General features: G+C 59.9%; 50 protein-coding genes and 1 pseudogene (1 of these 51 running past the window's edge). 28 read left to right on the top strand and 23 right to left on the bottom strand.

What is annotated here, in order from left to right; translation table 11 throughout:
• The 5 genes from glpK to RBB49_RS17665 form a co-directional block, all read left to right on the top strand.
• Window positions 1-403, top strand: partial view of a glycerol kinase GlpK gene (gene glpK, locus RBB49_RS17685; protein WP_306144188.1) — the 3' portion only. The gene continues 1,091 nt to the left of window position 1, outside the view; only the last 403 of its 1,494 coding nucleotides appear in the window; its start codon lies beyond the left edge, outside the window; it ends in the stop codon at window positions 401-403.
• Window positions 404-563: 160 nt separating this feature from the next.
• The gene (locus RBB49_RS17680; protein WP_306144186.1) at window positions 564-1,904 is read left to right on the top strand and encodes an MFS transporter; all 1,341 of its coding nucleotides are present in this window, start codon (window positions 564-566) and stop codon (window positions 1,902-1,904) included.
• A 72-nt stretch (window positions 1,905-1,976) separates the two neighbouring features.
• The gene (locus RBB49_RS17675) at window positions 1,977-2,330 is read left to right on the top strand and encodes a helix-turn-helix transcriptional regulator (RefSeq protein ID WP_306144185.1); all 354 of its coding nucleotides are present in this window, start codon (window positions 1,977-1,979) and stop codon (window positions 2,328-2,330) included.
• A 28-nt stretch (window positions 2,331-2,358) separates the two neighbouring features.
• On the top strand, window positions 2,359-2,847 hold the full coding sequence (locus RBB49_RS17670; RefSeq protein WP_306144184.1) for an arsenate reductase ArsC: 489 nt from the start codon (window positions 2,359-2,361) through the stop codon (window positions 2,845-2,847).
• Between the two features lie 14 nt (window positions 2,848-2,861).
• Complete coding sequence (locus tag RBB49_RS17665) at window positions 2,862-3,554, top strand: MIP/aquaporin family protein (RefSeq protein WP_306144183.1); 693 nt, start codon at window positions 2,862-2,864, stop codon at window positions 3,552-3,554.
• A 12-nt stretch (window positions 3,555-3,566) separates the two neighbouring features.
• Here the strand turns inward: RBB49_RS17665 and RBB49_RS17660 are convergent, their stop codons facing one another.
• Together RBB49_RS17660 and RBB49_RS17655 are read right to left on the bottom strand one after the other, a co-directional pair.
• Window positions 3,567-4,004: a GNAT family N-acetyltransferase gene (locus tag RBB49_RS17660; protein ID WP_306144182.1), complete on the bottom strand. Its 438-nt coding sequence runs from the start codon at window positions 4,002-4,004 to the stop codon at window positions 3,567-3,569.
• 99 nt (window positions 4,005-4,103) lie between these two features.
• Complete coding sequence (locus RBB49_RS17655) at window positions 4,104-4,799, bottom strand: DUF2270 domain-containing protein (protein ID WP_306144181.1); 696 nt, start codon at window positions 4,797-4,799, stop codon at window positions 4,104-4,106.
• Window positions 4,800-5,030: 231 nt separating this feature from the next.
• Here RBB49_RS17655 and RBB49_RS17650 point away from each other — a divergent pair, with 231 nt between their 5' ends.
• A complete protein-coding gene (locus tag RBB49_RS17650; RefSeq protein WP_306144179.1) occupies window positions 5,031-5,786 on the top strand; it encodes a hypothetical protein in 756 nt (251 codons plus the stop codon).
• Between the two features lie 146 nt (window positions 5,787-5,932).
• On the opposite strand, the gene RBB49_RS17645 is transcribed toward RBB49_RS17650, so the two are convergent.
• Window positions 5,933-8,401 (bottom strand): Tex family protein, encoded by a 2,469-nt coding sequence (locus tag RBB49_RS17645; protein WP_306144338.1) that lies wholly within the window; start codon window positions 8,399-8,401, stop codon window positions 5,933-5,935.
• A gap of 403 nt (window positions 8,402-8,804) precedes the next feature.
• Between RBB49_RS17645 and RBB49_RS17640 the strand changes: the two genes are divergently transcribed.
• Complete coding sequence (locus tag RBB49_RS17640) at window positions 8,805-9,455, top strand: TetR/AcrR family transcriptional regulator (protein WP_306144178.1); 651 nt, start codon at window positions 8,805-8,807, stop codon at window positions 9,453-9,455.
• Here RBB49_RS17640 and RBB49_RS17635 read toward each other — a convergent pair.
• Together RBB49_RS17635 and RBB49_RS17630 are read right to left on the bottom strand one after the other, a co-directional pair.
• Window positions 9,439-10,560 (bottom strand): ATP-dependent RecD-like DNA helicase, encoded by a 1,122-nt coding sequence (locus tag RBB49_RS17635; protein ID WP_306144177.1) that lies wholly within the window; start codon window positions 10,558-10,560, stop codon window positions 9,439-9,441. The genes RBB49_RS17640 and RBB49_RS17635 overlap by 17 nt on opposite strands.
• Window positions 10,561-10,661: 101 nt before the next feature.
• Window positions 10,662-11,993, bottom strand: coding sequence for an FAD-binding oxidoreductase (locus RBB49_RS17630; protein WP_306144175.1), 1,332 nt, complete (start codon window positions 11,991-11,993; stop codon window positions 10,662-10,664).
• A 381-nt stretch (window positions 11,994-12,374) separates the two neighbouring features.
• Between RBB49_RS17630 and RBB49_RS17625 the strand changes: the two genes are divergently transcribed.
• Together RBB49_RS17625 and RBB49_RS17620 are read left to right on the top strand one after the other, a co-directional pair.
• On the top strand, window positions 12,375-13,292 hold the full coding sequence (locus RBB49_RS17625) for a fatty acid desaturase (protein ID WP_306144174.1): 918 nt from the start codon (window positions 12,375-12,377) through the stop codon (window positions 13,290-13,292).
• Window positions 13,289-14,116, top strand: a complete 828-nt coding sequence (locus RBB49_RS17620; protein WP_306144173.1) for a phosphate/phosphite/phosphonate ABC transporter substrate-binding protein — start codon at window positions 13,289-13,291, stop codon at window positions 14,114-14,116. Before RBB49_RS17625 ends, RBB49_RS17620 begins: the two co-directional genes overlap by 4 nt.
• Before the next feature lie 20 nt (window positions 14,117-14,136).
• Here the strand turns inward: RBB49_RS17620 and RBB49_RS17615 are convergent, their stop codons facing one another.
• Window positions 14,137-15,018, bottom strand: coding sequence for a LysR family transcriptional regulator (locus RBB49_RS17615; protein ID WP_306144172.1), 882 nt, complete (start codon window positions 15,016-15,018; stop codon window positions 14,137-14,139).
• Window positions 15,019-15,164: 146 nt separating this feature from the next.
• Here RBB49_RS17615 and RBB49_RS17610 point away from each other — a divergent pair, with 146 nt between their 5' ends.
• From RBB49_RS17610 to RBB49_RS17600, 3 genes are all read left to right on the top strand, one after another.
• Window positions 15,165-16,202, top strand: a complete 1,038-nt coding sequence (locus RBB49_RS17610; RefSeq protein ID WP_306144171.1) for a haloalkane dehalogenase — start codon at window positions 15,165-15,167, stop codon at window positions 16,200-16,202.
• A 28-nt stretch (window positions 16,203-16,230) separates the two neighbouring features.
• On the top strand, window positions 16,231-16,707 hold the full coding sequence (locus RBB49_RS17605; RefSeq protein ID WP_306144170.1) for an SRPBCC family protein: 477 nt from the start codon (window positions 16,231-16,233) through the stop codon (window positions 16,705-16,707).
• Window positions 16,708-16,854: 147 nt separating this feature from the next.
• Entirely contained in the window at window positions 16,855-17,160 is a 306-nt protein-coding gene (locus RBB49_RS17600) for a hypothetical protein (RefSeq protein ID WP_306144169.1), read from the top strand.
• A 21-nt stretch (window positions 17,161-17,181) separates the two neighbouring features.
• Here RBB49_RS17600 and RBB49_RS17595 read toward each other — a convergent pair whose 3' ends face one another.
• Genes RBB49_RS17595 through RBB49_RS17585 form a run of 3 tightly spaced genes read right to left on the bottom strand, consistent with a single transcriptional unit; the run spans window position 17,182 to window position 22,671 of the window.
• A complete protein-coding gene (locus RBB49_RS17595) occupies window positions 17,182-18,558 on the bottom strand; it encodes a Xaa-Pro peptidase family protein (protein WP_306144168.1) in 1,377 nt (458 codons plus the stop codon).
• A 43-nt stretch (window positions 18,559-18,601) separates the two neighbouring features.
• A complete protein-coding gene (locus RBB49_RS17590; protein ID WP_306144167.1) occupies window positions 18,602-21,037 on the bottom strand; it encodes an FAD-dependent oxidoreductase in 2,436 nt (811 codons plus the stop codon).
• Window positions 21,038-21,090: 53 nt separating this feature from the next.
• Window positions 21,091-22,671, bottom strand: a complete 1,581-nt coding sequence (locus RBB49_RS17585) for a trimethylamine methyltransferase family protein (RefSeq protein ID WP_306144166.1) — start codon at window positions 22,669-22,671, stop codon at window positions 21,091-21,093.
• A gap of 254 nt (window positions 22,672-22,925) precedes the next feature.
• On the opposite strand from RBB49_RS17585, the gene RBB49_RS17580 reads away from it, so the two are divergent.
• Both RBB49_RS17580 and RBB49_RS17575 read left to right on the top strand, forming a co-directional pair.
• On the top strand, window positions 22,926-23,843 hold the full coding sequence (locus tag RBB49_RS17580) for a phosphotransferase (RefSeq protein WP_306144165.1): 918 nt from the start codon (window positions 22,926-22,928) through the stop codon (window positions 23,841-23,843).
• A 57-nt stretch (window positions 23,844-23,900) separates the two neighbouring features.
• Window positions 23,901-24,956, top strand: a complete 1,056-nt coding sequence (locus tag RBB49_RS17575; RefSeq protein WP_306144164.1) for an ABC transporter ATP-binding protein — start codon at window positions 23,901-23,903, stop codon at window positions 24,954-24,956.
• An 11-nt stretch (window positions 24,957-24,967) separates the two neighbouring features.
• On the opposite strand, the gene RBB49_RS17570 is transcribed toward RBB49_RS17575, so the two are convergent.
• Together RBB49_RS17570 and RBB49_RS17565 are read right to left on the bottom strand one after the other, a co-directional pair.
• The gene (locus RBB49_RS17570; RefSeq protein WP_306144163.1) at window positions 24,968-26,668 is read right to left on the bottom strand and encodes an iron ABC transporter permease; all 1,701 of its coding nucleotides are present in this window, start codon (window positions 26,666-26,668) and stop codon (window positions 24,968-24,970) included.
• A 101-nt stretch (window positions 26,669-26,769) separates the two neighbouring features.
• Complete coding sequence (locus RBB49_RS17565; protein WP_306144161.1) at window positions 26,770-27,750, bottom strand: ABC transporter substrate-binding protein; 981 nt, start codon at window positions 27,748-27,750, stop codon at window positions 26,770-26,772.
• A 260-nt stretch (window positions 27,751-28,010) separates the two neighbouring features.
• On the opposite strand from RBB49_RS17565, the gene gndA reads away from it, so the two are divergent.
• Complete coding sequence (gene gndA, locus RBB49_RS17560; protein ID WP_306144160.1) at window positions 28,011-29,435, top strand: NADP-dependent phosphogluconate dehydrogenase; 1,425 nt, start codon at window positions 28,011-28,013, stop codon at window positions 29,433-29,435.
• A 70-nt stretch (window positions 29,436-29,505) separates the two neighbouring features.
• Here gndA and RBB49_RS17555 read toward each other — a convergent pair whose 3' ends face one another.
• From RBB49_RS17555 to RBB49_RS17535, 5 genes are all read right to left on the bottom strand, one after another.
• A complete protein-coding gene (locus RBB49_RS17555) occupies window positions 29,506-29,928 on the bottom strand; it encodes a thioredoxin family protein (protein ID WP_306144159.1) in 423 nt (140 codons plus the stop codon).
• 22 nt (window positions 29,929-29,950) lie between these two features.
• Complete coding sequence (locus tag RBB49_RS17550; protein ID WP_306144158.1) at window positions 29,951-30,667, bottom strand: cytochrome c biogenesis CcdA family protein; 717 nt, start codon at window positions 30,665-30,667, stop codon at window positions 29,951-29,953.
• A gap of 152 nt (window positions 30,668-30,819) precedes the next feature.
• Window positions 30,820-31,638, bottom strand: a complete 819-nt coding sequence (locus RBB49_RS17545) for a sugar phosphate isomerase/epimerase (protein WP_306144157.1) — start codon at window positions 31,636-31,638, stop codon at window positions 30,820-30,822.
• 81 nt (window positions 31,639-31,719) lie between these two features.
• Complete coding sequence (locus tag RBB49_RS17540; protein ID WP_306144156.1) at window positions 31,720-32,667, bottom strand: glyoxylate/hydroxypyruvate reductase A; 948 nt, start codon at window positions 32,665-32,667, stop codon at window positions 31,720-31,722.
• Between the two features lie 381 nt (window positions 32,668-33,048).
• Window positions 33,049-34,602: a TolC family outer membrane protein gene (locus RBB49_RS17535; RefSeq protein WP_306144155.1), complete on the bottom strand. Its 1,554-nt coding sequence runs from the start codon at window positions 34,600-34,602 to the stop codon at window positions 33,049-33,051.
• An 822-nt stretch (window positions 34,603-35,424) separates the two neighbouring features.
• Here RBB49_RS17535 and RBB49_RS17530 point away from each other — a divergent pair.
• On the top strand, window positions 35,425-36,096 hold the full coding sequence (locus RBB49_RS17530) for a GntR family transcriptional regulator (protein ID WP_306144154.1): 672 nt from the start codon (window positions 35,425-35,427) through the stop codon (window positions 36,094-36,096).
• Between the two features lie 24 nt (window positions 36,097-36,120).
• On the opposite strand, the gene RBB49_RS17525 is transcribed toward RBB49_RS17530, so the two are convergent.
• Window positions 36,121-37,158, bottom strand: a complete 1,038-nt coding sequence (locus RBB49_RS17525) for a LacI family DNA-binding transcriptional regulator (RefSeq protein ID WP_306144153.1) — start codon at window positions 37,156-37,158, stop codon at window positions 36,121-36,123.
• Between the two features lie 248 nt (window positions 37,159-37,406).
• Here RBB49_RS17525 and RBB49_RS17520 point away from each other — a divergent pair, with 248 nt between their 5' ends.
• From RBB49_RS17520 to RBB49_RS17475, 10 genes are all read left to right on the top strand, one after another.
• Complete coding sequence (locus RBB49_RS17520) at window positions 37,407-38,771, top strand: ABC transporter substrate-binding protein (RefSeq protein ID WP_306144152.1); 1,365 nt, start codon at window positions 37,407-37,409, stop codon at window positions 38,769-38,771.
• A 143-nt stretch (window positions 38,772-38,914) separates the two neighbouring features.
• Window positions 38,915-40,156 carry a carbohydrate ABC transporter permease gene (locus RBB49_RS17515; RefSeq protein ID WP_306144151.1) on the top strand — a complete coding sequence of 414 codons (1,242 nt, stop codon included), beginning with the start codon at window positions 38,915-38,917 and terminating at the stop codon, window positions 40,154-40,156.
• Window positions 40,156-41,304 carry a carbohydrate ABC transporter permease gene (locus tag RBB49_RS17510; protein ID WP_306144150.1) on the top strand — a complete coding sequence of 383 codons (1,149 nt, stop codon included), beginning with the start codon at window positions 40,156-40,158 and terminating at the stop codon, window positions 41,302-41,304. The genes RBB49_RS17515 and RBB49_RS17510 overlap by 1 nt, the downstream gene beginning before the upstream one ends.
• Before the next feature lie 33 nt (window positions 41,305-41,337).
• Entirely contained in the window at window positions 41,338-42,429 is a 1,092-nt protein-coding gene (locus RBB49_RS17505) for an ABC transporter ATP-binding protein (RefSeq protein ID WP_306144149.1), read from the top strand.
• A 426-nt stretch (window positions 42,430-42,855) separates the two neighbouring features.
• Entirely contained in the window at window positions 42,856-43,641 is a 786-nt protein-coding gene (locus tag RBB49_RS17500) for a DeoR/GlpR family DNA-binding transcription regulator (protein ID WP_306144148.1), read from the top strand.
• On the top strand, window positions 43,641-44,711 hold the full coding sequence (locus RBB49_RS17495; protein ID WP_306144147.1) for an ABC transporter ATP-binding protein: 1,071 nt from the start codon (window positions 43,641-43,643) through the stop codon (window positions 44,709-44,711). The genes RBB49_RS17500 and RBB49_RS17495 overlap by 1 nt, the downstream gene beginning before the upstream one ends.
• 67 nt (window positions 44,712-44,778) lie before the next feature.
• Window positions 44,779-46,062, top strand: a complete 1,284-nt coding sequence (locus tag RBB49_RS17490) for an ABC transporter substrate-binding protein (RefSeq protein ID WP_306144146.1) — start codon at window positions 44,779-44,781, stop codon at window positions 46,060-46,062.
• A gap of 81 nt (window positions 46,063-46,143) precedes the next feature.
• The gene (locus RBB49_RS17485; RefSeq protein ID WP_306144145.1) at window positions 46,144-47,031 is read left to right on the top strand and encodes a carbohydrate ABC transporter permease; all 888 of its coding nucleotides are present in this window, start codon (window positions 46,144-46,146) and stop codon (window positions 47,029-47,031) included.
• Window positions 47,028-47,849, top strand: coding sequence for a carbohydrate ABC transporter permease (locus tag RBB49_RS17480; RefSeq protein ID WP_306144144.1), 822 nt, complete (start codon window positions 47,028-47,030; stop codon window positions 47,847-47,849). Before RBB49_RS17485 ends, RBB49_RS17480 begins: the two co-directional genes overlap by 4 nt.
• 222 nt (window positions 47,850-48,071) lie before the next feature.
• Window positions 48,072-48,980 (top strand): sugar kinase, encoded by a 909-nt coding sequence (locus RBB49_RS17475; RefSeq protein ID WP_306144143.1) that lies wholly within the window; start codon window positions 48,072-48,074, stop codon window positions 48,978-48,980.
• 7 nt (window positions 48,981-48,987) lie between these two features.
• On the opposite strand, the gene RBB49_RS17470 is transcribed toward RBB49_RS17475, so the two are convergent.
• Window positions 48,988-49,479, bottom strand: coding sequence for an Lrp/AsnC family transcriptional regulator (locus RBB49_RS17470; RefSeq protein WP_306144142.1), 492 nt, complete (start codon window positions 49,477-49,479; stop codon window positions 48,988-48,990).
• 141 nt (window positions 49,480-49,620) lie between these two features.
• On the opposite strand from RBB49_RS17470, the gene RBB49_RS17465 reads away from it, so the two are divergent.
• Both RBB49_RS17465 and RBB49_RS17460 read left to right on the top strand, forming a co-directional pair.
• A complete protein-coding gene (locus RBB49_RS17465; RefSeq protein WP_306144141.1) occupies window positions 49,621-50,055 on the top strand; it encodes a universal stress protein in 435 nt (144 codons plus the stop codon).
• A 21-nt stretch (window positions 50,056-50,076) separates the two neighbouring features.
• Window positions 50,077-51,618 carry a sodium:alanine symporter family protein gene (locus RBB49_RS17460; protein ID WP_306144140.1) on the top strand — a complete coding sequence of 514 codons (1,542 nt, stop codon included), beginning with the start codon at window positions 50,077-50,079 and terminating at the stop codon, window positions 51,616-51,618.
• Window positions 51,619-51,738: 120 nt separating this feature from the next.
• On the opposite strand, the gene iolB is transcribed toward RBB49_RS17460, so the two are convergent.
• The 5 genes and pseudogenes from iolB to RBB49_RS17435 all read right to left on the bottom strand — a co-directional run.
• The gene (gene iolB / locus RBB49_RS17455) at window positions 51,739-52,557 is read right to left on the bottom strand and encodes a 5-deoxy-glucuronate isomerase (protein ID WP_306144139.1); all 819 of its coding nucleotides are present in this window, start codon (window positions 52,555-52,557) and stop codon (window positions 51,739-51,741) included.
• Window positions 52,554-53,450, bottom strand: coding sequence for a myo-inosose-2 dehydratase (gene iolE / locus RBB49_RS17450; RefSeq protein ID WP_306144137.1), 897 nt, complete (start codon window positions 53,448-53,450; stop codon window positions 52,554-52,556). Before iolE ends, iolB begins: the two co-directional genes overlap by 4 nt.
• A gap of 200 nt (window positions 53,451-53,650) precedes the next feature.
• A complete protein-coding gene (iolD, locus tag RBB49_RS17445; protein WP_306144136.1) occupies window positions 53,651-55,492 on the bottom strand; it encodes a 3D-(3,5/4)-trihydroxycyclohexane-1,2-dione acylhydrolase (decyclizing) in 1,842 nt (613 codons plus the stop codon).
• Window positions 55,489-57,435, bottom strand: coding sequence for a 5-dehydro-2-deoxygluconokinase (gene iolC / locus RBB49_RS17440; protein ID WP_306144135.1), 1,947 nt, complete (start codon window positions 57,433-57,435; stop codon window positions 55,489-55,491). Before iolC ends, iolD begins: the two co-directional genes overlap by 4 nt.
• A gap of 74 nt (window positions 57,436-57,509) precedes the next feature.
• Window positions 57,510-57,671, bottom strand: a pseudogene (locus RBB49_RS17435) (sugar ABC transporter ATP-binding protein); the annotation flags it as partial.

Here is a 57,671-nt window from a genome sequence, read left to right as displayed (position 1 = left end):
TCTGACGCGAAACACGGGGCCGAAGGAAATCGCGCGTGCCGTTCTGCAAAGCGTCGGATACCAGACCAGCGATCTGGTCGATGCCATGCGCGCCGACTGGTCGGATGCGGAAAAACCGGTTCTGCGTGTGGATGGCGGCATGACGGCATCCGACTGGACCATGCAGTTTCTGGCCGACATTCTGGGCGCGCCCGTCGACCGCCCGACCGTTGCGGAAACAACGGCTCTCGGGTCCGCCTGGCTGGCAGGCTCGAAGGCCGGGATCTGGCCGGGCGAGGACGTGTTTTCGGCGCAGTGGCAGCTGGAAAGACGTTTCGAGCCCAAACTGTCCGAGGCGGACCGGTCCCGGCTTCTCGCCGGGTGGAAAGACGCGGTCACGCGCACCCGGACTGGGGTGGACTGATCCGAAAAGGCTCCCGTCAAGGCGGGAGCCTTTTTTCTTTTGGGCGAAAGCTTTTCTGTTGTCAGCAAAGCTACGCCTTGTTTCCTCAGAGCTTTTCATTCACCCTTCGACCGTGTTCACGGGGACGCCCCCCGTGTGAACGTGTTGGTGTGGGGGCGCCATGCAGTTGATCGGCGAGGCAAATCGGAAGTGGTGGCTGCTCGGAGCCGTTAGTTGCGTACTCGGACTGGTGCTGCTGGACGAGACTGTCGTCGGGATCGCGCTGCCTTCCATCCAGGAAACCTTTTCGCTTTCCAGCAATACCGCGCACTGGATCGTCAATGCCTACCTGCTGACCCTTGCGTGTTTCGTCGCCGTTGGCGGCAAACTCGGGGACCTGTTCGGTATCCTGCGCATGTTCCTTCTGGGACTTGCCACGTTCGGTATCTTCTCCGTCGTCTGCGGTTTTGCACCGTCCGGGGAAGTCCTGATTATCGCGCGCGCTTTTCAGGGCCTTGGATCGGCGGTCATGTTTCCGCTGTTCATGGCCATGGTGACCATGACGTTCCCCAAGGAACAGCACGGGATGGCTCTGGCCGTCACGGGTTCTGTCGGAACCATTTTCCTGTCGCTCGGTCCGCTTGTGGGCGGTGCGTTCACCGAGTTTCTGAGCTGGCGCTGGATCTTCTGGATCAATCCTTTTCTTGTGATCGTTATTGCTGTTGTCGTTTCGCTGACCTGGCGCGACGTTGAGCGGCCGCCCGGTCGGCGCATCGACTGGACCGGACTGGTGCTGATCGCAAGCGGGATGTTCTGCATCGTGTTTGCGCTCATGGAGGCTGACGACTGGGGCTGGGGAAGTCCGGTTATCTGGTTGCTGCTTGTGTGTGGTCTTGCCATGATCGCTGCGTTCTGCCGGTTCGAACTGCGCCAGGACGCTCCACTCATCGAGGTGGACCTTTTCACCAACCCTGTGTTTTCGGCGAGCAATGTGAACCTGTTCATGGCGCAATACGCCAAGATGCCGATCTTTGTCTTCGTCGCCCTTTATGCGCAAACGGAGTTGAAGCTCAGCGCGCTCACCGCCGGTTTGCTGGTGATGCTGACGCCGATCCCGCAGCCATTCGTTGCCGCCTATTGCGGCCGGCTCGTCGGCAAGACGCATCCGCGCAAGCTTGCCTTTATCGGGCACCTTCTGCTGCTGGCCTCGCTGCTCTGGCTGTACTTTACTGCACCGCTGAACGACACGTTGCTGTTTGCGCCCGGTCTGCTCGTTGCAGGCGTTGCCTTTCCGTTTCTCTTTTTGCCAAGCCGGGCCGCCATCATGGGCTCGCTTCCGGAATACAAGCACGGACAGGGCGGCGGGATCGCGATGGCGGCACAGATGATCGGCGGCACGGTGGGGCTCTCCGCTTCAAGTGCCGCGTTTGCCCTCGGCGGCTACGAGGCCGTTCTGGGTCTCGCCGCGGTGCTTGTCGCGCTGGCCTTCGTCTACGCGCTTGTTGCCTACCGGAAGGTCTGATGCCCAAGTCCGTTCTTCGGTCAGCTTCGAAAACGCTGTTGAATTGTTCGTTATTTCGAGTATTCTCGAATTATGGAAAAAGAAGACGCCCTGAATGCGTTGGCCGCCCTTGGTCAGGAAACACGCCTTGACGTATTTCGCCTGCTGGTGAAAGCCGGAAAAGAAGGCATGACCGCCGGTGCCGTTTCAGACGCACTCAACGTTCGACCGAATACCCTGTCGACCCACCTCGGCGCTCTGTCGCGTTGCGCACTCGTGCGGGCTGAACGCGACGGGCGTTCCATTCACTACATTGCGGACCTGGCGACCATGCAGTCTCTGGTGACCTTTCTTCTGCGGGATTGCTGTGGCGGAAACCCGGATCTGTGCGCGCCGATCGCCAATCTGTTCACCACCGTTTCGTGCTCAGACACAAAGGGTCTCTGAGGCCAATATCCAGGCGGACACTCCCACAATGCGCAATGCTCTCGTTTTATGTACGGCGAACTCCGCCCGCTCTGTTCTGGGTGAGGCGCTATTGCGTCATCTCGGGCAGGGAAAATACACGACCTTCTCGGCCGGCTCGACACCACGCGGTACGGTCAATCCCGATGCGCTGACCTGTCTGGAACGGCATGGCCTGTCTTCCGAAGGGTTCCGCTCCAAGAGCTGGGAAGAGTTCGCGGGCGCAGATGCGCCGAAGATGGATCTGATCATCACCGTTTGCGACAACGCGGCGGGCGAGGCCTGTCCGGTCTGGCCCGGCCATCCGATGGTCGTGCATTGGGGCATTCCCGATCCCGCCTCGGTGGAAGGTGACGATGAAGCACGCGGGGCGGCCTTCGATCTGGCCTATCAGAGGCTTGAACGGCGGATCAACGACATGCTTGCCCTCGGTGACGATGTCTTTACCGCCGATGACGGCAAAAACAGACTGGCGGCCATAGGCGCCATCTCCGACTAACTGGGGTTTCCTTCATGTCAGAATTCAGTTTGAAGCAGCGCCTGACCGCCGAGGCGCTTGGCACCGCAATGCTTGTCGGAACGGTGGTCGGGTCGGGGATCATGGCCGACAGGCTTTCAGACGATGTCGCCGTATCTCTTCTGGGCAATACCATCCCCACGGGCGCGATCCTTGTTGTCCTGATCACGATCCTGGGTCCGATTTCCGGTGCGCATTTCAATCCGGCGGTGACCTTCGTCTTCTGGCTGAAACGCAACCTGAGCCTGACCGCCGGCCTCAGCTACATCGCCGCCCAGATCGCCGGTGGGATATGCGGCACGCTGATCGCCCATGTCATGTTCGAGGAAGCGGTGCTTCAAGCCTCGACCACGGCCCGGACCGGACCCGCACAATGGGTGGCTGAAATCGTCGCGACGTTCGGCCTGCTGGCCAGTATCCTGGCCGGTATCCGCTTCCGGGAAGCGGCCGTGCCCTGGCTCGTCGGGCTCTATATCACGGCCGCCTACTGGTTCACGGCGTCGACGTCCTTCGCCAATCCGGCGGTCGCGATTTCCCGCGCCTTCACAGACACATTCGCCGGGATTCGGCCCGTCGATCTGCCGGGGTTCATCGTCGCCGAATTTATCGGAGCCGCCCTGGCGCTTGCCCTGTTTTCCTGGTTGCTGACCCCGGAAAAGACGGCCGGTGAGAAAGCCGTCAGTTCGTGAAGCCGGGCAGGTTCAAAGGTCTTTTTTCATGAACCAGCGACGGTGATCCGGCAGCGCCTGGCCGCGCAGGTTGCCGATCAAACCGAAATCCTCGTAGCCGAGCTTGAGGTAGAGCCGGTGCGCGGCTTCGTTTGAGGTATCCAGCCAGGCGGCATGGCAGCCAAGCCGTCGGGCCTCGTGTTCGGCCAGTTCCACAAGGCGTGCGCCGAGACCGGCTCCGCGCACGCTGTCGTCCACCCAGAGCGTCTTGATCAGAAGCCAGTGGTATGACGTGCTGGCGCTGAGCCCGCCGAGAAGCCTGCCCGTTTCGTCGGTTGCCTTGAGCACGAAGGCCTCGTTGTCCGATTGCTCGTTTTCCTGCGCAAGGGCCTGCAACAGGTGGTCCTCGATGGCTGCGGCAGTCGCAGCCTTGTCCTTTTCATCTGCAAACGAGATCTCGACGTAACTCATGTCTGTCCGCCACTTAACCGGCCTGTGGGTTTCAGTTTCAACCGGTCTCCTGACCGGCGTCAACTCTTTGGCGCCGTTGGGGCGGGTCGCCGCGTTGCCTCAGATCGCCTGCATGGGCGATTTGCGTTTCTTGCGGTAGCGCTTGTCAAGGCGCAGCGTGACGATGGCAAAGACGATCCAGCTTGTGTGAAAGATCACACCGGCGAGAAACACGAGATAGCCCGGCAGGGGACCGATGGCGGCGCGTTCGAAGGCTTCGGAGAGCTCGGTCAGGGGCACGGGATGAATGGCAAGCTTGCCGAAATAGGCAACCGCCTGGATGGCGAGGATCCAGGAATAATTGCTGCGCAGGCGCCGCCCGGCCGCCCTGACGAGGCTGATGTGGTAGTGCGGCGTCTCATAGTCGTCAGCGAGGAGCTTCGCCCAGTCGCCGTTCCAGGGAACCTTTTTGCCATAAAGGATCGGCGCGTAGAAATCGGACTCCATCAGCCGGGCGCGGGCACGGAACATGTTGTAGTAGCGGTAGCGCCGCGCCTCGAAGATCAAAAAGACGGTGACCAGCAGGCCGACAAGCACCATCGGCAGGGGAGAGGCCTCGCGATTGGCGAAGGTTGCGGAAAGGGCGATCCCCGTCGTGACTACGGCCCAGTTGGTTGTGTTGTCGAGGCGCGTGCGCCAGTGGGTGCTGCGGAAAACCTCGGCCCGGTATAGATGGGCAAGCGCGCCGATGGTGCCGGACTCAATGTCCTGCTTCGGCCAGTCCTCCCCGGCATTTTCCTTCGGCTCCCCCGACATGCCGTTACCCTCGTGTCACGCTTTGAACCGAAAGCTTAGACCTAAAGTTTTTGCGGGTCGAGACTATGTGGATCACCTCCTTAAATTCACGGTTCTGCGCGTCTTCGAAGTGTTGGAAGGCACTACCTTTTCCATCGTCTACCTGCTTGATATGGAGTGGTGTCAGTTTGAGGTTGCAATTCTGGGTAAACTATCGATGATTGGCAAAAACATCAGTGCGTGAGACTTCAAGTGCATCAAGAAAGAAACCTGTTCGCGGAGTCTTTTAGCTCTCTTTATGCGCTGCGTTGGCTGGTGCTGGCACATGTGATCGTCAACTGCATACTGACAGTCGTCGACACGTGGCTCGAAGACACTTGGTACTTTGTATATCTCTATGCACCATTTGGCGCCATCTTCTGCTTTTTCATGCTTTGCAGGATCTTGAAGGCGCAGAAGCCACAACGCAATCTGAAGCAGTTTATCACTTTCTCAATCTGGTACCTTCTGGTGTTTTTCGTGCTCGCTCTCGGAGGCGCGGAACTCGTTACTTACCTTTTCGAAACAGCGTCGGACGCAACAAAAGAGCAAGACTCATTTGTTGCTGGTTATGTCCTTTTCACGCTGGTGTGTCTGTTCGTACCGGCTTACTTGCTTGGGACTATTTTGCCGGCCAAGCTCCTGCAGAAATCGGACAGCATTCGGGCCGCGCTGAAAAGAGCACTGCGGCAGGCTGGATATCTACTTCCAAGGTATGGTGGAATTTACGTTCCCTTCTCGCTTGTGAGCGCCATTTTGTATTTGGCTTTGCAGGCGGGCGGGCCGGAGCTGCAACCCGTCACCTCAACCGGCGAAGTTCACGCATTCAGCTTTCTTTTGATGGTGATATCGACCCTTATCTCGATTGCAGGCGAAGCGATGCTCATGGTGACGATTGCACGCGCTTATCTGAAGGACCTCCGGGAGCTCGGAGATACCTCCCAATTCGATGTGGAAGTGTTTGCTTGAGGCCATCCTGTGTCCCGACTATCGGGCAGTACGGAACGGCATCTGCATTGAATTGATGTTCAGACGTTGTCAAGAAGGCCTACCTGAAGGATCTTGAAGAACAGGGTGAGACCCCCGTTGCGGAAGCGGACATCTTCGCCTGATGATTATTTCCGCTTCTTGTTCATCGCCGCCGCGAGCGCTGCCGCCATGGCATTGTTGCCACCACCGCCATCGCTTGAGCCTTTGGGCGCGCCGCCTTTGCCGCCGCCACCGCCGCGCGGGCCGCCGCCTCCAGGGCCCCGTCCGCCCGGACCGCGATGGTTCTGATTGCGGTTGCCCTGATTGCTGTTGCCGCGCGCGGACCGGTCCCTGTCCGACCGGTCGCGCTGACCCTGATAGTCGGCCTGGGATTTCATGGTCATGGAGATCCGCTTGCGCGGAACGTCGACGTCGAGGATCGTCACCTTGACGATATCGCCGGCCTTGACCACCTGGTGCGGATCGTCGACGAAGCGGTCGGCCAGCTGGGAGACATGAACGAGGCCGTCCTGATGCACCCCGACATCGACGAAGGCGCCGAAATTGGTGACGTTGGTAACCGTGCCTTCCAGCTTCATGCCCGGTTTCAGGTCGGAGATTTCCTCAACACCATCCTGAAGTGCCGCCGTCTTGAATTCGGGGCGCGGGTCGCGGCCCGGTTTCTCAAGTTCGGAGAGAATGTCCCGTACGGTGGGCAGGCCGAATTTTTCGTCGGTGAAGTCCGACGGGTCGAGTGCCTTCAAGACGGACGCGTCCCCCATCAGCTGGCGCACATCCCGGCCACAGGCCTTCACGATGCGCTTGGCAAGAGGGTAAGCCTCCGGGTGTACCGAGGAGGCATCGAGCGGTTCCTTGCCGCCGGTAATGCGCAGGAAACCTGCGCACAGTTCATAGGCCTTGGCACCAAGGCGCGGGACCTCTTTCAACTGTGAGCGCTTTTCAAACCGCCCGATTGTATCGCGGTGGTCGACAACGGCCCTGGCAAGGTTGTCCGAAAGGCCCGAGATCCTGGAAAGCAGGGCGGGCGAGGCGGTGTTGAGGTCGACGCCGACCGCGTTGACCGCATCTTCGACTACGGCGTCCAGCGCGCGGGCGAGCCGCGTCTGGTTGACGTCATGCTGGTACTGGCCGACGCCGATCGATTTCGGTTCAATCTTCACGAGTTCGGCGAGCGGGTCCTGCAGGCGGCGGGCAATGGAAGCAGCACCGCGCAGCGAGACATCGATATCCGGCATCTCGTTTGCCGCCAGTTCGGAGGCCGAATAGACGGAAGCGCCGGCCTCGTTGACGATCACTTTCACGGGACGCTGCGCAGCCGGAATGTCGGTGAGCACATCACCGGTGAGCTTGTCGGTCTCGCGGCTTGCCGTGCCGTTGCCGATGGCGATCAGGCCGACCTTGTGTTTCGCGATCAGCGCCAGCAGGGCGGCGCGCGACCCGGAGATATCGTTGCGCGGCTGGAACGGATAGATTGTTGCCGTGTCGACCAGCTTTCCCGTGTCGTCCACGACCGCGACCTTCACCCCGGTGCGAATGCCCGGGTCGAGGCCGAGCGTCGATTTTGCACCCGCAGGCGCTGCCAGAAGCAGGTCCTTCAGGTTCTTTGCGAAGACCTGGATCGCCTCCTCTTCGGCCTTGTCACGCAGGACGCCCATCAGGTCGAGTTCAAGATGGAGTGCCAGTTTCACCTTCCAGGCGAACCGGGCGACATCCATCAGCCACTTGTCCGCCGGTCGGCCCCTGTCTGCGATCGCATAGGTGTCCGCGACCATTTTAACCGCCGGAAGCACCGGCGAGACGTCGTCGGCGTCGACGGTCAGATCAACGGAAAGAATGCCTTCGTTGCGGCCCCTGAACAGGGCGAGCGCGCGGTGACTCGGGATCTTCGACCATCTTTCGAAATAGTCGAAATAGTCGGCAAACTTGGCGCCCTTTTCCGCCATGCCGTCAACCAGTTTCGATTGCACAACACCCCGGTCTTCCACATGGCGGCGCAGGCGGCCGACCAGTTCGGCGTTCTCGGCAAAACGTTCCATCAGGATCTGGCGGGCGCCGTCGAGCGCTGCCTTGGTATCGGCGATGCCTTTCGCGTCATCGACAAAGGCGGATGCCTCGGTTTCCGGCGTTCTGGAAGGATCACCAAGCAGCAGATCGGCGAGCGGTTCCAGCCCGGCCTCGCGCGCGATCTGGGCTTTGGTGCGCCGTTTCTTCTTGTAGGGCAGGTAGATGTCTTCCAGCTGGGACTTTGTTTCGGCTGCCTGTATGCCGGCGCTCAGTTCCTCAGTGAGCTTGCCCTGTTCCTCGATCGAGCGTGTGATCGCAACGCGCCGGTCTTCCAGCTCGCGCAGGTAGATCAGCCGTTCCTCCAGCTTGCGCAGCTGGCTGTCATCCAGCCCGCCCGTGGCTTCCTTTCGGTAACGCGCAATGAAGGGGACGGTTGACCCCTCATCCAGCATCTGAACAGTGGCGTTCACCTGACCTGCCTTGCATCCGATCTCGTCGGCAATACGGTGGGCGATGCGCAGGGCAACGTCTGCAGATGCGGCCCGGGCGTTGTTCGCCTGTTCGGTGCTCTTGGAAGAAATACTGGTCATGTCTGCGGCGTCTCGTGCGTGGTCGAATTCGAACGATGCAAGATAGGCTGCCCTGATCCGGCCGAAAAGAGATCCGCTTCCACCGTCCACCGGCAAATTTCGGGTTGTGAACACGGCCATCGCCGCGCGCTGCGGAGATCTTGGCGAATACTTTTCCAGGTTAATTTAAATCTAGAAGATTTATGCAATCCGAGCACACTTGCTGATTGTTTTTCGGAGTTTGCCGAACGAAATGTAACAAAATGCGTATTTTGTAGTACCCGTTTGGCGTTATTCTTTGGCATAAATGCCTTGATCGACTTTGGTGTTGTACGCGTTAAAGGCGTATCGGGGGGCGTGTGCAGCATAGCGGTTGATCCGTCGTTTTGATCACCAGGCTGGCTGGCAACAGGGGAAGCGAAAGATGGCACGTGGACGCCCGCGAAAGATACAGGCCAAGGACGCTTTGCAGTCCGTGATGGTTGCATTCTGGCAAAACGGGTACTCCGGCACTTCCATGAACGACCTGGCCGATGCGTCCGGTATGGCAAAGCCGGGGCTTTATGCCGCCTTCGGCGACAAGGAAGCGCTGTTTGAAAAGGCGCTGCTCCACTATTTTGAAACCTATGGCGGTCCGGTGTTCGCTCGGCTTCAGGAAGCCAGGAAACATGTCGTTGACGACTTCCGGGACTTCCTGGGGGCGGTTGCGGACCTGACACTCGACAAGAACACACCCTCCGGCTGCTTTCTGGTGAACGCCATCGTCGATTGCACCTACGGAACCGAGCGTCACCGTGAAGTCGTCAATGGTTTGCGTGAATCCCGGTTTACCGCGATCCGGGAGCGGCTGCTAAAAGCCGCTGCGGCCGGTGAAATAGCGCCTGACGCCGACATCGACAGTGCGGCGACATTTCTCGACGGCCAATTCTCCGCCATTGCGATGCTCGGTCGAAGCGGGATCAGCGAGCCGGATCTGAAAACCTTCGTTGAAACGGGATTGCGCGCGCTGCCGGTCCGGGACCCGGATACGGTCTTCGACGGCGACGGGTTCAGTCTGCCTACTTTACGACAGTGATTCTTTCAGCCGCACGCGTGACAGCGGTGTAGAGCCAGCGGCTCTTGTGTTCACGAAACGCCCAGCTCTCGTCGAACAGGATCACATCGTCCCATTGTGATCCCTGCGCCTTGTGCACGGTGAGGGCATAGCCGTAATCGAATTCATCAGCCTTGCGCCGTATCGCATAGGGAATGCTTTCCGCGCCGTCCTCGAACATGGCGGGCAGCACCTTCACTTTTACCGTTGTTCTGGCGATGTCCTCTTCGGATACGACGTCGAAACGAAGCGTGTTTCCGCGCGGCTGGCGCAACCGCTTGACTGCCCAAAGGCCGCCGTTCAACAGGCCCTTGGTCTTGTCGTTGCGCAGGCACACCAGCTTGTCGCCGACGGCAGGCATGGGCGTGGTGAAGTCCTTGAGTTCGCGAATGCGGCCATTGTAGAGCCGCCGTGTCTTGTTGGTGCCGACCAGAACCTGATCGGACGACAGGATCTGGTCCTTGTCGATCTCGGTCCGGTGGATGACCTTGCTTTCGCCATAGGTGCCGTAGTCCAGCTTGCCGCCGTCCCGGATTGTCATCGACATGCGCACGATCGGATTGTCCTGAGCCTGCCGGTGAACCTCGGTCAACATAACATCCGGCTCGGCCTCGGTGAAGAAACCGCCGCCTTTGACCGGCGGCAACTGGGCCGGATCGCCGAGCACGAGAACAGGCGTGCCGAATGACAGCAGATCCTTGCCAAGTTCCTCGTCGACCATCGAGCATTCATCGATCACGATCAGCTTGGCGGTTGCGGCAGCGCTGTCCCTCTTGATGGCGAATTGCGGGCCGCTGTCTTCGTCGTCGTCGTCCAGGTCTTCTTCTTCCTTGGCCGAACGCGGACGATAGATCAGGGAATGGATCGTGCCGGCATCCTCGCAGCCTTTCTGCCGAAGAACGTGGGCGGCCTTTCCGGTGAACGCGCCGAAGCAGACATCCCCGTCGATGTCCTCGGCAAGATGCCGCGCCAGGGTTGTCTTGCCCGTCCCGGCGTAACCGAACAGCCGGAAAACCTGCCGGTCACCGCGCTTGAGCCAAGCCGCGGCTTCGTTGAGTGCGTCGTCTTGTTGCGGAGACCAGGCCACAGATGTGCTCCCGAGAATTGCGGACCCGGTTGCTTAACCTGATTTGTCCGATTCCTCCAAGCGCGAAATCAGTTGAGCACGCGGCATGCGGGTTTGCGATCCTAACCCAGAACGGAGAACGAACTTTCCTTCGTCAGCTCGCGCCTGCGCGAGAATGTCGCCGCGTTGAGCGTGTGATCGATGTGCTTCAGGCGGAATTGCAGCGGGTCGCGGTCGTGATCGTTGCCGTCTTCGCAATAGGCCACCAACCTTGTCATGAGGCGTCCGGCGACGATCGCGTTCTTGAACTGGTTGCCGCTTGTGCCGATGGCAAGATAATAGCCGTCGACATCGCTCCGGTCATAGACCGGGAGCCAGTCGTCGGTGGCATCGTAAAGATCCGCGACACCCAGGGGATGCTGCGAGACGCCAAGCGCCGGAAGACGCTGTGAAAACCGGTAGGCGTAGGTCAGCGCGCGGTCCGTCAGATCCCGGCGAAAGTCATCCGGGTCTTCCACGATATGTGTGTCGCAGGGCGGGTTCAGGCTGCCGATCATCAACTGACCACCGCTGCCTGGCTTGATGTAGACGCCGATGTCGTTGTCGGCAATCAGCATGCCTTCGCGCGTGTAGCCGAGCGTTTCGGGCGGTTTTACCTGCACAACCTCCTGGCGCAGCGGTCTGTGACCGATCCTGACGCCAGGATCCCCGTCAAGCAGGCCGTTGACCTTGCCCGAATGGGGTCCGCCCGCGTTGATCACGACGGGGGCACTGAAGAAACCTCCATCCGCGCAGATCACACCAGTCACGCGATTGTTCTCCATCGGGATCCGGTCGACACGGGTATTGAAAAGAAACTCTGCACCGAGCTTTGCGGCGGCGTCCTTCAGGTTCCTTGCGGCGATCTGCGGATCGTCGACATAGCCACCCGCGTGAAAAAAGACACCGCCCTCGATCTGTCCGCCCGTCGGCGCTCCGAAGGCATCGTCATCCATCGTCTTGACCGGGGAAAAGCACTCCAGATTATAGCCTGGCATGCTGTCCAGGATCTGGTCCGACGACCACAGCTCATAGGTGATCCCAAGCGTGTCGGCGTGTTTGAGGACGCCGTCCAGGCTGTTGGAGGCGGTCTTCATGATCAGTGTTCCGGTCTGAACGAACCGTGCCAGGCCGTCGTCAGACGTCGCGCCGAGGGTTTCCGGCCAATGCTTCCAGTCGTGATAGCCGTCATAGGCCATCGCCGTCCCATCGAGCGTGGAATAGTAGGTGCGGATCACGGCCGCGGAGCTGGATGTCGAACCGTAGCCCGCCGCGGGCAGTGTATCGACGTTCAATGTCTTCAGGCCTTCCCGTGCCATGTTGTAGGCAATGGCGCAGCCTATGACACCTGCGCCGATTATGATCGCGTCATAGGTCTGCGGCGTCTGGTTCGGATCTGTCGGGGCAGAAGTCATACGTTCTGTTTCCATTGGTCTGCGCAAGTCTGGCGGGCCGGGCAGTGTGCGTCTTTTTGCAGGGACGGCATCTCCGCTGTTTCGCCCCTGGCTGGTCAAATCGGCACGCCGGGTGTGGATTTCGCTTTCAGGTCAGGCGAAGGCGCGTGGTTTGTCCAGAATGAAAACCGCCATTCAGTGTTCCGAAACAGGCATACGAGATGAAAAAGTGCACGAAATGTAGATTTAAAATACCATAGTTAAATTTATTCATCAGAATGATGATTTTGCGAAATCATGCGGATTTTGTTCTAAAGTCTCAAATTGAAGCCGCGTTCGTCTTTGGGCATGGTGATGACGGGCTCCGGATTCGCCGGTTCTTTCAACAGTTTGGAGTGATGTGTGACGCGTGCAAGCTTTCGCGAATGGCCGACCCTGGCCTTGATTCTGGCCGCGGCAGCGGCATGGATGCTTCTGATCGGGAACTACCCGGCGCTGGGCGGATGGATCGTCTGCCCCCTTGCAGTTTTCGTGGTTACCTTGCAGTCGTCCCTGCAGCATGAAGTGCTGCACGGTCATCCGACACGCAATCCGGCAGTGAACGAGGCGCTGGTTTATTGTTCGCTCGGTCTCTTCATTCCCTACCGCCGCTTCAAGTCGTTGCACTTGCGTCACCACAACAATGACCGGCTCACCGATCCTTACGATGATCCCGAAACCTTTTACATGGCCTGGTCGGACTGGCAGAAGCTGCCCGTGCTCATTCAGGCCGTTCTGACAGTCAACAACACCCTGCTCGGCCGTTTGCTGATCGGTCCGCTTGTGTCGGTCATCGGTTTTCTCGGGTCCGAGCTGCGCATGATCCGCGCCGGCGACATGGTCGTTCTGCGGGCCTGGCTGCACCACTTTATCGGCGCTGTTCCGGTCGTGCTGTTCATCACGCTCGTCGGCAAGATGCCGATATGGCTCTATATATGCTGCATCTCCTATCCCGCGATGAGCCTTCTTATGCTGCGCACCTATGCCGAACACCGCGCCCATGACACCGCGGAAGCGCGTTCGATCATCGTGGAGTTCTGCCCGCTCTTCTCTCTTCTCTTCCTGAACAACAACCTGCATGTTGTTCATCATGCCCATCCTCGAGCTCCGTGGTATGATCTGCCGGCGATGTACCGCGCCAACAAACTGACATGGCAGCGACGCAACGAGGGTTATGTGTTCAGGAGCTATCTGCAACTTGCCGCAACATTCCTTTTCAAGGTCAAGGAACCGGTGGCGCATCCGCTGAGACGCCGACAATCGGATGAGGCGGGGGTTTGAGCCACCGGACCTATCATCCTGTCCGGCTGCCCATGTATGACTGGCCCGAGGTCCGGGCCGCGACAGAGCGTCTGGAAAACGCGTTGCAGGATGCTCTCCTAGACGCGCTTGGACTTAGACCCAGGGACTGCGTTCCGTGGCCGGAGGACCGGGGTCTGGAAGTCAACTGGCGACAGCCCGGCCTGCTCCTGAGCCAGACCTGCGGCTATCCGTTGACGCACGCGCTCAAAGGTCGGGTCCGGCCTGTCGGTGTTCCGCACTATGCCGCCGAAGGCTGCGAAGGCGGGCGATATTGTTCGCATCTGGTCGTGGCGAGAGACAGCAGCCATCGGGAACTTGCCGATTTGCGCGGTCGCCGGGCGGTCTACAACGGGCCTGACAGCCAGTCCGGCATGAATGCCTTCCGTTTCGAAGTTGCCAAGGTCGCCAGCGGTGCACCGTTCTTTTCAAGCGTACGCGAAAGCGGCGGTCATCTGGCCTCCCTTCGCGCCGTGGCGGAAGGTGTTGCGGATATCGCGAGTGTCGATGCGGTGTGCTGGTCGCTCGCCTGCCAGGAATTGCCGGCTCTCACGGATAGACTTCGTTCGATCGGACGCACTGCATCCGTGCCCGGACTCCCGCTTGTATCATCGCTCAGTTTTTCGGAAGCCGAAGCCGAAACCATTGCTGGGGCCGTGCAATCCGTCTTCGAGGATGTCACGCTTGCCGAGGATCGCTCACGCCTCCTGATCTGCGGATATTCGCCCATATCGGACGCAGACTATGCGCCGATCCTGGAAATGGAACGACGTGCGGCCGAGCAGGGTTATCCCGAGCTGGCCTGATCCGATTTTCGCGCTGCACCTTATTCGCTAAACAACCGCTCATTCCTGGAAAAATAGTCGATCGCGAAATCGACGAAAGCGCGCACCCTCGCCACGCGGCGCAGATCCCGGTGATACAGCAGCCAGACGGGGTATCCCGGCTGTAGCGGCACCTCCGGAACACGCACGATGCGCGGATCCGCGTCGCCGGTGAAGGCCGGGATCTTGATCAGTCCCAGGTGTTTTGCTGCCGCCTCGATCTGCATGGAGACCTCGGGAAGAACATGGCGGACGGTTGCGTCCGGGAACGGGCTGTCGGCAATCCAGTCCTGAAACTCACTCCAGGCAATCCAGTGTGCGCCCCTTCCTTTCGTGGCAATCAGATCCTTATGGGTTCTGAGATATTCGGGTGAGGCGTAGACGGCCTGCACAAAAGTCAGAAGTTTTCGCCCGAGCACATCTTCATCGACGTTTCGCGCGACCCGCAGGGAGATATCGGTCTCAAGGCGCTGCAGGTCGGAGACGCGGTTGGTTGAGATCGTGCGCACCGAAATTTCGGGAAAGCGTTCGGAAAACCCGCACAGCATGTCCGCCAGCAATCCGTGCGACAGGGCAGGGGGCAGGCTGAGGCGAACGGTTCCCGCCGGCTCCAGATCGAGGCCTGACAGTTTCCGGGTGATCGTGTTGGCCTGGGTTTCCATTTCCTCCGCAGGTTCGATCAGCGCCTCGCCCGACTGCGTCAATTGCAGGCCGCTCGTCGTCCGGTCGAACACGCGCGTTCCCAGACTGTTTTCGAGTGCGGAAATGGCCCTGTGCACGGTGCCGTGATTGACGCCGAGTTTCTCGGCCGCTTGCCGGAAACTGCCTGTGCGTACTGCCACGAGAAATGTACGTACGTGGTCCCAGTCAAGCTCGCGTTTCATTCAGCGTCCCCTGTTGCGGCATTGCGGATCGTTTTTGATCCGCTCTGGTGTATTTGGGTGTATTCCATTCAAAAATCAATCCGCCACATTCAATCCCAGACGCGCTGCGAGCGCGCTTTCGGGCAACTGACAAAGGTGGATCGAGAATGACTGATGAACCAAAAACCGGCCTTGGACGGCGGGCGCTGTTAAAGGGTGCAGCAACAGGAGGAGCCGCCCTGGCGCTGTTGCCCGCCCTTCCGGTTGCCGCGCAGCAGGCTGAAAAAACGCTCGGCTCCGATCCCGCAGCGCCTTACGGCGTGCCGATCGGCACCGCTTTTCCTTTCGAAAAGAAAGACATGCCGGTTCTTGATTCGAGCATCGCTTATGTCGATGAGGGTGAGGGCCGCCCCGTGGTGTTTCTCCACGGCAATCCGACGTCGTCGTATCTGTGGCGCAACATCATTCCGCACGTTCCGGAAGGATACCGGGCCATCGCACCCGATCTGATCGGGATGGGTGACAGCGGCAAGCCGGACAGCGACTACAGGTTCGCAGATCACGCGCGGTATCTGGACACGTTTCTGGATCAACTTGATCTGAGTGATGCGATCCTGGTGGTCCATGACTGGGGCTCTGCGCTCGGCATGCGCTATGCGAGGCTGAATCCTGAACAAATATCCGGGTTGGTGTTCCTGGAAGCGATCGTGCCGCCGGTGCTGCCGGTCGCATCGTTCGACGACATGCCCGGGCCGCTTGCGGATTTCTTCCGGCTGATGCACAGCGACAAGGGCGCCGACATGGTTCTCAACCAGAATTTCTTCGTGGAATTCGTGCTGCCGCAAATGGGCGTCGTGCGCACCATGTCAGAGGCGGAGATGGATCATTACCGCAGGCCCTTTCCAACGCCCGAGAGCCGCAAGCCGGTTCTGGCGTGGCCGCGTGAAGTGCCCATCGAAGGCAAGCCTGCCGACGTCGTCGAAGAGGTCAGGCTGAACGGCGAATGGCTGTTGTCGAGCCGGATCCCCAAACTGATGTTCTATGCAGAGCCGGGTGCGCTGATGCCCAAACCCGTCGCTGACTATCTGAGCGCGAACGTGCCGAACATTGAAGCACGCTTTGTCGGGGCGGGATCGCATTTTCTGCAAGAAGATCATCCGCATGTCATCGGTCAGGGCATTGCCGACTGGCTGCGCCGGATCTGACTTCGTTCAAAATCAAGGAGAGCAAAAAATGGCGGAAGTGGTCGTCAGCCAGGACGTGAATGCCCCTCTGGCCGATCTCTGGCGGAGCTGGGACAGTTTCGACGAGATCTACCGGTTCAATCCGGTCATCAACCAGTCGCCGCTCCTTCCCCGGAGCGCACCGACCGGAATGGGAGCGGAGCGGGTCTGCAGGCACATTGACGGGAAGACCTATCTGAAGGAAAGGATCATCGGCTATCAGCCGGAGGAGCATATCGTGGTCGATATCTTCGATGCCAACCTGCCTCTCAAGAAAGCGATCGTGACACTGGACTTCGCGGCGCTCTCATCCGACCGGAGCCGCGTCACCATGCGCATCAGTTTCACGCCGAAATTCGGACCTATCGGATGGTTGATGACCCCGTTGATGAAGTCGCAATTCAGAAAAGGCCTTTCGGATCTGCTTTCGGCAAATGCCCGCTTTGTTGAACAAGGTGTCGAAGTACATCCAAAAGCTGCCGCATGAGTATTAAAGTGTGTCATTTTAAGACATTCGTTAACGATGTTCTTTCTTGGTGACACACTTTTCTGGTGAATTCGGCTGAAATGCTGGCGCAAAAGTTAACAAAGAGTTACGATTCTCGGTAACTCAATAATTAACAGTGAGTGCGTCATGAAAACGATTTTCAGATCAGCCGTTGCTGCAGCAGGTCTGCTTGCGGTTCTGTCAACCGCTGCATTTGCCGAAAGCGGCACGACCCGGATTGTGCACGACGAGCCCTACGGAGCGATCGTCACCAAGGAAGCCGGTGTGCTGGTTTTCCGAGGCCTGCCGCCGACCCGCAAGGTGATTGTCAACCCGGAGGGCAAGACACCGCTTGATCTCAGGTTGACCGAGGTTCGCGAGACGAATGTCGTCGTCTTCAGTCAGGACGACTACGTCCGCGGGCTTGGTTCGAAAATCCTGCGCGTGAAGTAACAAGACCTGATTGCCGGGCCGTTACGCTGAACGGCCCAGCAATCGCTCGTCATAGGGATAGGTGCTGAGACGCTCGTATCCCGTGTCGGTGATCAGGAGCTGTTCTTCGAGCTTCACGCCCTCATGGCCGCCGTGCCGGCCGACATAACTCTCAACACAGACTACCATTCCGGGCTCAAGGCTGCCGTCATAGCCTCCGCTCTCCCAGTCTGACGGGTAGGGCACCGCCGGGTATTCATCGCACAGGCCGACACCGTGAAAGAGCACGGAATACCGGTTTGCTAGGCAATCGTCCTGGAGGCTTACGGCTTCATGAGAAAGTTCCCGGAAGGTGCGGCCGGGCGCGAGCATGCCGATATTGGCCTCGATCTGGTCATAGGCCATCTGGTAAAGACACCGCTGTTCGTTGGTTGGGGTCCCGTCGCCGCAAAGCCACGTTCTGGAAATATCGCAACACATGCCATAGGGCCCAACGAGATCCGTATCGAATGCGACGAGATCACCGTCCTCAATCACACGCGACGATGCTTCCTGGAACCAGGGGTTCGTGCGCGGGCCGGAGGCCAGAAGCTGGGTTTCGATCCATTCGCCGCCTCTCCTGATATTGCCCGCGTGAAGCAGCGCCCACAGATCCCATTCCGTCATGCCGGGGACAAGCGCGTCTTCCATTTCCCGCATGGCGGCTTCGCAGGAGGCAATCGAACGGCGCATCGCCTTGATTTCGTCGCCGCTCTTGATCGAACGAGCCAGTTCCATGACCTCTTCACCGTCATGGAATTCCAGGCCATGCGCCTCTAACGCGGCAACGCCTTCACGGCGGGCCTTGTCCAGGGCGATGCGATGGTTGCCACCGCCATAGGTCTTCACCAGGTCCGCGAGTTCGTCCGCCCATTTCAGCGCCAGCTCTGCAGAGCGGGGACCGGCTTCGAAGTAGAACCAGGGAATACCGTGACGGACCTCGTCAACCAAAAGGTTGTGCCCGGACAGGTGTTCGCAGTGGTGGAAATCGAACGCAACGACGGGTCCGTCGAGGGCAACAAACGTGTAGCGGACGGCGTTGTGTGTCGACCAGACCTGCATGTTGGTCGCATCTGTCGCGTAGCGGACGTTCAGCGGGTCGCAGAGAATTGCGGCGCTGAGATCGTATTTTTCCAGTTGCTGCCGGATGCGCCCGAGCCGGTATGCGCGCATGGCGTCAAGGTCAGGTGCCTCAAGGCCAAGCGTTGCCCATTCGGCCTCCGCGAGGTCGCCATAGCCCAGGACGTGCCGGTTGAGTGCGGTTGCCTTCTCGTTGGCATAGGCGGCAAGGGCCTCGTAGCCTGCAGCGTCACCAGGGTGAAGCGGCAGCTCGGCCGGCATGATCTTCCGCCTGTGGCGGCCAAAATGTTCCGTGTTCATGGCGCTGACACCTCCTCCCTGTGTTGCTGGCCGTTGCCGTGAGTTACATGCGCATGCGCTCCGCCTTCGGATCGAACGGAGGATCGGGAAGGATGGTTGCCTTGCACATTTCACCCAGGATTTCGACTTCGAACGCACCTTCGCCGGTTTTTTCGGCAAGCCCGGCGGGGATGTATCCCTGGGCCAGGGATTTCCCGACCCAGTGCGCATAACCGCCGGAAGTTATCCAGCCGATGACCTCGCCGTTGTGCCAGACCGGTTCGTCGCCCATGACATCCGCATCGGACGCGGCGACTTCGAAGCTGACCCGGCGCTTTTGCGGACCTTCCTCGAATTCGGTGCGGGCGGCTTCCTGACCGATGAAGCGGTTTTTCGACAGTTTCACGAAACGCCCGAGATCGGCCTCATAAGGTCCGTAGATCGGGCGGAACTCGCGGAACCAGGTGCCGAAGTTCTTTTCAAGCCGCAGGGACAGAAGCGCGCGCATGCCGAAGTTCCGGATGCCGAATTCGGCCCCGGCCGCCATCAGGGCCTCATAGACCTGGCGTTCATATTCCGGCGTCATCCAGATCTCGTAACCGAGGTCGCCGGTATAGGTAATCCGGTTGACCTTGCACGGCGCATTGGCGACGTCCATTTCGCGGAAATCCATGAAGCGGAAGGCTGCGCCCGAGACGTCTTCGCCGGTTACTTTTTCAAGGACCTTGCGTGCGTTCGGACCGGCAATGGAAAGGCCCACCCAGCCAAGATTGATCGCCCTGAGCGTCACCGAGCCATCCTGCGGCAGGTGTTTCTCGAACCAGCGCATGTGATAGACCTCGGCCTGCGAGGACCCGAACATGTAGAATGTTTCATCGGAGGCGCGCGCGATGGTGAAGTCGCCAATCAGCTTGCCGTTCTCGTTGAGCATCGGCGTCAGCACGATCCGGCCGACCTTCGGCATGGTGTTGGTCATCAGGTAGGACAGGTAGTCTTCCGCACCCGGACCGCTGATCTCGTATTTCGCGAAATTCGCGATTTCGGTGATGCCGACACTTTCGCGCACCGCCCGGCATTCCGCCCCGACATGTTCGAAATCGTTCGACCGGTGGAAGGAGAAAATGTCTCGAGCCTCCACGCCCTCCGGTGCGAACCATAGCGGTGTTTCGAGCGCCCAGCTGTCGCCCATGACAGCGCCCTGCGCCAGCATGCGATCGAAGAGCGGGGTCGTCTGATGCGGCCGGCCGGCCGGAAGTTCCTCGTTCGGGAAACGGATGCGGAACCGGCGGCGATAGTTTTCCTGCACCTTGGCATTGGTATAGGAGAGCGTTGCCCAGTCGCCGTAGCGCGCGACATCCATGCCCCAGATGTCGTATCCCGGATCACCGTTTATCATCCAGTTTGCCAGCGTCAGTCCGACACCGCCGCCCTGGCTGAACCCGGCCATCACACCGCAGGCGACCCAATAGTTCTGAAGGCCCCGGACCGGCCCGACAAGCGGATTGCCGTCGGGTGCGAAGGTGAAGGGGCCGTTGATGATCTGCTTGATTCCCGCCGTCTGCAGCGCCGGGAAGTGTTCAAAGCCGACTTCAAGCTCCGGTGCGATGCGGTCAAGGTCCGGGGCAAGCAGTTCGTGGCCGAAATCCCACGGGGTCTCGCGCGGGCTCCACGGGCGGCAGTTCTGCTCGTAGGTGCCCAGCAGCATGCCCTTGCCTTCCTGGCGCGTATAGATCTCGCCGCCGAAGTCCAGGATGCCGATCAGTTCCTTGCCGGTTGCTTCGTTGTGGGCAACCACTTCCGGCATTTCGTCGGTCAGCAGGTACATGTGTTCCATGGCGAGGATCGGCAGTTCAAGGCCGACCATGCGGCCGCATTCGCGGGCCCACAGGCCGCCGGCATTGACGACATGATCCGCCCGGATCGTGCCCTTGCCCGTGACGACATCCCAGGTGCCGTCCGGCGTCTGCACCAGTTCTTCCACCTTGGTGTGCCGGTAGATCGTCGCGCCATTCACGCGTGCGGCCTTGGCGTAGGCGTGGGTCGTGCCTGATGGATCCAGATGACCCTCGATCGGATCCCAGAGCGCGCCGATGAAGTGTTTTTCGTCGAGCATCGGGAACATGGCCTTGGCTTCCAGAACGGAAATCAGTTCCAGTTCCATGCCCAGATAGCGGCCCTTGGCCTGGGCAAGGCGCAGAAAGTCCATGCGCTCGGGCGTGTCCGCGAGCATCACGCCGCCGGTCAGATGCAGGCTGCAGGACTGACCGGAAATCTCTTCCAGCTCCTTGTAGAGATCGACCGTGTAGCTTTGCAGCTGCGCAACGTTGGGGTCGCCGTTCAGCGTGTGAAATCCTCCGGCCGCGTGCCAGGAAGATCCGGAGGTGAGCTCGTCGCGCTCGACCAGCACCACGTCTTTCCAGCCCAGCTTGGTGAGGTGATAAAGAACACTGCAGCCGACAACGCCGCCACCAATGACAACGACCTGAGTGTGAGTTTTCATGCGTTTGCTCCGGACTGACCGCCAGGATGCGGCAGGGTCTTCAAGGGGATGATCTAAAAGTCGGTGGGAACGCCGCCTTCGGCCTTTCGCCGGTCGACAAAGGCCGTGATTTCCTCGTCGATCGCAGGATCGAGGGCAGGCTGCTCATAAGCTTCAAGGGCTTTCTTGTAGAGCATGTTGGCCTTGTCATAGGCGATCGGGCTGCCCGCCTCTGCCCATGTTTCGTAATTGCGCCAGTCGGACACGATCGGCGGGTAGAACGCGTCCTTGTAGCGGGCCTGCGTGTGCTCGGTTCCGAAGAAATGCCCTGCCGGTCCCACGTCCTTGATCGCATCGACGGCAAGCGATGCTTCGGAGACATCCAGAGGGGTCAGGTACTCTGCGATCTTCTGCAGAAGGTCGATATCGGCAATGAACTTCTCGAAGCCGGCGCTGAGACCGCCTTCAAGCCAGCCGGCGGCATGCTTGATCAGATTGCCGCCGCCGTTGATCGCACCCCATTCCGACAGCGTCGTTTCAAGAGCGGCCTGATAATCGACCGTGTTGGCGGCGCAGACGCCGGAAGACCGGAACGGCAGCTTGTAACGTCGCGCCAATTGCCCGCTGACAAGGGCGGCTTTCATGTATTCCGGGGTGCCGAAAGCCGGCGCGCCGGACTTCATGTCGACATTCGAGGTGAAGCCGCCATAAACAACGGGTGCGCCCGGTCGCACGAGCTGCGCGAAGGCAATGCCCGCCAGTGCTTCCGCATTTTGCAGGGTCAGTGCCCCCGCAACGGTAACGGGTGCCATCGCGCCGGCGAGCGTGAACGGCGTGACGACGGACACCTGACCAGCCCTGGCCATCTCGATGATACCCTGAAGCATGGGTGTATCGAGACGCAAAGGGGAAGACGTGTTGATCACCGTCAGTGTGCACGGGGTGTCGATCAGTTGTTCGGGCGTGAGACCGTTCGCGATCCGGGCAAGTTCGATGCCGTCGTGATTGCGTTCCTTGCCGAGGGAATAAAGATGCAGCGCCTTGTCGGTCAGGCGGATTGCGTCGGCGATGCAGTCCAAATGCCGGATCGAGGCGTGAAGATCCACGGGTTCGACGGGATAGCCGAGCGGTGCGTGAATGATGTTGAAGAACTGGCCGAGCTTCAGGAGCTTCTGGAAGTCCTCCCGGTTGCCGGGCCTGCGGCCGCCGTCGCGGTCAACGACATTGGGCGTGCTGGCGACGCAGGAGAACACAATGGCATCGCCACCGATCTGCAGGTCGTGGTTCCGATTGCGGGCACGCAGGGTGAATTCGGCTGGCGCTTTGGCGACGAGTTCCTCGACCATGGCGCGATCCATGCGAACGCGGTCCTCGCCCGGCTTCACGTCGGCACCGGCCGCCTTGAGCATTTCCTTCGCCTCCTCGTGGAGGAAGTCCATACCGATTTCCTCCAGAACCCGCATGGAGGCATCGTGGATCGATTCGAGTTCGTCAGCGGAGATTGCTTCGATGGGTTTGAAAATATGCCGGGGCTGCCTGAAGGGCTTCTGAGGGAAGAGATCCGGTCCCGCCTTTTCACCGCCACCTCTGCGACGGCGACCGCGCCTAAGGGGGGCTGTTTCATTCACGGCAAGCGTGCCAAGGTCCTCTGTCATCCGATCCGCCATTGTTTCTCGATTTGCAGGTCCCGCGCCGCCTTGGGGCGAGGCCGACAAAATCGCAGGATGGACCGACTTTAGCGGAGAGCCTTGTTTTTCCGGGCAGTCTCAGAGCGACGGTCTCTGCCTCAACTCCGACATGTCGGAGCAGGTGATGGTCCCATCAACAGGCTTCTGTGAAACTTCAGCTTGACGAATTGTAGCTTCAAAGCGATCAGAGGTCAGTCAAATTGAATGTGGATCCAACTGGCGTGAACGAACGGCTTTCCGATTCAGATCTTCTTGCCTTCCTGAAAGGCGTGTTGCCGGTCAAGGACTGGGGCAGCGCGCGGCTGCGTCCGCTTCCGGTCAACTACACCAGCCGTTTCTGGCGTCTCGACACGCCGGAACGGATCTTCGTGGTGAAGGAGTTTTTTCCAGGCGCGGAAATCAACCCGCTTTATCCGACCTTGCCTGACCAGGAAGCCGAAGCGCTGAGTTTCCTCGCCAGATATGACCTTGCGCCTGCGCTGGAGACCTACACTCAAAGCCCCGCTGGCACTCCGTTACTGGTCTATGGCTATGGCCCGCCGGTCACAGATCAGATCGATGTCGGCGAAGCGGCCGAGCTGATCGGCCGGATTGCCGAACTCAAGGAGCCGGTGCCCGGGCACCAGGAAGTGCCGGCCGGGTACCACGAGGTGCTTGAGAACGGAGACGCGATGCTGGCTGCCATCCCGGACAGCCGCAAGGCGGTGAACCTCAAACGGCTGAGGCCGAGTGGCGAAGCCGTTCCCCGCCGCAAAGTCAGGCGCACCCTGGTGCATCGCAGCTTCTGCCTAGGGACAATCCAGTCGACCGCGGACGGCGCCCGCATGATCGACTGGCAGTTCGCCGGCTACGGTGATCCGGTCGAGGACATTGCCGGGTTCGTGTCACCGGGTCTTCTCAAGCTCTACGGTTTGCATCCCCTGGTCGCCTATGCGGAGGAGATGTTCCTGAAGCACTATCCAAATCAGGAGACCGCCGAAAGGTTCCTGGAAGAGCGGGGCGCCTATCACTGGCGGCTGGCGGCCTATTGCCTTTTCCGGCATGAAACGCTCGGCCAGACCAATGCACCGGCGGCCCGCGCCTATGGCCGGGCGCTGGAAGAAGAAGTCGATCTGCTGCTCAGGCTCAGAAGCAAATAGCGTTTCGAAAAGTTTGCCGTGTAATCTCGCTGTCATGGACAGGGGCTAACGCAGGGCATGTCCATTTCGGTTTCCACTGTTTCAAAGTCCTTCGGCCCGCACAGGGCTCTCAACAAGGTTTCCCTGTCCATTGAGAGCGGGACTTTCTTTGTCGTTCTGGGGCCTTCGGGGTGTGGGAAATCGACCCTGTTGCGGTCCATAGCCGGACTTGAACCGATCGATGCGGGACGCATCGCGCTTGGCGGCAGTGACGTTGCCTACGATGGTTTCCACGTGGCTCCGGAGCACCGGCGGGTCGGCGTTGTGTTCCAGTCCTATGCGCTTTGGCCGCATATGAGTGTTGCCGGCAATGTCGCCTTTCCGCTTGAAACGGCAGGGCAAAACCGCAGCAACGTGTCTTCCCGGGTTTCGGATTGTCTTGAGACGGTGTCGCTGACTGCTTTCGCGGGCCGCAAGCCGGCGGAGCTTTCCGGGGGGCAGCGTCAACGGGTGGCGCTCGCCCGCTGTCTCGCCCAGGGCGCAGAAACCGTTCTGATGGATGAGCCGCTCGCCAATCTCGATCCGCACTTGCGCGGTGTCATGGAGGAAGAACTGGCTGCCTTCCACAAGGCAAGCGGTGCCACGACCCTGTTCATCACCCATGACCAGCGTGAGGCAATGGCGCTTGCCGACAAGGTTGCCGTGATGTGGGACGGAGAGATCCTGCAGGTTGACGAGCCTGACGCGATTTACCGCCGGCCGAACTCACGGCGTGTGGCCGGGTTTATCGGACGCAGCAGCCTGGTGCCGGTGCGGCTCGATGATGCGATGGGCGATACGGCAAAGGTGTCGCTGGGCCGCGGCTCAATTTTATCGGAATGTGCGGCTGGAACAAATGTCGGACATGCAACTTTGCTCATCCGCCCCGAACATCTTGTCCCGGATGTCGAGCACCCGGATCTGGAAGGAACGGTTGTCCGCACGGTCTATCGGGGCGGGTCCTGGGACGTGTTCGTGGATGTCGATGGCATCGAAGCCCCGCTGCTTCTGACGCTGCATCGAAAGGCGGACAAGGGCGACGTTCTGCGTCTTGCCGTTACGCGGAGTTGGGTCATTCCGGAGCCGAGCCCATGATGTCGCAGGTTTCAGTCCTTCCAGGGGATGGTTCCCGCCGGAACCCGCTTTGAGAGCGCGTTCATTGTCAGCATGATCGCCAGAGTGGCCACAACGACGACCACCGACATGGCGGCAGCCAGCGTCGTGTAGCCGCCGTCTTCGTAGTTGAAGATGGTCGTTCCGATGGTTTCGTTGCCTGTCGACCACAGGAGGGCGGAGACCGTGACTTCGTTGTAGGCCGTCAAAAAAACCAGAATGGCACCGGAAGCGGCGGAAGGGGCTGCCAACGGGCTGAAAATGCGCCTGATCCGAGTGAAGAACCCGGCTCCGGACACCCGCGCAGCATCTTCCAGGGACCCGTCCATCTGCAGGAAGGCGGCCAGAACCGGCTTCAGGCCAACGGCCAGAAAAACGGAGACATAGGCGATCAGAATGATCCACAAGGTGCCGTAGAGCGAGACATCGAGGATCGGAAGCGGGCGAATGAACGCCAGGATGAAAGCGATCGACATCACCAGCCCCGGCACTGCAAACGCGATTTCGGACTGGGTCAGCGCAAGTTCTGCCCATCGGCGATGACCTCCGTTCCTGTGTGTCAGAAAATAGCCGAGCAACAGGCTTGCCACCGCGATGATAACGGCCGCAGTGCTGGCAATCAGCGTGGAGTTCGCAAAGGCCCTCAACGTGACCGACTGACGCCAGATGACTTCCACGAAATTCTCCAGTGTCAACGTGTCCAGCCCGAGCGGCAGTCCATAGGTCCTGACCAGGGACGTCGCGATCAGGGATGCTGCCGGCAGCAGCAGCACAAGGGCAACGAAACTCCACAGAAGCGCTTCCACGAAAGGTCTTTTCCGCCCGAGAGAAATTGCAAGCGGGTCCTGCGGCAGTCCGATCAGGCTGGCGCGCATGCGCTTTTGCAGAAGGCTCTGGATCATGATCGCCACCAGGGCCACGAGTGCGAGGATGACGGAAATGACCGCGACATTCGGCAGGATGTCCGGGCCGAAACTTGCAAGGCGGCGCCAGACCAGCACGGGCAGCGTCGTATAGCGTGCCGGAATGCCGATGAGCGCGTTGATGCCGAAGTTGCCGAGCGCGGAGACAAAGGCGAGGGCAAAGCCAGCAAGCAGGGAAGGGCCAAGGAGAGGCAGCGTGATCCGGCGCAAAAGGGTCCAGGTCCCGGCACCGGAGATGCGGGCCGCGTCCGACAACTCGCGCGGAAACGATCTGAGCGCCGCCCGGACCAGCAGGAAAACGAGCGGGCTGTGCTGGAGCGAAAGCAGCAGCACGAGACCCTCGCGCGAATAAAGCGGATGCGTGGACCCGAGTTCCGGGGCCATGCCAAGCCAGCGCAGGACCGGGCTTGCCGGTCCGAGCGCCTGGATCCATGCAATCGCCGTCACGTGCGGCGGAATCATCATCGGCAAGAGCAAGAGAAAAACCAGAAGTCCCTTCGCCCGGAGGTCGGTCAGGCCGACGAGAAGCGCGAGCAAGGTCCCGAGAACAGTCGCCACGAGCGCCGAGAGGAAACTGCTTTCAATGGAGTTCCAGAGGGCACGTTGCACGGAGCGGTTCTGCATCGCTTCGAGCAATGGTGCGAGGTCCAGTCCTGTTTCTCCGGTCAGGCCGGTCCTGAATAGCAGGAGAAGCGGCAGGCCGCAGACCGCCGTCGCGCCCGCGACGAGCGCGACCAGAGTTGCTTTTTCAGACGGTAAAGACGTTTGCAATGAGAACCGGCAAGATTGCGTGGCTTCTGAAGAGACGTCAGCGCGGTCCCGGCCGCGCTGACGGTTGAGTTAGGGTCCTGACCCCATTAAGCGTGCGGAAATTAACCGCCGAAGATCTCGGTGAACTTGATCTTGTTGGCCTGGTCCTGTTCCAGTGCCTCGGCCGGATCGAAGTCCATCAGCTTGATTTCATCGCGTGCCGGGAAACCTTCCGGGGGTGCGACAGCCGGGTGCGCCGGCAGGTAGCCTTGCGAAGAGGCAAGCTTCTGACCGTCCTCGGAAATCAGGAAATCGACGAAAGCCTTTGCAGCATCCGGGTTCTGAGCCGTGGACAGGATCGCAACCGGTTCGGTAACTGCGGAAACGCCTTCTTCCGGGAAGACGAATTCGACCGGTGCGCCTTTGAGTTTTTCGCGGATCGGCAGGAAGTCGACGACGAAGCCGTAGAGTTTTTCGCCGCCGGCGATCGCCTTGTAGGTGCCGCCGTTGCCGCCCTTCGGGTTGGCGCCCTGATCGGCGAGACCCTCATAGTAGGCCCAGCCGAGATCCGGGTTCGAGGTCAGGGCCGCCATGTGGATCGTTGCCGCGCCAGAAGTGAGCGGGGACGGCATTGCAAGCTTGTCCCTGGCCTCTGCCTTGAGGAGATCCTTGTAGGATGTCGGCTTCATCGGCGCGTTGGTGTTGTAGACGATGCCGCTGGTGATCAGCTTGGTGGAGAAATAGGTCTTGTCGTCATCCATGATGGCGGGATCGTATGCGGAGATATCGGCACCTTCGTGCGCCAACAGGCGGCCTTCCTTCTTGAGTCCCTCCATGGTGACCATGTCGGCAATCAGCAGCACGTCCGGTTTCGGCGCGCCTGCCTCGAACTCGGCGCGCAGCTTTGCCATCATCTTGGTGGTGCCGTCGCGGACCCATTCGACCTCAACGTCCGGATGCTTCGCCGTGAATGCATCAACGGTCGCCTGCGCGTCGGCATTCGGTTGCGATGTGTAGAGCACCAGCTTTCCGGAAACATCTTCCGCGACTGCAGGCGCAGAAGCCATGGCCAGAAGACCGGCTGCGATCACTAATTTCTTCATCTGACTTATCCCTTTAGCAAGGCCGCGGGAGGATGCGGGTGCAAAGGTGGTTAGCAGGCTTGTGTGACAGTTGTTTTCGAGTGGCCTTGAGAATCGCGGGGTCAGTCCATTTACTGAAATTTTGCTTCAGGTTTGCGTGATCCGGCATGAGATACCCATTGTCTCCGGCTCGAACCCACGTTCCAGCCATTGCCGGAAGGAGGCGGGTCGGTTATCACCTCGTAACGACAATTTAAATCGATCTGAGAAAGGCTTCCTTGATGAGTTCAAACGGCGCTGTTGCGGAAATCGGCCTGATCGGCCTTGGCACGATGGGCGGAAACCTTGCTCTCAACATTGCCGAAAACGGGTTTCAGATCGCGGTCTATAACAGGACCACGGAAAAGACAGACCAGTTCATTGCAAAGGCCGGCGATCTTGCCGGAAAACTTGTGCCCAGCAAAACGCTTGAGGAATTCGTTGCGTCGATCAAACCGCCGCGCGCCGTCATCCTGATGGTCCCGGCCGGCGATGCCGTGGATGCGCAGATCGAGGCCCTGCGCCCGCTGCTGGATGCTCAGGATCTGATCATCGATGCGGGCAACGCCAATTACCACGACACCAATCGCCGGGCAGCGGCCTCCTCCGAGCGAGGACCCCGTTTCATGGGCATCGGCGTTTCCGGCGGTGAAGAAGGCGCGCGCTTCGGGCCGTCGATCATGGGCGGCGGCGCAAACGATGCCTGGGACCAGGTCGGCCATATTCTGGAAGCCATATCGGCAAAGCACGAAGGTGAACCCTGCGCGGCTCATCTCGGCGAAGCCGGTGCTGGCCATCTGGTCAAAACGGTTCACAACGGCATCGAATATGCCGACATGCAGATGATCGCCGAGGTCTACGGCGTCATGCGCGACGGCTTCGGCATGCCTGCCGGCGAGATTGGCGCCGTCTTCGAGAAGTGGAACCAGGGTGTTCTGCAGTCCTACCTGATCGAGATCTCGGGAAAGGTTGCCGCCACATCGGACCCGGACACGGGCCGGCCGATGCTCGACATCATCCTCGACCGGGCGGGGCAAAAGGGAACCGGCCGCTGGACGGCGATCGAGGCCCTGATGCTTGGAACGCCAGCCAGCACGATCGAGGCGGCGGTTGCCGTGCGCAACATGTCGTCACGACTTGAGGAACGCAAGGCGGGAGAGGCGGAGTTCGGCGCTGCACCGGTCAGCCTCGGCCAGGATCTGATCGCCATCGACGCGCTGGAAGCCGCGCTCGTGGCCGGCAAGATCGTCTGCTACGCGCAGGGCTTCGGGCTTATCCTGGAGGCGGCCCGCCAATATGGCTGGGCGATGCCTTTGCCGAAGATCGCGAAGATCTGGCGAAACGGCTGCATCATCCGCTCCGCCATGCTGAACGACATGTCGGCCGCCCTTGCCGAAGACGCCGAGCGCAACCTGATGCTGGCACCGTTCTTCTCGGCCAAGCTGAAGGAAACCGAGGCCCAGCTGAGGCAGGTTGTTGCGCAGGCAGCCCTGCACGGTCTGCCGGTTCCGGCCCTGTCCGCTGCTCTGTCCTATTTCGATATCATGCGCACGGCGCGCTCGACGGCGAACATGCTGCAGGGCCAGCGGGACTTTTTCGGAGCGCACGGTTTCGAACGCACCGACAAGGATGGCAGCGGCTATCACGGCCCGTGGGCCATGGGCTGATTGCAAAAACGAAAAAGCCTGCGCGGTTTTTCGCGCAGGCTTTCTCGTTCATCTTGAGACCGTCAGGGCGTCAGCTGCCGGCCTGCAGCCCGGTATCCAGCAGCGCCTTGATCTGCTGCTCGCTGGTTCCGGCGACGATGCGTCCGAGTTCCTGGTCGCCCTTAAGAACGAGCAGTGTGGAGCGGCGCGGGATCTTGCGCGATGTGGTGACTTCGTGCCTGCCATAGGCGTCCCAGTCAACCCGCACAAAAACGATTGCATCGTCATAGGCCGGGTTGGCCTGGCGCAGGGCGTTGATGACCCGTTCCTGGCGTGCACAGGTGCTGCACCACGAGGCAGCATAGTCAACGAAGACCGTCTTGCCGGCGGCAAGATGCTTCTGGATGAGCCCGGGCGCGTAGTCGACCATTCCGTTTGCAAACGCGGTAGCGGGAAGCAGGCTTGCGGTAAGTGCGGCACCTGCAGTTGTCACAAGAAAGCGACGGCGATTCATGTTCGTTCCTTTCCCTTTAAGATCAAAACCGGACTGAAAGATCCTGCAGCCAGATCGGCATCACGCTCAGAGCCCACGCATCGAACATCTTGTGGACGTTGAGCAGCAGCAGCACGCCGACTGCAATGAATACGACCCCCATCAGGGGTTTGGATTTCTCCGCCAGGCCGCGCAATCTGTCGGCCCTGCGGCGGATGGTTTCTCCCGCACCGAGCCCCAGACCGACGATAAACGTCGAAACCCCGAATGCGAAAAACGACATGATGGCGGCGGCCCAGAGCAGGCTCTGGCCCTGCGAGGCAAGGGCGATCGCACCGCCAAGCGTCGGGCCGATACATGGCGACCAGACCGCACCGAGAAGCGCGCCGCCGAGAAACTGGCCGCGCAGACCACTGGTGTCGGTGCTGTGCAACCTTTGTCCGGCCGAACCGGACAGACCGGCGGCAGCAAGCTCAAACCGCTGGCTGAAGGCGGGGACAAGCAGCACAAGGCCAAAGGCGATCATCAAGGACGCACCGATCCTTGCCATGACATCTTCCGTCAGGCCTATGGCATAGCCGAGGGTGGAGACCAGCATGCCGAAGGCGACGAACGAAACGCTCATCCCGGCGGCCAGTGCGATGGGCGCGCGCCTGTCGGCATTGAGTGCGGATGCAAGCACGATCGGCAGCACCGGCAATACGCATGGATTTATCAGGGTCAGAAGACCGGCAAGATACGCAAGCGGCAGTTCAAGCATATTTGTCAGTGCACCTTTGCAAGAGCCCGTTCCGGTCGAGGAATGCCGGAACACACCTCGTTTCCGACCTTAAGTAGGCAAAGGCTGACTGACTGTCCGCTAACGCCTCTTCACAAATTTGTGGGGTCGGGTGCGCGGCGCAGAAAACGGCTTTATTGCGCCAGTCCGAGCGCGGCCATATTCGCGATTGAAACCGGCACATCGGCGTGGTCGCGCACCTCGATGATCAGGCGCGGATCGCTTTCGAGTGTCGACAGCGCCTTGAAGACGGCGTGCCAGTTGATGGTTCCTTCGCCGAGTGCCCAATGCCGGTCAGCATAGCCGTCAGCGTCCTGTAAATGGACATGACGCAGCGCATTGCCGGCCGCTTTCACATAAGTGTCGACCGGGGGTGCTCCCGATGTACCATGCGCGTAATGGGCATGGCCGGTGTCGATTGAGACTTTCACCATCCGGGAACCGAAACTGTCGGCCAGTATCCTCCTCAGATGCGGGTCCCTGTCCTCGATGTTTTCAATGACAAGTTCGCAGCCGATATCCTCGGCGCGCTTTACCGCGTCTTTCATGGTCAGGTGGCAAAGGTCGATCTTGCGCTCACGGGCGTTTTCGTAATTGTCGAGGTTGTTGTGGTCCCAATTGGAATAGGGGCTGTGCACGACCATGTGCGTCGCTCCGAGCGCTTCGCAGACCTCAAGACCCTGCAGGAGACGCTTCTTGACCACGTCGCGCACGTCCACATCGACTGTATCGACGGTGAAACCCCAGAATGGACCGTGGATGCCCACGCGGCCTTCGTGCCCATCGAGAAGTGACTTTGCGCGTTCCACCAGCGGCGTCCAGTCACCATTGAGGACCTCGCCGGGAAAAAAGTCCTGGAGTTCAAGGTCCCTCGGTTTCTCGAGCATGAGCTTGCGGTGGGTTTCCAGGCTGTTGACATTGAGCGCTGCGCCCAGGATCGGGAGGGTCGGCATGGTGTACCTTTATCGGGTGTGAACTTGCTGCCTGATACTGCGCGATCCTTGACACTATTGCGACATATCGGCCGCGAAAGATCAGTATCCACGCTTGCGGTCGACGTGATCCGGGATGGTATCTGATTCCAGAAACGCCTTGAGGTTCCGCGCGACAAGCCTGGAGGCCGTGCTGATGATTGTCGGCGCGGAAATATGCGGCAGTACCGTCACTTTCTCGTGGTGCCACAGCGGGTTGTCCGATGGCAGAGGCTCCTGGTCGAAAACGTCGAGGACAGCGTGGGACAGGTGTCCTGCATCGAGCGCGCCGACAAGCGCGCCCGTCTCAATCACCGGGCCGCGGGCGAAATTGATGATCGCGGCGTCCTGCTTGCACACCTTGAATTCGTCTTCGCCCAGCAAACCGCGCGTCTCATCTGTCAGCGGAACCAGAACGACGACAATGTCGGCCTCGCCGAGCAACTGCTTCAGACCGTCCGGTCCGTGAAAACAGCGTACGCCGTCGAGTGTTTTTTCAGACCGGCTCCAGCCCGTCACGGTGAAGCCGTTGGCCTTGAGGCGCTGCGCCGACGCGTTTCCGAGATTTCCCAGGCCCAGCACGCCGACTGTTCGTTCAGCGGGTGTCTTCAGGAAATGCTCCTGCCAGATGCCCTGGCGCTGTTGCAGCATGTAACGGGGCATATCGCGATGCAGATAGAGGGTCCAGGCCAGAACCGCTTCGGACATGGTTTCCGCCATTTGCGGGTCTGCCAGCCTGACTATGAGCGGGCCGCCTTCCGGCAACTCGGACATCAGCCGCTCGACCCCTGCCCAAAGGCTCTGCACCCAGACAAGGTTCGGCAGGGCCGCGACGTGGGCCGGGTCCGGATTTGCAACGATGGCAACCCTCGCGGCAAGGCGCTCTTCTTCGGTCAGCGTTTCGAACGGCTTGAGTTCGGCGAGATCGCTCAGCGATCTGGACAATTCCCGCTGCCAGACGTTCCGCTCGTGCGATTGGGCTTCAGGTATGAAGGGAACGACTGGCTTCATTGAGGGCGGCTCCGGAGAACACTGCGATCCGCTATCCGGACCCCGTGCGCAAGATGAAAAATCTGAAAATGGGTCCGTACCCTAGGGTGCGGACTCATAAATGAAGTCAATTTGGTTTGGATCGTTTTGACCAACTGCAAGGAGCGAAAGCGCAGGAAATGTGGTTCATTTTCAAGCCTTTCGCGACGTGGCAGATGGCCAAAACGGCCAAATCCGGAGGACGGCAAAATGGCCTCACCTCGCAGCGTCACCGCGCTTGACCGGGCATAAAGCCCGCTCTGCACACGCTTCCTCGCGAGACTTTGCCATTTCTGCCGCCAAATCGGCTTCATTTATGGGTCCGTACCCTAGAGCAGCTACCGCGCCCGGCACAAGAGGAAGTCAGCGCGATCCGGAACCGCGCAACCCCAGATTTACAAGCGAAGACCAAAGCACTTTCTTCGGGCTCCGGCGCGCAGATGTTTCAGGTTCCTCGCCCATGGCATCACGAGACGGCCCTTTATCCCATGTGAGCGGCCAGGTCTGCCGCGTCGCATTTCCCGGAGCGGTTGCGGCGGCGATCGACCCGGTCACCTCGATCGGGATCGCGTCATTTTCCGAAGATGCCAGACGCAGATCCCAGGTATTGAAGGCAGGCACGAGACGGGGGACCGCGTCAGGGCGATGTTCGATGACCGAGAAATGCCCCGGCGCAAGACGGCCGATGTTTGCGAGCAGAAAAAAGTCGGCGATCCGGGCGTCGAAACGGGCTCGGACATAGTCCACCTGGCTGAGAAGCAGTTCCCGCTCGCCGTCCAGGACATCAAGCAGCGCCCGTTGACCGCTTGCAAGTTCCACCTGCAGACCTTTGACCGCCCTCCTGTTTGCGGCAATTGCCTTTTTGCCTGCATCTGCCCGACGCCGCGCGGCAGCACGTTGTTGCATGGCACGGATAACGTCCTCGCGAATAATCTGCTGCGTGTCGTCAAGCAGATACTCTTCCGCTTCTGCGGTGTACTTCGCCCGGCGAACAGCCGCGATGTTGCGTCCACCGGCAAACAGGGGGGCTGTCACGCGCAGGCCGAGCCTGAATTCTTCGGTGTCCCGATCATCGAAGTTGTTCTGAAATCCGTTTTCCCACGCGCTTTCGAGCGCAACGCGCGGCAGCATGTCGCCAACGGACGCTCTGGCCGCATATCGGGCTGCGCGCGCATCCGCTGTCGCCGCACGGACGGACGGATTGTTTTGCAGGGCGATTGAGATCGCCTCGTCCTGATTCTTCGGCAGCAGGGACGCCGGAACCGCCGGCCAGCCGAGTTTATGCGGTTTTTGTCCGGTCAACCGTTCGTAAAGTGCTTCGGACGCGTGAAGGTCGCCGATGGCCTGATCCGTGTTGCCTTGTGCTTCCGCAAGCCGTGCCTGGGCCTGTTCCGTATCGGTCCTTGTTGCATCTCCCGACTCGAAGCGGGTTCGCGTCGCAGTGATTTCCCTCTGGACGACGGCCGTGTACGCCTTCAGGCGGCTGACGATCTCACGGTCCCGGACAACCCTCAGATAGGCATCGGCCGTGTCGAGCATGAGGGTTTGCTCCACGCCAATGAGCTGGTTGCGGCCGGACGCCGCCTCTTCGTGAGCCTGGTTCAGGCGGCTCACGCCCGCCAGGCCCTGAAAGAGCGTCTGCGACAGGGTGAGCGTCAATTCGTGGGAGAACTCGCTGCCCTGACTGTTGCTGTTTTTGTAGTTGTAGGCGTTGTTTTCGGCGAGATAGGACCCAGACAGGTTTGGCAGGAATTCGGATCGCGCTGTCCAGACCCCCTGGTTTGTTGCGCGATATCGGGAACGCTCGGCCTTCAGCCGCGGATTGACCGCGTATGCCGCGGACATTGCATCTTCGAGAGAACCTGCAAGTCCCGGGGAAACGGCGAGCACCAACCCGATCAGAGTCAGCCCGGTCATGGTCGCAAAATTGCCTCTGCCCTCTCCCGGGAGCGATTGAGTATGGAATGCAAATGTCATTTCAACGCCATCTTTGTATTGGCGAAAAAGGTAAATTTACATCGTTAAGCAATGGTAACCAGCAAAGTTAATTTACTTAAAAAACAATGTAAAAATCTAGAAACATTAAATATTGATCCATTTATCCGCTAATTTCGCTCTTTCTCTCATCAAATATGACAATATGATCTAAATCAAGAAAGACGTGGCGTCCGGTTTTTCGAATATTACGCTCGGTAATATTTTAGGAAGTTGAATTCTGTGAGAATTTTTCGAGGCTAGACTACGTGTTAAGTTGTTTTTGTTTGGTCGTTTTGTAGCTCTGACGCATCCTTGGATGCGCGCATCAACGCGTTCAAGAGCACTTTTTCCGATGCTCGTGCACGTGTTTCGCCCAATCGCCCTCTTGCGAAAATTCGCGATCCGTCATGCGCATCGGTGCCGTACGCGCAATATGCATAAACCGTTAAGACCCTGGCGGGTGGAATCGTCCAAATCCGCAGTCCAAATTCGCGATTACACTGAATTGTTTCAGTATTTTTTACGATGCATTTTTGAAGTCATTTTTCTTTTCTGTAGCGTAATCAATGTGTTGGGCGAAAATGACTCCCGGATTCGGCGTATCTTTTCCAGACTCCGTCTCCTTTGACTAAAATTTTATTGGTATTATTATCAATGCTGAATGGAGTTGTTTGCAAGAACATGAGTGTCCGGCCAGGCCACTCCAGCATGGCGGTCCGGGCAAGCCGTCAAAACTGAAATCGTGTTCTGAAAGCCTCCGCAATGTTAGCGAAAGTCAAGTCGACGCGGGTCGAAAGTGCCTATGACCGTCTTAAGGACGAGATCCTGCGCGGCATCCTGCCGCCCGGATATCAGGCACCGGAGCCCGACATAGCCCAGCGGCTCGGCATGAGCAGGACGCCTGTCCGGGAAGCCTTGATCCGGCTCGAGGCTGAGCGGCTTGTTGACCTGATTCCGAGACGGGGTGCGCGCGTTGTCGCGATATCGCAAAAGGATTTCCGGGAAATTTTCGAGATCCTGGCCGTGCTTGAAAGCCTTGCAGCAGACGCGGCAGCGCGTCTCGACAGCTTGAGCGATCCGTTGCAGGACATTCATCGCGTCATGGAAGACGGGGAAACGGCGCTTCGTGCCAATGACATAGCGGCCTGGGCGCACCTTGACGACACCTTTCACCGCCTCATTGCGGGCCTGTCGGGAAACGACAGATTGAACGCCGAGATCTGTGGCCTTCTGGATCAGGTGTTCAGGGCGAATGCAGTGTTGCTGCGGCTGAACAAGGCACCGGCCGCGCGTGACACGACGCATTGCAAGATCGTGGAGGCGATAGCCGCCGGTGAGGCGCAGCAGGCTGCCGAGCTTGCAAAAGCACATCGTCTGAGCGGCTTGAAAACGATGAATGTTCTTCTGGCCAACAGTGGTCTGTCGCAGGTCTGAGGCTGACGTTCGAACCGTTTTCCTTCAACGATCGGGTGCCGGGCCGGTCGATTGGCCGACGATAAGCTCCGCATCGAGATGGAGCGATGACGGCTCGCGTTCCGGGTCGGCGATATGGTCCAGAAGCAGTTCCGCGGCCCTTTGGCCGGCATAGCGCACAGAAGAACGCGTACAGGTGAAGATCGGGACTTCGCCGCTGTTCGGCAAGAACGACAGGGCATCGTCATGCGTTATGATCGACACGTCCTTGCCGGTCTCCAGTCCGCACTGGCCGATGGCGCGGGCAACGCCAATGGCTGAAATCATTGACGACACGAGAAACGCGGTCGGCGGGTTGGCGGACCTGAGCATTTCCATTGCATTGTCGCAGCCATAGGGTTCCGTCATGTCGGAACTGCGCATGATCCCGGTGTCGGGCGCAAGTCCCCTGGCAGCCAGTGCGTCTTCAAAGCCCACGCGCCGCCGGCGTGCGAAATCCATGTGCTCAAGACCGTTCAGGAGGGCGATCCGCTTGTGGCCGAGATCCAGAAGCAGGTTCGTTGCGCGTTCGAAGGCGCGGCGATTGTTCATGTCGACCCAGGAAGTTTCGTTCTCGGCCCCGGGGATGCGGCCGTGCACCACAAAGGGAAGGTTGATTTCCCGGAGCAGCCGGTGCCGGCTTTCATCCGCCGCCGGGCCATGAATGATGACGCCATCGGCCTTCTTGCGGGAAGCGATCTGACGGTATGCGTCTTCCTCATGATCGTCTTCAACCACGGAGATGATCATGTCATAGCCGTGCTTGGAGTAGGTTTCACCCGCACCGGCAATGAACTCCAGAAAGATCGGGTTCATCATCTCGTGGATCGAGCGCGGGATCACATGACCTATTGCCATTGAGCGGCCGGTCGCAAGACGCCTGGCCTGACTGTTCGGCGCGTAGCCGAGTTTTTCCGCCATCTCGGCAACCCTGCGCCGTGTTTCGGCGCTGACCTCCGGGTAGCCGTTCAAGGCACGGCTGACGGTCGTCTGCGAAAGTTGCAGCCGATTGGACAATTCCTTCAGATTTACACCCTTGCTCATTCTTGCCCAAAACGCTTTGAAAGCGCCCTCCCATCAGGCTGTTATTGAAACGCAACATTAATTCGTGAGTTGTTCGCTTGACAAGTCCGAAGCGGAACGACATGTTTAAGGCAAATCCAAAGCGGTTTGGATGCCGGGTTCCGGTTGGTTTGCTGCATGAGGGAGGAGCCTCGGTATTGCTGCCGGCGGGTAAGGTGTGCCACTTTAAATGGAATGTCCCATCAAGGGGACAATCTGGGAGGACTGAAATGAAATCACGTTTGATGGCCTGCGCGGCCGGTTTGGCGCTGAGCGTTTCGCTGGGACTGGGAAGTGCCTCGGCGGAACTGAAATTCCCTCCGGGCGAAGGCCCTTTCAACTGGGACAGCTACAATGCCTGGGCGGAAAGCGCGCCTGATCTTTCGGGTCAGACCGTGACGATCGCAGGCCCGTGGCTGCAGCCGGAGGACGGCTACTTCCGGAGCGTGCTGGCCTATTTCACCGAGGCGACCGGAGCAGAGGTCATCTATACCGGTTCCGACTCCTTCGAGCAGCAGATCGTGATTGATGCGGAAGCGGGCGCTGCACCGAATATCGCCGTCTTCCCGCAGCCCGGTCTGGCGTCGGACATGGCATCGCGCGGTCTTCTTCAGCCGCTCCCCGAGGGCATGGCAAGCTGGGTTGGCGACAATTACGGCGCGGGCGAAAGCTGGGTGAACCTGGGCACCTACAAGGATGCCGACGGCAACGACGAGCTTTTCGGTTTCTTCTACAACGTCAACGTCAAGAGCCTCGTCTGGTATGTGCCGGAAAACTTCGAGGATGCTGGGTATGAAGTGCCGGAGTCCATGGAGGACCTGAAAGCGCTGACCGAGCAGATCGTTGCCGACGGCGAAACGCCTTGGTGCATCGGTCTCGGATCCGGCGCTGCGACCGGATGGCCGGCGACCGACTGGGTGGAAGACATGATGCTCCGCACCCAGCCGGCAGATGTCTACGACCAGTGGGTATCGAATGAAATTCCGTTCAACGATGAGCGCGTTGTTGCGGCCATCGAGGAATTCGGCTGGTTTGCCCGCGATGACGACAAGGTTGCCGGTGGCGCCGATGCCGTCGCTTCGACCGACTTCCGTGACAGCCCGAAAGGCCTGTTCTCCTCGCCGCCGCAGTGCTACCTGCACCGTCAGGCCTCCTTCGTGCCGGCCTTCTTCCCGGACGGGGTCGAGTTCGGCGCGGATGTGGACTTCTTCTATTTCCCTGCCTACGCGGAAAAAGATCTCGGCAATCCGGTCCTGGGCGGCGGTACGCTCATGGCCATCACCAAGCCGTCCGATGCGACCACGGAACTGATGAAGTTCTTCCAGCTTCCGCTGTCACATGAAATCATGATGGCTCAGACCGGCTTCCTGACGCCGCACAAGGGCGTCAATCTCGATGCGTATCTGAACGACACGCTTCGGGGCCAGGGTGAAATCCTGATCAATGCGACGACTTTCCGCTTTGACGGGTCCGACCTGATGCCGGGCGGTGTCGGTGCCGGCACATTCTGGACGGGTATGGTTGACTACACCGGCGGCAAGGATGCTGCCGACGTCACCAAAGAGATCCAGGAAAGCTGGGACGCTCTCAAGTAATGCTTTGCCGGCCGTCTGTCCGAGTGGCAGACGGCCGGATGCTTCAGGCAAGACGTCGCCAGCTTCGCGCGTTGGCCTGAACAGACAAGTGTTGTCCGGCTCGACCGGAAAAGCTCCATAATGACATCTGGGATGGAACGGCCATGTTTGCGGATAACCCGGCACTCCTCGGGTTGGCGACCATCGTTATCGGCGTCGGTGCCTGCCTTGGTTACTTCTTCTTTTCGAACGTAGTTCTGGACAAGATTATCTTTCCGGCATCCGGACCGAATGCGGGCCGGAACATCAACCGGGCCAATATGGTGCGGCCGTGGCTGTTTCTGTTTCCAGCCCTTTTCGCGCTGCTGCTCTATCTCGCCTACCCCGTGTTCGAAACCCTGCGCCTGTCGCTGACGGACCGGGATCAGGGCGGCGCTTTTGTCGGATTTGCCAACTACAGCCAGATGATGGCGGAGCCAAAATTCTGGGAAGCCGTGCGCAACAACATGCTCTGGCTGATTGTGGTTCCGGCCGTCTCAACTGCATTCGGCCTGCTCGTCGCGCAGCTGACCGACCGGATCAGATGGGGCAATCTTGCGAAATCCCTCATTTTCATGCCGATGGCGATTTCCTTCGTCGGTGCGTCGGTCATCTTCAAGCTGATCTATGACACCCGGCCGGAAGACCAGAACCAGATCGGTATCCTGAACGCCGTCTGGCTGAAATTCGACGGCGGTATCGGGTCGGTCCTGATGCTGCAGGTGCTGCCCTCGATGCTGCTCATCGGTTTCATCGTCATCGTTGCTTCCGTCGCCTGGTCTTTCGCACGCGGCATCATTGCCAAGGGCGAAGACAAGTCGGTCTGGCTGCTGCCGCTCCGCCTCCTCGTTGCCGGGGGCGCGCTCTGGCTGATCTGGGTTTCCGTCGGCTCGCTTATCGGGCTTTGGATCGGCGAACTGCCCTATGGAGAAGCCCAGACCTGGCTGACCGTGCCGATGTGGAACAACTTCTTCCTGATGGTCGTGCTGATCTGGATCCAGACCGGGTTTGCGATGGTGATCCTCAGCGCCGCCCTGCGCGGCATTCCGGAGGAAACCGTCGAGGCTGCCATTATCGACGGAGCCAATCCGTTCCAGATTTTCTTCAAGATCAAGGTCCCCCAGATCATGGGCACGATCGTGGTCGTCTGGACCACGATCACACTCACCGTCTTGAAGGTCTTCGACATCGTCTTCGCGATGACCAACGGCCAGTGGGAGACGCAGGTCCTGGCCAATTACATGTACGACAAGCTGTTTCGCGCCAATGACTGGGGCGTCGGTTCCGCAAGCGCGATCGTCATCATGCTGCTGGTAACACCGATCCTCGTCTGGAACGTCTACAACGCGCGCAAGGAGATGAGATAATGGCCACGATCGCCGGCAAAAAATCCGGGCTGGTTTGGGCAGTCCACATTTCCGTCGTCTTCCTCGTTCTCCTCTGGCTGTTTCCGACGATCGGCCTGTTCGTGTCGTCGTTCCGGACCGCCGACCAGATTTCCAGTTCCGGCTGGTGGGCTGCGCTGTTCGAATCCGAACAGAACGAGGTCTATCGCGCCGCTGATCCGGACGACAACCGTGTGGCCGACGGCGACATGTTCGTCGTGACCGGCAATATCTTCGAAGGTGAGCCGCGCGAGATCCGGGCCTGGGGCATTTCGTCCAGGAACGTCTCGGCATTTCAGCCCGGTGAAACCGCGGAGATGAAGGATGGCGAAAACGTCACGCTCGACGCTGACGGCAACTACGTCTGGCGCGGCAACGACAAGCAACTCTCCGGGCGCGGACAGCGTATCTTCATAACCGCAACGGTTCCGCCCGAATTCACTTTCGACAACTACCGAACGATCCTGTTTTCGGGCTCGGGCCAGGACAACATGGCCAAGGCGTTCTTCAACACGCTGACCGTCACGATCCCGGCAACGATCATCCCGATCGTGGTGGCCGCCTTTGCCGCCTATGCGCTTGCCTGGATGGAGTTTCCGGGCCGTGCATTGCTGATCGCGGCCGTTGTCGGTTTGCTCGTGGTTCCCTTGCAGCTGGCGCTCATACCGCTGCTGCGGCTGCATCTGGGCATCGGGATCGGCAAGGGCTATCTCGGTGTCTGGCTCGCACACACGGCCTTCGGCATGCCGCTCGCCGTCTACCTGCTGCGAAACTACATGGTCGGGCTCCCAAGGGATATCATCGAGAACGCCAAGGTCGATGGGGCGACCGACTTCCAGATCTTTACCCGGATCATCCTTCCACTCAGTTTTCCCGCCCTCGCATCCTTTGCCATCTTCCAGTTCCTGTGGACCTGGAACGACCTTCTGGTCGCAAAGGTGTTCCTGATCGATGCGACGGGTTCGACAACGGTCATGACCAACCAGATCGTGGAACTGCTTGGTACCCGCGGCGGCAACTGGGAAATCCTGGCCACGGCAGCCTTCGTCTCGATCGCGGTGCCACTCGCCGTTTTCTTTGCGATGCAGCGGTATCTGGTGCGAGGTCTCCTTGCAGGATCGGTCAAGTAACATGAACAAGAAACACATTGGGGAGCAGCCGGCATGACCTCCTTGTCCTTGAAAGATGTCAGCAAATCATATGGCGAAGTCGAGGTGCTGCGGAACATCGACCTCGAAATCGAGCAGGGCGAACTGATCGTCTTCGTTGGTCCGTCCGGCTGCGGGAAATCCACGCTGCTGCGCATGATCGCCGGGCTGGAAAAGATCACGGGTGGAACGCTCGAGATCGATGATGTCGTGGTCAATGATGTGCCGCCCGCGCAGCGCGGCATTGCGATGGTGTTCCAGTCCTATGCGCTCTATCCGCATATGACGGTCTACGACAACATGGCCTTCGCCCTCAGACTGGCGCACAAGTCGAAGGAAGAGATCGACACGGCCGTCAAGAGCGCAGCCGAAACGCTTCAGCTGACGCAGTATCTCGACCGTCTGCCGAAAGCGCTTTCAGGCGGGCAGCGCCAGCGCGTCGCCATCGGCCGGTCCATCGTGCGTGATCCCAAGGTGTTCCTGTTCGATGAACCGCTTTCCAACCTGGATGCAGCGCTCAGGGTGGCCACACGGATCGAGATTGCGCAGCTCAAGGAGAGCATGCCGGAAAGCACGATGATCTACGTCACCCACGACCAGGTGGAAGCGATGACGCTGGCAAGCCGGATCGTGGTGCTGCACGGCGGCAATGTCGAACAGTTCGGGGCTCCCCTGGACCTTTATGAACGTCCCGCCAACACCTTCGTTGCGCAGTTCATCGGGTCACCCGCCATGAACCTGATCACGGCGGAAGTGACGGCAACGGGTAACGTGACCTCGGTGAAAATGGCCGATGGCGGGCACGCCGATGTGCCGATTGCCTCGCGCGACGGCGATATCGCCGATGCCGTCAAGCTCGGCGTGCGTCCCGAGGATCTCACGGTCACCGACAGCGACGACTATCTCGTGTCGGCTGAAGTCGAGATCGTGGAAGCGCTCGGAGAAACGACGGTGCTTTACTTCAAGTCGCAGAACGGCGGCGAAGCGCTCATTGCCAAGCTGCCGGGCATTCACAAGATCGACAAGGGCACGACGATCCGCCTCACGGCGGTTCCGGAAAAGCTGCATCTGTTCGACAGCGAAGGCAGATCGTTCCTTTACCGGTAATCCGGGCGCACCGGCTGCCGCCTATTTCCGGTGCCACGCGCATTGTGTCCGCACCTGAAAAACGGGATAGGGGTTGGGGAGAGCTGCCCCGTCTGCCCTCGCATCCGTCTTTCAATGATCCGCAGGTTGCCAGAGCAGCCTTCAGGCGGCCTATTGTTACCAAACCTTGGTCTGATGACGCGGGACTGACGCCCAGCGTTGCTTGCCTGTCCTGTCAGCAAGCGCCGTTTTCCGCCAGTCTTGCGCGATTTTCACATCTGATCGTTTTTGTCATATCATTTTCATATGAACGTCGAACTATGTTCATATGAAAATGGTGTATGGTGTTTCAAGAGCGGTTTGCCTCGCTGCCGTTCAAGTGACATCTAACAAAACCACGCCGGTTCCGGCTGGTTTGGGCAATGGGCACAGACACAGATGCGCACCTTGGGCCAAATAGAAATTTCCAAACGCCAGGCCGAGATCACCGATCTCGTGCAGAAGACCGGGTTCGCGTCCGTCGAGGACCTTGCCGAGCGTTTTGACGTGACGACGCAGACCATACGGCGGGACGTCAACGGGCTGTGTGAACTTGGCATGCTGCGCCGGACCCATGGGGGCGTCGAACCTCCGGCGCCTGCCTCCAACATTCACTACTCGACCCGTCAGATCCTCAACCTGCGCGAAAAACAGCAGATCGCGAGACTGGTAGCGGACCGGATCAAGAACCATCAGTCGCTGGCCTTTTCCATCGGGACGACACCGGAGATCGTGATGCAGGCATTGGCGGGTCACGAGAAACTGGCGATCTTCACAAACAATCTGAATGTCGCCTTTACCGCGTCCAGCAACCCATCGTTCCAGGTGACGATCGCAGGTGGCCGGCTCAGGCATGGCGACCGCGATATTCTGGGCTCTGCGGCGCAGGACTTCTTTTCAAACTACAAGGTGGATATCGGTGTCTTCGGTGTTGCCGGCGTCGACGAGGACGGGACCCTGCTCGACTTTCATGAAGACGAAGTCGCGGCACGGCAATCCATCTTGAAGAACTGCCGCCAGTCCTGTCTGGTCCTGGATCACAGCAAGTTCGGGCGCACTGCGCATGTCCGGGGCGGGCATCTCAAGGATGTCGACGCCGTTTTCTGCGACCGCCCGATTCCCGCTGTATTCCTTGAAAGCCTCAAGGGCACCAACACGGACGTTTTCGTAGCGGACCAGGAGGGCGCGGCGTGATGGCGAAACCTGCGCTTGAGATTTCCGGCAAGCCGATCACGCTTGAAAGTGTGTCGCGGTCCTGGGGAGAGACGGTGGCCGTCGACAATCTGTCCATCGAGGTGCCGGCCGGATCGTTCACAGCGTTGCTTGGCCCCTCCGGATGCGGCAAGTCAACCACGCTGCGCATGATCGCGGGGCTGGAAAGCGTCAGTGCGGGCCGCATCCTGATCGGCGGTGACGACGTCACCGGGAAGCCGTCGTCCAAGCGCGATCTTTCCATGGTGTTTCAGTCCTACGCGCTGTTTCCCCATCTGAGCGTTGCCGAAAACATCATCTTCGGACTGAAGGTTCGGCGCGTGAGCCGCGCAGAGCGCGATGAACGCCTGAAGCGGGTTGCCGATCTTCTGGGTCTGTCGCTGCTGCTCGAGCGCAAGCCGGGTCAGCTTTCGGGCGGACAGCAGCAGCGTGTTGCGCTGGGCCGCGCGATCATCGGCGAGAAACCGATCTGCCTCATGGATGAGCCGCTGTCCAACCTCGACGCCAAGCTCAGGCACGAGATGCGCCTGGAGATCCGGTCCCTGCAGCAGCAGCTCGGCTTTACCATGGTGTATGTCACGCACGACCAGGTGGAAGCGATCACCATGGCCGACCAGGTCGTGCTCCTGAACGAGGGGCAGCTGGAACAGGCAGCGGAGCCGCGCGAGCTCTACGAGAAACCGGCCAGCCCCTTCGCCGCGAAATTCATCGGAACACCGCCGATGAACCTTTTTCCGGCCAATGCGTTCAAGAAACTGTCGACTGCACCGGATTTCCAGCTCGGCATTAGGCCCGAAGCGATGCATCTCGCCGAAGACGGGCCCGTAACGGCGGACATCCGGGCCGTCGAGTATCTGGGTGCGGACATTCTGGCCGATTGCGTCGTTGCGGAGACCTCCTTTCAGGTCCGGTTGCCGACAAACCGCGCCGTAGCTCCGGGGCAATCGATCCAGCTGGGATTCGAACCCGATGCCCTTCACGTTTTCGACGCCGATACGGGCCGGCGACGGGACGACCTTGTGACCGAATTCGGAACGCTGTTGCGTTCCTGACCGACTGCGCGCGCCTGCGTAGATCAGCCGCAATGTTGCGGATGTTCAAACCTTAGGAAGTATTGAGATGTTGAAGTCCACTTTCCTGAAAGCCGTTGCGGCAACGGCTCTTACGTTCAGCACCTGGGCGTCCGCTCAGGCCGTTGACCTGCAATTTTATTTCCCGGTCGCCGTCGGTGGCACGGCCGCTGAAACCATCCAGGAGCTGACGAATGAATATGTCGCTCAGAACCCGGATGTGAACATCGATGCTGTCTACGCCGGTTCCTACCAGGACACGGTGGCCAAGGCCATTACCGCATCGCGCGGCGGCAACCCGCCCCAGCTCTCGGTGATCCTGTCCGTCGACATGTTCACGCTGATCGACGAAGACCTGATCGTACCGTTCGACGACTATCTTTCGGGCGATGAAGACAAGAAATGGATCGAGGGCTTCTACCCGGCATTCATGGAAAACAGCCAGACCGGCGGCAAGACCTACGGCATTCCGTTCCAGCGCTCCACGCCGGTGCTTTACTGGAACAAGGAAGCTTTCAAGGAAGCCGGTCTCGATCCGGATGTCGCGCCTGAAACCTGGGACGAAATGGTCGACTTCGGCAAGAAGCTGACCAAGAAGGACGCCAGCGGCAATGTCACCCAGTGGGGCGTGCGCATTCCCTCATCCGGTTTTCCGTACTGGCTGTTCCAGGGTCTGGCCATCCAGAATGGTGCGATCCTTGCCAATGCCGACGGCAACAAGACCAATTTCGACGACCCGAAAGTTGTCGAAGCGCTGCAGTATCTGGTCGACCTGAGCACCAAGGACGAGGTCATGGCCCCCGGCATCATCGAATGGGGCGCGACACCGAAAGCGTTCTTCGAGGGTCAGACGGCCATGATGTGGACCTCCACCGGCAACCTGACAAACGTGCGCAACAACGCACCGTTCGATTTCGGTGTTGCCATGCTTCCGGCCAAGGAAACCCGCGGGGCCCCGACCGGCGGCGGCAACTTCTACCTGTTCAAGGGTGCTTCCGATGAGCAGTCCAAGGCGGCGGTCGAATTCGTGAAGTGGATCACCGCTCCGGAACAGGCCGCGAAGTGGACCATCGCAACCGGCTATGTCGCTCCGCGTGCAGAGACCTGGGACACGGAAACGATGAAGGCCTACACGGCCGACTTCGCTCCGGCCCTGGTCGCCCGCGACCAGCTGGAGTTTGCGAAGGCGGAACTGTCCACCTTCCAGAACCAGCGCATCACCGGCCTCTTCAACGACGCCCTGGCGTCCGCGATCACCGGACAGAAAGACCCTGCCACCGCGCTGAAGGAAGCGCAGGAACAGGCTGACAAGATCCTGGCCGAGTATCGCTAGGAACATGTCAAGGCGGAGCGCCACCCCACGTAGGCGCTCCGCATTTCGTTGACTGAATTCAACGTTCGGAATGAGACGACGATGCGGGACTTGAAACTGAAGCGGGACTGGATCCACGGATGGCTGCTGCTGCTGCCGGCGCTGGTGTTTCTGTTTGCCTTCACCCACATTCCCGCCGTCACGACCCTGATCAACAGTTTCTTTTCAACTCCGCGCGGCCGCAGGTCGGCGAAATTCATCGGCCTCGACAACTACGACCGCATGATCAACGACCCGGTGTTCTGGAAAGTGCTGTGGAACAATCTCTGGTTCGCCCTTGGCACGATCCCGGCTTCCGTCGCGCTGGCGATTGTCATGGCGCTATGGGTCAATGACAAACTGGCCGGACGCAGTTTCGTGCGCATGGCCTATTTCACCCCCACCGTCCTGCCGCTGATCGCCGTCGCCAATATCTGGCTGTTTTTCTATACGCCCGGGTTCGGACTGTTCGACCAGATCACGGGGTTCCTGTTCGGATGGCCAGCCAGCAACTATCTCGGCAATCCCGAAACCGCGCTCAACGCGATCATCGTGGTGACCGTCTGGAAGGAAGCCGGGTTCTTCATGATCTTCTACCTCGCGGCCCTGCAGGCAATTCCCGTCTCGCTGAAGGAGGCGGCGCAGATTGAAGGGGCAGGGCGCTGGACGATCTTCTGGCGCATCACCTTTCCGCTGCTGATGCCGACAACCCTGTTTGTCTGCGTCAATGCGGTGATCAATTCCTTCCGCCTGGTGGATCATATCTTCATCCTGACGGACGGGGGCCCTGACAACGCCTCCGCGCTTCTGCTCTTTTACATCTACGAAGTCGCTTTCCGGTTCTGGGAAACGGCCTATGGCGCGACGCTGACGGTCGCCCTGCTTGCCCTGCTGTCCCTGCTTGCGATCGGACAGTTCTTCTTCTTCGACCGGAAGGTGCATTACAAATGACCGGCTCTTCCGACCTGTTCGACCGCTCGCTCAACACCATTGCCGCCTGGGCTCTGGCGCTGCTCTGGGTCCTGCCGCTTGCCTATGCGGTCTGGACCGCGTTTCACCCGGCCGCCTACGAGGCGAGGTTTGAGCTCTTCGCGCCGCTGACGCTGGAAAATTTTGCAAAGGCCTGGGATGCGGCTCCCTTTGCCCGCTATTTTCTGAACACGTTCATTCTGGTGACGATGATCCTGGCGGGGCAGTTCTTCCTTTGCACCCTGGCGGCCTTTGCCTTTGCCCGGTTCGAGTTTCCCGGGCGCAACATCCTGTTCGCACTGGTGCTGCTTCAACTGCTGGTGATGCCGGATATTCTGATGGTTGAGAACTACAAGACCATGCGGCTCCTCGATCTCGTCGACACGATTCCGGCCATTGCCTTGCCCTATATCGCCTCGGGTTTCGGCATCTTCCTGCTGCGCCAGACTTTCATGACCATCCCGAAAGAGCTGGACGAGGCGGCTCGCATCGAAGGGGCTTCCGTTCTCGGTGTTCTTTGGAAGGTCTATATCCCGCTCGCCAAACCGACCTATCTCGCCTATGGCCTGGTGTCGGTCAGCCACCACTGGAACAATTTCCTGTGGCCGCTGATCGTGACCAATTCGGTGGAGACGCGGCCGGTCACGGTTGGCCTGAGCATCTTTTCGGCCATTGACAGCGGCATCGAATGGTCCGTGATCAACGCGGCGACCCTGATGACCTCGGGTCCGCTTCTGATCGCGTTTCTTCTGTTCCAGCGGCAGTTTGTCCAGAGCTTCATGCGCGCCGGCATCAAATAAAAATTCCTGGCGGCAATCGGCCGGATCTTCGGAAATTTTCGCGCGGAAGCGGGTTTTGAAAGCGGTAGGTATCATCTGCCCGCTGCCGGTCTCAGTCGATAGGATGATTGACGGGCGCGACATTCATGCTATTAACTTAATGCGAATTTAAATGGATTTAAATTGCAGAAATCAGCGGCTTTTTGCAAAGTTGTCTGCTGCGATTCCCCCGGGAGGAAACCTGTGTCCAAAACTTTTCTGGCCGTTGGCGAGTGCATGGTCGAGATGGCTCCGACCGCTCAAGGCACGTTTGCCATGGGATTTGCCGGCGACACGCTGAATACGGCCTGGTACGCCCGCAAGTGCCTGCCTTCAGACTGGAAGGTCGGCTACTGCACAGCGGTTGGCCGCGACCAGGTTTCGGACCAGATGCTGGATTTCCTCAAACAGTCCGGCATTGCCGTCGATACGGTTCGGCGGCTCGACGACAGGACCGTCGGACTTTACATGATCCAACTCAAGGATGGTGAGCGCAGCTTCGCCTATTGGCGCTCCCAGGCCGCCGCGCGCCAGCTTGCTGCGGACATCGACCATCTGCAAAAAGCCGTTGCCGAGGCCGCCCTGATCTATTTCAGTGGCATCACGCTGGCAATCCTGCCGGAGCGGGACCGGGACACCTTTTTCAGCGCGTTGAAAGCGGCCCGCGCGCGGGGAGCGAAAACGGCATTTGACCCGAATTTGCGTCCGCGCCTGTGGGAATCGGAAGACATCATGCGCGCCTGTGTCACGGAGGCGGCCGGTCTGTGCGACCTCGTCATGCCGTCCTTTGAAGACGAACTGGCGCATTTCGGAGATCCGACGGCAGAAGTGAGTGCCGACCGCTACCTGGCCGCGGGAGCAAACATGGTCGTGGTGAAGAACGGGCCGGAAGAAGTCATCTGTGCGTCCGGTGAAAGCCGGGAGGCCTTCCAGCCCAAGCCCGTCGCGAACATTGTCGATACAACCGCTGCCGGAGACAGTTTCAACGCGGCATTCCTTGCCGAGTTCCTGGTCAGCGGCAAGATCGCAGCCAGCGTTGATGCAGGCGCACGGCTTGCCGGAACGGTGATCCAGCACCGTGGCGCCCTGGTGGACTGCTTCGAGCCCGCCTGAGCGGAGATCAAACCGTGTGGGCGTCCGGCGCGGTCACCGTGGACTCATCCAGATTGAGACCCTCGAATTCCTTGACCGTGCTGAGGCTGAGCAGGGTCTTCATTTGTGCCACGGACGGGATCTGTGAAAGTCTGCCTCTGTAGAGTTTCTCGTACGCCGCCGTGTTCTTTGTCATCAGCCTGATCAGATAGTCGAATTCGCCCGAAATCAGGTGGCATTCCAGGACTTCCGGCATGCGCGCGATTTCGTCCTCGAATGCCAGCGCGTCCTCCCTGCGCGGACTGGTCAGTTTCACCTCGATGAAGACCTGCATTTCCAGGTTCAGCGACGCCCGGTCCAGCCGGACCGTATAGGCCTCGATAATCCCGCTCGATTCCAGAAGTTTGACCCGCCGGTGGCATGCCGACAGGGACAGTCCAACCTGCTCGGACAATCGCGCCATCGAAATGCGGCTGTTTTTCTGCAAAATCGAAAGTATTTTCTGATCAAGCCGATCCATCGTAAGAATTCCGAAAAATTTGCGATATTTCGATAATTATTGAGAAAATTTCTGAATTCAATTGAAAAATGAGAACCTTTCCTTTGCAACGTGGGATATCGTTTCCTCTACGGCATGGGGCCGTTGAAAAGGGGAACCTAAATGAACAAGAAAATAGTCGTCGGCTACGACGGCAGCAGCGCATCGGACAACGCGGTCGATTTCGCTGTTAACTTGGCAAAGGCCAGTCAAGCGGGGCTTGTGATTGCACATATACTTGAATGGTCGCCCTACACATTCCTGACGCCCAACGAAATTGAAGAACGGCACGCGCGCAGGACCGAGGAACTGGAACGTGCGCACAAGGCCGTGCTCGATCCCGTGATGCAGAAGCTCTCAAAGGACGGCGTGGAAGCGACATCCGAACTTCGTTACGGGCACATTGCCGAAACGCTGATCAAGATTGCCGACGCGGACGGTGTCGAGCAGATCGTGATCGGCCGGACGGGGCATTCGCAGCTTTCCACCCGGGTCTTCGGATCCGTCGCGGGCAGCCTGGCGCAAGCGGCACCCGTGCCGGTGACCATCGTTCCATAAGACTTCCAGGGGCTCAGAAAAATGAAAAAATCCTTCGCGGCGGCTCTTGCCGCATCCATTGTCCTTGCCTGCACACTGCCGGCGATGGCGCAATCAATCGACGAACAGGTCAACACGCTGTTCGCCAATTCAACCGGCTGGTTCGTCAGCTTCATCTTCAGCCCGTTTCCCGGAACGTCGTTCCCATGGATCGTCGGCTGGCTGGTGATCGCGGCAACCGTCTTCACGATCTACTTCGGATTTATCCAGTTCCGTGCGTTTCCACATTCGATCGCGCTGGTGCGCGGGGACTATTCGGACCCGGAAGACGCTGGTGAGGTCAGCCATTTCCAGGCGCTGGCGACGGCCCTTTCAGGCACAGTCGGTCTCGGCAACATTGCCGGTGTGGCGGTTGCCGTGGGCATCGGCGGTCCGGGCGCGACCTTCTGGATGATCCTTGCCGGGCTCATGGGCATGGCCTCCAAGTTCACCGAGTGTACCCTCGGCGTGAAGTACCGGAACGAATTTCCTGACGGCACGGTTTCCGGCGGACCGATGTACTACATGACCAAGGGTTTCGAGGAGCGCGGGCTGCCGGCGGGCAAGATCCTTGCCGTGATGTTCGCGATCTTCTGTATCCTGGGTGCATTCGGCGGCGGCAACATGTTCCAGGCCAACCAGGCGCATGCGCAGATCGCCAACGTTGTCGGAGACTATCCGGGCTGGATCACCGGTCTCATCTTTGCCGCCATCGTCTTTGCGGTCATCGTCGGCGGCCTCAAGTCGATTGCTTCGGTCACGGAAAAGGTCGTGCCGTTCATGGGCGTGCTCTACGTTCTGACGGCGCTTGTCATCCTGCTGATGAATGCGGACAAGATCGGTTGGGCTTTCGGGCAGATCTTTGAAGGTGCCTTCACCGGTCTCGGTGTTGCGGGCGGCTTTGTCGGTGCACTCATCCAGGGCTTCAAGCGGGCGGCATTTTCCAACGAGGCAGGTGTCGGCTCAGCCGCGATCGCGCACTCGGCGGTTCGGACAAAGGAACCGATCACGGAAGGGTTCGTGTCGCTTCTGGAGCCGTTCATCGATACCGTCGTGATCTGCACCATGACCGCGCTGGTCATCATCATCACGGGGCAGCTGGTCTCCGATCCGGAAACCGGTCTCTACGTGCTCAACGAAGCAGGTTCCGCAATCCAGACCGTTGACGGAAATTCGGGTGTCGCTCTGACGTCTGCCGCCTTCTCGTCGGCGTTCGGATGGTTCCAGTACGTGCTGGCCGTTGCCGTGGTGCTGTTCGCCTTCTCCACCATGATCAGCTGGTCCTATTACGGGTTGAAGGCCTGGACCTTCCTGTTCGGCGAGGGCAAGACCAAGGAACTGGTCTTCAAGGTCATCTTCTGCATCTTCGTCGTCATCGGCGCGGCTGCGAGCCTCGGCCCGGTCATCGACTTCTCCGATGCGGCGATCTTCGCCATGGCGGTCGTCAACATCGTGGCGCTTTATGCCTTGATGCCGATCGTCAAGCGGGAGCTGAATAGCTACCTGACGCGGCTGAAGAGCAACGAAATCAAGAAGTTCACCTGATTTCACAGCGCCGCTCAGGCCTTGCCTGAGCGGCTTGCCAGCCGACAAGGCACCGGGCCGGCCCGATCTTCGGGCCGGCCCGTCTTCGTTCCGGCCAAAGGACCGCAATTGCATAATCGTTCACGCGTCGCGCTGCGCGATCCAGTCATGGTCCGGGTGATTCTTGAAGCGCCATTTGCGCATGGGACCGGCCATGACATTGAGATAGTACATTTCGTAGCCATACGGCGCGCCGCAGGGGTGGTGCCCTTTCGGAACAAGAACCACGTCGTGGCTGTTCATGGAGATGGTCTCGTCGAGGGCCCCGTCCTCGGTGAAGACGCGCTGGTGACCGTAGCCCTGATCCGGATTGAGACGGTGATAGTAGGTCTCTTCCAGATAGGTCATGTCCGGAAAATTGTCCTCGTCATGCCGGTGTGGCGGATAGGATGACCAGTTCCCCTGGGGCGTGAACACTTCCGTCACCAGGAGGCTGTCGGCAACGTCGCTCTCTTCCATGGCGATCGGGAAGATGTAACGGGTGTTGGCGCCCTTGCCACGGGTGACCTTTTCCGGAACCGGCAACACGCGCGCCTCGTGTCCACCCTTGCCGGGGGCGGTACAGACACCGATGGTGCAGTCAGTCGTCGCCGTTGCGGTCCAGTCCGTGCCATTCGGCACATAGACGCTGTGCGGCGGCAGTTGCTCGAACACGTTCATGCGTTCGCCCTGCTCACCGAAGTCCTTTCCGCCGGCGGAGATCGACGCCTTGCCCTCGACCATCACCAGGATGACTTCCAGGCTGACGGTCTTCTCCGATACGCTTTCTCCGGCGCGCAGCCGGTAAAGACCGAAGCCGACATATCCCCAGCCTTGGGACTTAGGCCCTTTGGCGCTCTCGATGGTGATGTCGTGAACCTTGCCGGAGGAGCCCGACGGTTTGCGCAGAAGATCGCTCATCTCAATTCCAACTCGCTTGCAATAGCCTTGAGCGTTTTCAGCCCCATGCTCTGATACTTGAACGGATTGTGGACGTCCGGGTCCTGTTCCGCCTCGATCACGATCCAACCCTTGTAGTCCGCCTCTTTCAGGATCTGAAGAAGGGGCGCGAAATCGATGCCGCCCTCCTCGTCGCCAGGAACCGTAAAGACACCGGCCCTGACACCATCCATGAAGGATTTCTTTTTGTCGCGAATATCGTTCATGACGGCCGGCCGCACGTTCTTGGCGTGAAAATGGCCGAGCCGGTCGATGTATTTCTGCAAGACCGGGGCCGGGTCTTCCCCCCACGTGCCGAAGTAACAGTGCCCGGCATCAAACAGAAGCTTTGTCGCCGGTCCCGTTGCCGCCATGAAGGCGTCGATTTCGGCAAGGGTTTCAACGACAGTGCCCATATGATGGTGGTAGACGAGATCTATGCCCTGGGCCGCACAGAAGGCGGCGAGTTCCTCCACCTTTGCGCCGAAAGCCCTCATCTCCTCGCTGGTCAACACCGGGCTGGTCGAGATGTCGACATCGGATCCCTGGATGGTGTTGGACGTCTCGCAGGCAATGCAGACCTTGCAGCCATTGTGCTTCAGCTTGTCGAGATGCGGCTGGATCACCTTCTTCTCGTCCTCGACCGTCTGTGCCAGCAGGTTGAGCGAGTACCAGCCGGAAATGAATTTCAATCCATGACTTCCGAGCAGCTGTTTCAACTCTTCCGGATCGTGCGGCCAGCGGTGGCCGTTCTCGATGCCGTCAAAGCCGATTTCCGATGCCTCGGACAGGATCTGTTCCGTCGGAATATGGGCTCCGAGCGTCTGGTCGTCGTCATTGGCCCAGGCTATGGGATTTGCGCCGAATAGGATCATGGCATTTGTCCTGTAACGTTCCTTGCAACGTTCTTTGGTTTGGCTTTTGACCGGGAACCTCATCCTGAGGAAGCGCGACAGCGCTGTCTCGAAGGATGCATCTTCCGCATAGGCGTCTATCACTTATCCTTCGAGACGGGCCTTGTGGCCCTCCTCAGGATGAGGTTTTCGGTTTGATTGTCTTTCTTTGCTTCCAGATATCAATCCGCTGCCCGCTGATCTTTCAGGGCGGTGATATAACCCTCCCGCGCGCTCATCACCTGTTCCCGCGTGGAGACTTCCGGCACGGCCACATCCCACCAGTGCCCGCCGCCGGCCTCGCCGGGACCGTGCATCGGGTCGGTGTCGATCACGATCACCGAGGGGATCTCACGCTCGCGTGCCGCCAGGATCTCCGCTTCAAGACCGGCAATGTCCTTTGCCTTGACCGCATGCGCACCCATCGCGGCAGCGTGGGCAACGAAGTCGATGTCCGGCTGGGCCTCGACGTTGCTCGTCCGGTAGAGATTGTTGAACTGGGCTCCGCCGGTGCCCATCTGCAGCCGGTTGATGCAGCCGAAGCCGCGATTGTCGGTCAGGACCACCGTGAAGGGAACGCGGCGCATGACCGCCGTCGCCAGTTCGGAATTGGCCATCATGTAGGAGCCGTCGCCGACAAAGCAGACCACGTCCCGGTCCGGCTGGGCGAGCTTGATGCCCATGGCACCGGCAATCTCGTATCCCATGCAGGAGTAGCCGTATTCCATGTGATAGCCGCCCTGCGGTGCCTGCCACAGAAGCTTCAGCGCGCCGGGCATGGTGCCGGCTGCGCAAATGGCGATTGTGTTTTCCGTCGCAGTGCGCTGGACGGCACCGATCACCTCGGCGTCGAGCGGCAGGTAGCCGTCCGGAACGTCTGTCCTGGCGCTGCAATGGGCATCGACTTTGGCCAGCCAGTCGAGGCGGGACTGCGGGTCGAAGGCGTTGCCCTGATGGTCTCCCAACGCTGACGACAGCCGCTCCAGGCAGACCTTTGCGTCGCCGACGACACCGACCGCGCCATGCTTGTCCGCGTCATAGCCCTGAACGTTGATGGAAACGAGCTTCCGGCCCGGGTTCTTGAAAAGCGCCCATGACCCGGTGGTGAAATCCTGAAAGCGCGTGCCGATGCCGATCACGAGATCGGCGGCTTCCGCCAGCCTGTTCGCGCTTTCCGCACCGTCGACACCGGCGGCACCGAAATTCATCGGGTGCGCCTGGGCAAGTGCGGACTTGCCCGCCTGTGTCTCGATCACCGGGATGCCGTGGCGGGTGGCGAAGTCGGACAGCGTTGTCTCCGCTTCGGAATAGACGACGCCGCCGCCGCACACGAGCACGGGTGCCTTAGAGGCCCTGATCAGTTCCGCGACATCGGCGACATCGCGGCTGTCCGGTTCAGGGCGGCGGATGCGCCAGATCCTCGGCTCGAAGAAGCTTTCCGGATAGTCGAAGGCCTCGGCCTGGGTGTCCTGGCAGAAGGACAGGGTGACTGGACCGCAGGCAGCCGGATCGGTCAGGACACGAAAGGCGCGCGGCAGCGCGGTCAACAACTGCTCCGGCCGCGCGATCCGGTCGAAATAGCGGGACACCGGACGGAAGCAATCATTGGCCGACACGGTGCCGTCGTCAAAATCCTCCACCTGCTGCAAGACCGGATCAGGCGCCCGGTTGGCAAAGACATCGCCGGGGATCAGCAGAACGGGCAGGCGGTTCACATGGGCAAGCGCTGCGGCCGTGACCATGTTGGTGGCTCCGGGGCCGATGGAAGATGTCACCGCCATGGCGCGGCGGCGCTTCCTGGCCTTGGCATAGGCGATGGCCGTATGGGCCATGGTCTGCTCGTTCTGGCCGCGCCAGGTCGGCAACTGATTGCCCGCCTGTTCCAGCGCTTCACCGAGACCGGCGACATTGCCGTGGCCGAAGATCGCCCAGATCCCGTCGATGAAACGCTCGCCGTCTTCGCTCATCTGGGCCGCAATGTAGCGGACCATCGCCTGGGCGGCCGTGAGGCGGATCGTCTTCATGCCGGTTCTCCCTGCCGGGTGCCGAGCTGCGCTTCGTCACGCGCCTTGTCCCAGATCCGGCACAGGCGCGCAAAACGGTTCGACATGTCTTCGACGGCTGCTTCGTTGCTGATCTTTCCGGACAGCCAGCCGCGCGCCGCGTCGCCGAAAATCGTGCGCCCGATGGCAAATCCCCTCACCAGGGGGAAGCGAGCGGCCTGAGCGAAGCTTTCGGCCAGCTTGTCTTCCGGAGCATCAAGACCAAGCACCACGATACCGCGCGTGTAAGGGTCGTTTTGCGTGATGGCATCACAGGCTTTCGACCAGGCTTCCTGCGAGGTCATCGGTTCCAGCTTCCACCAGTCAGGGTAAATGCCGATCTCGTAGATGCGCCGGATGATCCGGGCTGTGGTGTCGTCATCGACAGGGCCGACCTTGGACGGAATGACTTCGAGCAGAAGTTCCAGGCGATTGCGGCGGCAGGCTGCGAAAAGCCGTTTCAGAACATCTTCCTGTTGCGCTCTCATCTGGTCGTCATCGTCGGGGTGACAGAAGCACAGCACCTTGACCACATGCCCGGCAGGCCATTCGCAGAGGCCGCCGAAGTCAGGGCCGATTTCAGGCTCAAGGGTCAGCGGGCGCGAGGCGGGCCATTCAACCGGATGCCCGATCCAGAGACCGGTTCCGGCGGCCCGGAACAGGGCGTCCTGGCCAAGGCGGCTGTCGCAGAGGATGCCGTAGCCGGGTTTGCCACCGGCCACTTTCTGGGCCGCGTCGAGACACAGGTTCTTGAAGAAGCCGATGTGTTCATGCGTGACGCCCGCCTCATCGGCCATCTGCTCAAGCTGGATGCGGTGGTCGAACGCAAACACGCGCATGGTCGACCAGTCGCCGCCGTGAATGTAGTGACGGTTTGTCGACCAGTGGATCTGTTCCAGCTCGGGATCCTTGCGCAGCGCCTTCGTCCCGACGCCGCGCTTCAGGAAGAACTGGAGTTCTTCCCAGCTCGGATAGGCCGGGGTGCAGCCGTGCCGGGAGACGGCAAAGGCACCGCAGGCGTTTGCGTAGGTGAGACTGGTCACCCAGTCCTCGCCGGTGATCCAGCCCTTGAGCAGGCCGGACATGAACCCGTCGCCTGCGCCCAGTACATTGAAGACCTCGATCGGGAAACCCGGACCGGAGACGCCCTCATCGAGACTGTCGGGTATCTCGCCTTCGAATGCGGACGCGCCCATCGGTCCGCGCTTGCAGACCAGTGTCGCACCGGACACCTTGCGCACATTCCTGAGCGCTTCGACGGTGTCGGTCGTGCCACCGGCAATGTGAAATTCCTCTTCCGTGCCGACGATGAGATCGAACAGGTGCAGGGTCGACTGCAGTTTTTCCGTGACCTTTGCCGACGCGATGAACCGGTTTTCACCGTCGCCGTGACCGGAAAGGCCCCAGAGGTTCGGGCGGTAATCGATGTCCAGCGCGGTGCGGTCACCGTTTGCGCGGGCAAGTGTCAGTGCCTTGATCACGGCCGCTTCCGTCTGCGGATGGCTCAGGTGCGTTCCGGTCGCCACGACGGCCTTCGCGGAGGCAATGAAGTCCGGATCGATGTCGTCTTCGCTGAGCGCCATGTCGGCACAGTTCTCGCGGTAAAATATGAGCGGAAACTGTTCCTGGTCGCGGATGCCCAGCAGAACAAGCGCGGTCAGGCGCTCCCTGTCGGTGACAACGCCGCGTGTCTCAACGCCATGGCGCTCAAGCTCCTCCAGGATGAAACGGCCCATGTGTTCGTCGCCGACACGGGTAATCACGGCCGATTTCAATCCGAGACGCGCGGTCCCGGTTGCCATGTTGGTCGGCGAGCCGCCGATATACTTGTTGAAGGACGACATGTCCTCGAGCCGGCCGCCCACCTGTGCGCCGTATAGATCGACCGAAGACCGGCCGATGGTGATGACATCGAGCTTTTTCACGTCACTCTTCCACTTTTTGAAAGGCCGTGGATGGTGCCACGGCCCTGTGCCGAAACGGATACTGAAGGCGTCCCCTAAACGGTACCTCCGAGGGATCCTTCGAGTTGCGCCATTTCCTGTCCTCCGGCCATGAGGTCCTGGAGCTGTTCGGGTGTTATCTCGCCGCGTTTTGCGGTTCCGAGTGTCTTGCCGCGGTTGAGGACGGTGAAGCGGTCGCCGACGGCGAGCGCATGTCG

The sequence above is a fragment of the Roseibium sp. MMSF_3412 genome, assembly GCF_030733265.1.
GTDB lineage: Bacteria > Pseudomonadota > Alphaproteobacteria > Rhizobiales > Stappiaceae > Roseibium.
This window is presented reverse-complemented; position numbering and strand designations above follow the sequence as displayed.

Bases quoted from the DNA above. Each gene is read 5' to 3' on its own strand.
- gndA (WP_306144160.1), top strand. From the start codon at position 28,011: ATGAGTTCAAACGGCGCTGTTGCGGAAATCGGCCTGATCGGCCTTGGC.
- RBB49_RS17480 (WP_306144144.1), top strand. From the start codon at position 47,028: ATGACCGGCTCTTCCGACCTGTTCGACCGCTCGCTCAACACCATTGCC.
- RBB49_RS17530 (WP_306144154.1), top strand. From the start codon at position 35,425: ATGTTAGCGAAAGTCAAGTCGACGCGGGTCGAAAGTGCCTATGACCGT.
- RBB49_RS17465 (WP_306144141.1), top strand. From the start codon at position 49,621: ATGAACAAGAAAATAGTCGTCGGCTACGACGGCAGCAGCGCATCGGAC.
- RBB49_RS17550 (WP_306144158.1), bottom strand. From the start codon at position 30,667: ATGCTTGAACTGCCGCTTGCGTATCTTGCCGGTCTTCTGACCCTGATA.
- RBB49_RS17505 (WP_306144149.1), top strand. From the start codon at position 41,338: ATGACCTCCTTGTCCTTGAAAGATGTCAGCAAATCATATGGCGAAGTC.
- iolE (WP_306144137.1), bottom strand. From the start codon at position 53,450: ATGATCCTATTCGGCGCAAATCCCATAGCCTGGGCCAATGACGACGAC.
- RBB49_RS17535 (WP_306144155.1), bottom strand. From the start codon at position 34,602: ATGACCGGGCTGACTCTGATCGGGTTGGTGCTCGCCGTTTCCCCGGGA.
- RBB49_RS17600 (WP_306144169.1), top strand. From the start codon at position 16,855: ATGAAAACGATTTTCAGATCAGCCGTTGCTGCAGCAGGTCTGCTTGCG.
- RBB49_RS17610 (WP_306144171.1), top strand. From the start codon at position 15,165: ATGACTGATGAACCAAAAACCGGCCTTGGACGGCGGGCGCTGTTAAAG.
- RBB49_RS17460 (WP_306144140.1), top strand. From the start codon at position 50,077: ATGAAAAAATCCTTCGCGGCGGCTCTTGCCGCATCCATTGTCCTTGCC.
- RBB49_RS17525 (WP_306144153.1), bottom strand. From the start codon at position 37,158: ATGAGCAAGGGTGTAAATCTGAAGGAATTGTCCAATCGGCTGCAACTT.
- RBB49_RS17540 (WP_306144156.1), bottom strand. From the start codon at position 32,667: ATGAAGCCAGTCGTTCCCTTCATACCTGAAGCCCAATCGCACGAGCGG.
- RBB49_RS17630 (WP_306144175.1), bottom strand. From the start codon at position 11,993: ATGACTTCTGCCCCGACAGATCCGAACCAGACGCCGCAGACCTATGAC.
- RBB49_RS17470 (WP_306144142.1), bottom strand. From the start codon at position 49,479: ATGGATCGGCTTGATCAGAAAATACTTTCGATTTTGCAGAAAAACAGC.
- RBB49_RS17590 (WP_306144167.1), bottom strand. From the start codon at position 21,037: ATGAAAACTCACACTCAGGTCGTTGTCATTGGTGGCGGCGTTGTCGGC.
- RBB49_RS17520 (WP_306144152.1), top strand. From the start codon at position 37,407: ATGAAATCACGTTTGATGGCCTGCGCGGCCGGTTTGGCGCTGAGCGTT.
- RBB49_RS17605 (WP_306144170.1), top strand. From the start codon at position 16,231: ATGGCGGAAGTGGTCGTCAGCCAGGACGTGAATGCCCCTCTGGCCGAT.
- RBB49_RS17545 (WP_306144157.1), bottom strand. From the start codon at position 31,638: ATGCCGACCCTCCCGATCCTGGGCGCAGCGCTCAATGTCAACAGCCTG.
- iolB (WP_306144139.1), bottom strand. From the start codon at position 52,557: ATGAGCGATCTTCTGCGCAAACCGTCGGGCTCCTCCGGCAAGGTTCAC.
- RBB49_RS17555 (WP_306144159.1), bottom strand. From the start codon at position 29,928: ATGAATCGCCGTCGCTTTCTTGTGACAACTGCAGGTGCCGCACTTACC.
- RBB49_RS17615 (WP_306144172.1), bottom strand. From the start codon at position 15,018: ATGAAACGCGAGCTTGACTGGGACCACGTACGTACATTTCTCGTGGCA.
- RBB49_RS17515 (WP_306144151.1), top strand. From the start codon at position 38,915: ATGTTTGCGGATAACCCGGCACTCCTCGGGTTGGCGACCATCGTTATC.
- RBB49_RS17565 (WP_306144161.1), bottom strand. From the start codon at position 27,750: ATGAAGAAATTAGTGATCGCAGCCGGTCTTCTGGCCATGGCTTCTGCG.
- RBB49_RS17645 (WP_306144338.1), bottom strand. From the start codon at position 8,401: ATGACCAGTATTTCTTCCAAGAGCACCGAACAGGCGAACAACGCCCGG.
- RBB49_RS17585 (WP_306144166.1), bottom strand. From the start codon at position 22,671: ATGACAGAGGACCTTGGCACGCTTGCCGTGAATGAAACAGCCCCCCTT.
- RBB49_RS17490 (WP_306144146.1), top strand. From the start codon at position 44,779: ATGTTGAAGTCCACTTTCCTGAAAGCCGTTGCGGCAACGGCTCTTACG.
- RBB49_RS17670 (WP_306144184.1), top strand. From the start codon at position 2,359: ATGCGCAATGCTCTCGTTTTATGTACGGCGAACTCCGCCCGCTCTGTT.
- RBB49_RS17495 (WP_306144147.1), top strand. From the start codon at position 43,641: ATGGCGAAACCTGCGCTTGAGATTTCCGGCAAGCCGATCACGCTTGAA.
- RBB49_RS17510 (WP_306144150.1), top strand. From the start codon at position 40,156: ATGGCCACGATCGCCGGCAAAAAATCCGGGCTGGTTTGGGCAGTCCAC.
- RBB49_RS17660 (WP_306144182.1), bottom strand. From the start codon at position 4,004: ATGAGTTACGTCGAGATCTCGTTTGCAGATGAAAAGGACAAGGCTGCG.
- RBB49_RS17595 (WP_306144168.1), bottom strand. From the start codon at position 18,558: ATGAACACGGAACATTTTGGCCGCCACAGGCGGAAGATCATGCCGGCC.
- RBB49_RS17655 (WP_306144181.1), bottom strand. From the start codon at position 4,799: ATGTCGGGGGAGCCGAAGGAAAATGCCGGGGAGGACTGGCCGAAGCAG.
- RBB49_RS17640 (WP_306144178.1), top strand. From the start codon at position 8,805: ATGGCACGTGGACGCCCGCGAAAGATACAGGCCAAGGACGCTTTGCAG.
- RBB49_RS17575 (WP_306144164.1), top strand. From the start codon at position 23,901: ATGTCCATTTCGGTTTCCACTGTTTCAAAGTCCTTCGGCCCGCACAGG.
- RBB49_RS17680 (WP_306144186.1), top strand. From the start codon at position 564: ATGCAGTTGATCGGCGAGGCAAATCGGAAGTGGTGGCTGCTCGGAGCC.
- RBB49_RS17675 (WP_306144185.1), top strand. From the start codon at position 1,977: ATGGAAAAAGAAGACGCCCTGAATGCGTTGGCCGCCCTTGGTCAGGAA.
- iolD (WP_306144136.1), bottom strand. From the start codon at position 55,492: ATGAAGACGATCCGCCTCACGGCCGCCCAGGCGATGGTCCGCTACATT.
- RBB49_RS17485 (WP_306144145.1), top strand. From the start codon at position 46,144: ATGCGGGACTTGAAACTGAAGCGGGACTGGATCCACGGATGGCTGCTG.
- RBB49_RS17665 (WP_306144183.1), top strand. From the start codon at position 2,862: ATGTCAGAATTCAGTTTGAAGCAGCGCCTGACCGCCGAGGCGCTTGGC.